The sequence below is a fragment of the Enterobacter sp. AC1 genome (genome assembly GCF_050434705.1).
Taxonomy (GTDB): Bacteria; Pseudomonadota; Gammaproteobacteria; order Enterobacterales; family Enterobacteriaceae; genus Enterobacter; species Enterobacter cloacae_L.
Map to the genome: position 1 here is coordinate 113,915 of NZ_JBNDIZ010000007.1, position 56,871 is coordinate 170,785.

The following is a 56,871-nucleotide window of genomic DNA, read 5'->3' on the forward strand; positions in this document are numbered from 1 at the left end:
GTTAGTGTGTACTGACTCACGCATTTTGCTGTTCCGCCTCTTCAACCATGCCTTTCAGGGTCACGAAATCGGGCTTCCCGCTCCCCAGCACCGGGAGCTGCTTCAGGTAGCGAATATCGCGCGGCACTGCCAGCTCCGGGATACCATGCTCACGCGCATAGCTAAGCAGCCTGTCACGCTTAAGCTCGCTGTCGGTCGTGAACAGCACCAGCGCCTCGCCTTTGCTGGCATCACTCTTCACCACGGTCGCATGCATTTTATCGGCGGATACGGCCGTCGCCAGTTGCTCAACCATTTCCAGAGAGACCATTTCCCCCGCAATTTTGGCGAAGCGTTTTGCACGCCCCTGAATCTGAACAAAGCCTTGTTCATCAAAACGGACAATATCACCGGTGTCGTACCAGCCGGATTCAATCTCGCCGTTGACGTTTTCCGCCGTCGGGACCTCCAGCACGCCGGGGTTTTCCACGCGCAGATAACCGTTCATCACGTTTGGCCCCTTCAGCTGCAGACGGCCGCCGTCCTCAATGCCCGGCACGGCCAGCAGACGCGCGTCCATCCCCGGAAGAATTCGGCCAACCGTACCCGGTTTTGCCGCCATCGGCACGTTAATCGAGACCACTGGCGCGCATTCGGTAACGCCATAGCCTTCGAGGATGCGCAGGCCAAACTTGTCCTGCCAGATCTGACGCGTGCTCTCCTGCAGTTTTTCCGCGCCAGCCACCACATACCGCACGCGGTAGAAATCATACGGATTGGCAAAACGCGCATAGTTACCCAGGAAGGTTGAGGTCCCGAACAGGACAGTACAGTTACGGTCATATACCAGCTCAGGCACGATGCGGTAATGCAGCGGGCTTGGATAGAGGAACACTTCTGCGCCGGTCAGCAGCGGCGTAAACAGCCCCACCGTCAGGCCAAAGGAGTGGAACAGCGGTAGCGCCGACATAAAACGGTCATCCGCGGTAAAGTCAGCAATGCTTTTGATCTGCTCAACGTTCGCCAGAATGCTCTTGTGGCTGTGGACAACGCCTTTCGGGTTGCCCTCTGACCCCGACGTGAAGAGGATAATGGCGTCATCTTCCGGCTGCTGTTTGACCTGGGCCAGACGCGGCACCAGCAGGTGAGCAAAAATCCACAGCTTGTCGCCGGTGGTCACGTCCGCTTTCAGATCTTCCAGGAAGACCCAGCGCACCTGGGTGAGCTGCTCGGGAAGATGCCAGAGCTTGCCTTTTTCCAGGAACTGACGGGAGGTAAACACGGTATTAATCTGGGCGGCGGTAATGGCGCTGGTCAGCCCTTTCACGCCCGCCGTGTAGTTCATCATTGCCGGAATACGGCCCCGGGAAACCGCACCAAAAATCACTGCCGCGCTGATGCCCGCGTTGGGCAGCATCAGGCCAATCTTTTCGCCCTTCTTGCTGTACTTCTCAAGAATGCGGCCCACAAACAGGGTCTTGGTCAGCAGCTTGCGATAGGTATCCGGGGTAAAGTTGATGTCTTCGATACAGTTTTTCTTCGCGCCGTAGCGGTACTGCGCTGAAAGCAGAGATTCGTACAGCGTTTCGCGCGGACGAACGGCCATACGCGCTTCCATCATAATCTGATGCAGCATTTCCCCGGCAATCTTACGGCGATCGCGAGCACGCGGCGCGTCGGGCATCGATAGCGACGTTGGCGGCAGAAGATGCAGCGTGATTTTTGGGAATAGACGCTGTTTCACCCGCCCCTTCAGACGGCTGAAATGGGTCAGCTCTGCACCTTCAATACGCAGCGGCACTACGGTCGCTTTTGACTTCGCCGCGACAAACCCCGCGCCGTCGTAGATCTTCATCAGTGAACCGGTCACTGAAATGCGGCCTTCCGGGAAAATAACTACCGGACGCCCCTGCTCTACCAGACGCACCAGATGCTTAATCATCATCGGCTTTGTCGGGTCGAGCGGCACAAAATCAATCAGCGGCGTGAGCCAGCGCATGTACCACTGCTGGCTGATGGAGGTATAGACCGCAAACACCGGACGCACGGGCAAAAACAGCGCCAGCAGGATGCCATCGATAAAGGAAACATGATTTGGAGTGATTAAAACGCGTTCACCGCGAAGCGCCTGGGCATCGCCAGTCACGCGGATGCGAAAGAGAATACGGAAAAGTGTACGGAAGAACCCAAATAGCATCTCAACTCCCTTTGCCAGCCAGTGTGAAGGGTTGATAGTAAATGGTGGCAGATTACACGAGAAGTGATACGGGAGCGACAAGCAAAAATAGAGGCGAAAAAAAACCTGCGCATCCGCGCAGGTTGGTGCAAGAGATGAGTACGAAACCGTACTAAGAATTCTCACCAATCAATACCTCTGGGATCTTGATTTTGGCTGTTGCCACTGCGCTTCGCCAGCAGGAAAACGCAAGGGAATGAGCCTAAGTGCAACCAGGTGTGAATATTCTCTGTTGCTGTTACAGGTTGAACTGTCAGGTAAAAAAAAAACCTGCGTAAAAACGCAGGTTGGTGTAAATCGTGTTAATCAACCGGAGCTGATTCCACCTATCAATACCTCTGGGATCTCGACTGTATCAACCTCTTTAACGCCCTCGCTATCAGACAATCGCAACAGCCTGAGGCAAAGTGTAACTAAAGGTTCAGATTGACATTCTTCAGACATGACTACGCGTGTAACGCTTACACCATCAGGGTTGTCCTGCGTCACGTTTGTGGAGTGCAGAAACCCGCTCCCCTTGAATGCGCGCCGCTTTTCCGCAACACTATTTGGTGTGTAAACGCTTACCCCCAATAAGAAGGTAATGAATGGCGACAATAAAGGATGTGGCCCGTCTGGCAGGCGTGTCGGTGGCTACCGTCTCGCGCGTGATTAACAACTCCCCAAAAGCCAGTGACGCATCACGCCAGGCAGTACAGAGCGCCATGGAGTCCCTCAACTATCATCCCAACGCCAACGCCCGCGCGCTCGCCCAGCAATCTACTGAAACTATTGGGCTGGTGGTGGGAGATGTTTCTGACCCCTTTTTCGGCGCCATGGTAAAAGCGGTTGAACAGGTTTCATATCAGACAGGCAATTTTTTGCTGATCGGCAATGGCTATCACAATGAACAAAAAGAACGCCAGGCCATTGAGCAGCTGATCCGCCACCGCTGTGCGGCGCTGGTTGTTCACGCCAAAATGATCCCGGATGCCGAACTGATTCATCTGATGAAGCAAATTCCCGGGATGGTAATCATCAACCGTATTATCCCCGGTTTTGAAAAACGCTGCGTGGCGCTCGACGACCGCTACGGCGCCTGGCTTGCAACCCGTCATCTGATTCAGCAGGGCCATACCCGAATTGGTTATCTCTGTTCCAATCACCCGATTTCTGATGCGGAAGACCGCCTGCAGGGCTACTACGATGCCCTGCGCGAAAACGGCCTGCCGTGCAACGACCGCCTGGTGGCCTACGGTGAGCCGGATGAGAGCGGCGGTGAACAGGCCATGACCGAGCTGCTGGGCCGCGGGCGCAATTTCACGGCGGTGGCCAGCTATAACGACTCCATGGCCGCAGGCGCAATGGGGGTGTTGAACGACAACGGGATTGAGGTACCGGCAGAAATCTCGCTGATTGGCTTTGATGATGTGCTGGTCTCACGCTACGTGCGCCCGCGCCTGACCACCGTACGTTATCCAATCATCACGATGGCAACGCAGGCCGCCGAGCTGGCGCTAGCGCTGGCGGAGCAACGCCAGCCGCCGGATATTACCCATCTCTTCATCCCAACCCTGGTGCGCCGTCACTCCGTTGCATCCCCTGCAGAAGCGCAGAGCGAATAGCGATAAAGGTGCACCGTCTTGTTCGGGTATTCGAGCGCATCGCCAACGTACTGCCAGCCGTAACGTTCATAGAAGTCGCGGCAGGCAGACCACAGATGGAGCTCCTCATACCCGGCCCGCGCGGCATAGCTTATAACATACTGCTGAAGCTGCCCCGCCAGCCCTTTTCCGCGCGCCGCGTCGTCAACGTACAGCGCCGCCAGCCACGGGCAGAGATCCTGTCGGCTGATCAAATCGCAGCGCCAGAGCCCCACCGTGCCGAGAAGTCGTTCGCCTTCAACGGCAACAAAGGTCAAGGGTAATGCTCCCGGCGTCTGGCTGTGCTCAACGATGCTGTGGAAAAATTCACGGGGAAGCTCCTCGCCAAAGGCCTGCCAGATCCAGTCTGTCACCTGATCCGCATATTGAGGCACGGCGTAAAGAGGCAAAATCGTCATACCAGTTTCCCCTGGAAAATCGGTACGGACTCAAACAGATAGCCGTCAAAATCTGGCGCATCTTCATCCGAGAGTTCAAGTAAGCTCTTTTTGACATTTTCGAGGTGCTGGAACATCGCCTGCCAGGCCCCCATCACGTCACGACGACGGAGCGCCGCAAGGATAGTTTGCCTGTCGCCCAGCCATTTCAGACGGTATGCACGGCTGGCGATATGTACATTAAACTGCTGCCATAGCGGGCTGCTGTCCATGTGGTGCCAGATGCTTTCCACCGTCGCCAGCAGCATCTGGTTTTGCGTTGCGCCCGCCAGCACCAGGTGGAACATCTTGTTGTTATCCTGACTGTTGTCGTCGGCGGCTATCGCGCGCTGCTCCTGCTCGATGATTCGGCGCAGGTTGTCGATATCGGCCCGCGTCGCCATTTTGGCGGCAAACGCGGCAATATTGCTTTCGAGAAGCTGGCGCGCCTGCAGGATCTCAAACGGCCCCACGTCGCTGTTAAGAAAACGCTCTTCTTCGTTTTCGTGTTCTTCCGGGATGCGCATGACATACACGCCGGACCCCTGACGGATATCTACCGTACCCTGTAACTCCAGCATCAGCAGCGCCTCGCGCACGATGGTGCGGCTCACGCCATACGTTTCAGCGATATTACGCTCCGGCGGCAGACGGGAACCAACGGGATAGTGCCCCTGGATAATCTGCGCCCGCAAATCCTCGCCAATTTCCTGGTACTGTTTTTTTTCCGGCAGGATGACAGCCTTATCCACGTTACCACCTGTTTTTTCAGTTAATGCGCAGGCCGGGCGTCCTCCCGGCCAGTTTGTAGGCTATTTTACCAGAACCCGCCTGGTTTTCGCCTACTTCCATTCATCGTCAACGCCGAGCGTGAGGACGCGGGTATCGCGCAGCTGGCGAAACCAGGTTGCCGATTTTTTCGCTCGCCGGGCGCGGTTGTCGTCCAGATCAATCTCAATCAGACCATAGCGATTTTTGAAGGCGTTCATGGGCGAGACATTGTCGGTAAAGGCCCACAGCATATAGCCGTGACAGTTCGCCCCCGCCTCCCGCGCCAGCAGCGCGTAGTAAAGGTGCTCGCTGATAAACGCAATACGGTAGCTGTCGTCGATGATGCCGTCATCGTTGCGAAACCGCGCTTCGTTTTCCACGCCCATTCCGCTTTCCGCCACGAACCAGTCGATGTTGCGGTATTCCTGCTTAATCCGCATCGCCATGTCGTAGATAATGCGCGGGTAAATCTCCCAGCCGCGGGAGGGGTTCATCCGCCGCCCCGGCAGCTCAAACGGCTCGTAGTAGTAGGCCGGGTGGAATGGCGTCTCCGGATGCCAGGCGCGGGAGGGTGCTTTTACGCGGTGCGGGTAATACAGGTTAATCCCCAGCTCATCAACGGTGTTTTCCGCGATCAGCGCCAGCTCGTCTGCCGTGTAGTCCCACGGAACCTGGTGCTGTTCCAGCAGGGTAAAAAGCGCCGGTGGATAATGCCCGTGCACCAGCGGCTCGAGAAAGACGCGGTTGTAGAACAGATCGTACATTTCTGCCGCCCGCACGTCATGCGGCGCGCGCGAGCGCGGATACGTGACTTCCGGGTTAAGAATACAGCCCACCGAGCCGCGGTAGCCTTTGGCGCGAAACAGCTTCACTACCTTCGCCGTCGCCAGCACCTTATGGTGATTCCACTGCATCCAGGTACTGGTGTTCTGCTCGTACGGCCAGCGCAGCGCGTCGAGGTAGACGCGGGTCTGGACCACAATCGGCTCGTTGAAGGTAAACCAGCGGGTCACTTTGCCGTGGAAGCGTTCAAACACTTTTTCCGCATAGCGGACAAACAGCTCAACCACGTGCTTCGACGCCCAGCCGCCGTATTTTTCAAGCAGCACGCCGGGAAGCTCGTAATGTTCCAGGCAGATCATCGGCTCAATGCCCTGACGATGCATTTCATCAAACAGATCGGCGTAATACGCGGCGTACTCCTCATCCACCGTCGCATTTTCATAATCGGTCAAAAAACGGGACCAGTTTATCGAGGTCCGGTAATGCGTCAGCCCGGCCTGCTTCATCAGCGCCACATCTTCACGGAAGCGATTGATAAAATCGGTCGCTACCGCCGGGCCATAGCCGTTGTGCCAGACGTGGCGATCGTTCTTATACCAGAGGTCTATCCACGAATCCTGGCCCGTTTTTTTGCCGCTCCAGCCTTCGGTTTGCCAGGCTGATGCCGCCGCACCGAGAATAAAATCCTGCGGCAGCGTTATCTTTTTTGTGTTCATCGCATCCTCATACGTTATCGGTGGCTTGCTGCAGCGCGGCCTGCTCTGCGCGGCGCGAGGCAATCTTCACAAACGGCAGATAAATAATGACGGCAGTGACGATGCAAATGAGCTGGGTGATCACCGCCCCCATCGATCCCGCGGTGGAAAGCCAGGCGTTAATCAGCGGCGGCGTGGTCCACGGCACCATCACCACGGCTTTACCGGCAAAACCGGTTACCGTTGCAAAGTAGCCAATCGATCCGGTCACCAGCGGGGTGATGATGAAGGGAATGGCGAGGATCGGGTTAAGCATGATTGGCATGCCGAAGATCACCGGCTCGTTAATGTTAAAGATGCCGGGGCCGATAGAGAGTTTGGCGATCTCCTTCATCTCTTTGCGTTTGGTGGCGATCATCACCGCGATCAGCAAACCGATGGTGAGCCCCGATCCGCCGATGCTCATATACACGTCCCAGAACGGCATGGTGATGATGTTCGGAACCTCTTTACCCTGCTCGAAGGCGCTCATGTTGACGGTGATCGCCCCCAGCAGCAGCGGCTCGCGGATGGGCTTAATCATCTGATTGCCATGAATGCCAATCACCCAGAACAGCTGAGCCACAAACATCAGCAGCAGAATGCCCGGCAGACTTTGCACCACGCGCTCCAGCGGCTGTTGCACCACCTGATAGACCGCATCGTAGAGATACATGCCGGTGATTTGATGGAATACAAAGCCGAAGGTAGCAATGGCAGTGGTGGTGATGATCGCCGGGATCAGCGCGGAGAAGGACGCGGCCACGTTAGGCGGCACCGTATCCGGCATTCTGATCTTTAGCCCCTTGCGGTTTTCCAGCCAGCAGTAAATTTCTACCGAAAGAATGGCGATAAACATGCCGAGGAACAGGCTGCGGGTATCAGAGAACTGACGCAGCAGGACATCCTTCACCACGTGCATTTCGCCATCCACCAGCATCTCCACAGTGGTCGGCGTCACGCAGATAAAGCAGATCACCGCCAGCAGGCCGGGGAACAATGATTTTATGCCGTTAATACGCCCCAGTTCGATGCCGATTAAAAACACCGCGCCAATATTGAGGAAATTCAGGGTCGCGTAATTAAGCGCGCTGGTGATCGGTTTCAGCACTGCGAGGAATGACAGGGACTGGAAGCTCGCCAGGCCGTTTTTCGGATCCAGTACCATGTTGGAGATCAGTACCGAAAATGCGCCAACGATGATGACCGGCATTAAGGTAATGAAGGCAGACTTGATCGCCATAATATAGCGATAGCTGTTGAACGTAGTGGCGAAACTGCCCAGAGCGTCGATCAGTTTTTCCTGTAATGCCATAGGGTAATACCTCAGTAAAAGGGCTTTTATGGAATAAGAGGGTCAGCCGGATACTATTGGCATACCAAAAATAGCTTTAAGGGGCTTTACGTTCTGTGATTTAGCTCTCAACGAGGCAAGAGGTATTCCAGATGAATATTTTTGACCATTTTGGCATACCACTTAAAGACGTTTATCCCGCGCTCAGCGATCCTTACCAAAAAGCGTGATCGTGGCGGAATTTTTGCGCCTCCCGCGTCGCTTATACGCCATGAGGTCTGTGTTAAACTGCAGACCATTACGTGGAATCAGGAATGTAGAATGGCAACAATGCTGGATGTCTCACTGCGTGCGGGCGTGTCAAAGGCCACGGTATCGCGCGTGCTGAACGGCACAGGTCAGGTTAAAGAGAGTACGCGCCAGCAGGTGTTTGCTGCGATGGAAGAGCTGGGCTACCGCCCAAACTTTCTCGCGCGCTCGCTGGCAAACCAGACCAGCAACAGCATTGGTCTGGTCGTCTCCACCTTCGATGGCTTTTACTTTGGTCGCCTTCTGCAACAGGCGTCGCGGCAGACCGAAACCCACGGAAAACAGCTGATCGTCACCGACGGCCACGACGCGCCGGAGCAGGAAGAGCAGGCGGTGCAGATGCTGGCCGATCGCCAGTGCGATGCCATCGTGCTTTACACGCGCTATATGAGCGAAAAAGCGATCATCAAGCTGATGAATACCGTGCAAACGCCGCTGGTGGTCATTAACCGTGAAGTCAGCCTGGCGCCGGATCGCTGCGTCTTCTTCGAACAGCAGGATGCCGCGTTTAAGGCCGTGGATTACCTGATCAACCAGGGCCACCGGGAGATCGCCTGTATCACCGTCCCGATCCATACCCCCACCGGGAAAGCGAGGCTGATGGGCTATCGCAAGGCGCTGGAAAAGCACGGCATTCGTCTGGACGAGCGTCGGATAAAGTACGGCGATGCGGGAATGACGCGGGGATATGAGCTATGCAAAGAGCTGATTGCCGACGGTGTTTCGTTCAGCGCCCTGTTTGCCTGTAACGATGATATGGCGCTGGGTGCGTCCAAAGCGTTGCACCAGGCGGGGCTGAAAATCCCGCAGGATATTTCACTGTTTGGCTTTGACGATGCCCCAAGCGCGAAATGGCTGGAGCCTGCGCTCTCATCGGTGTATCTGCCTATCGACAATATGATTGTCACGGCCATCGATCAGGCGATCCGGCTGGCAAAAAACCAGCCGGTCGATGCCATCCCGCCGTTTACCGGCACGCTGGTATTACGCGATTCGGTCACCACCGGGCCCTACTTTACTCAAACGAGCTCCAGCGCCAGCAGCTCCTGAATGGTCTGGCGACGACGGATCAGCCGCGCCTTGCCGTTATCAAACAGCACTTCCGGCAGCAGCGGGCGGCTATTGTAGTTTGATGACATAGACGCCCCGTAGGCTCCGGTATCATGCAGCACGAGATAATCACCCGGCTTGACCTCTGGCAGCGCGCGGGTTTCCACTTTGCCGCCTTCCTGCTGGGTAAACACATCGCCCGATTCGCACAGCGGCCCCGCAACGACCGTCTCAACGCGCGGCGCCTGCGTTAAATCGCGGCCGTCGGCAGCCAGCGCCGTAATGTGGTGATAGCTGCCGTACATCGACGGACGCATCAGATCGTTAAAACCTGCGTCAATCAATACGAAGTGGCGAGACCCCATCTCTTTCACGCTGCGCACCTGCGAAACCAGTACGCCGGCCTCGGCTACCAGGAAACGACCCGGCTCAATTTCCAGCTTCACCGCGTGGCCCAGATGCGCGGCGATTTGGTCGCGGGCGGCGCTCCACAGGCCATAATAGTGATCGGTATCGATCGCCTCTTCCCCTTCGCGATAGGGAATGGAGAGACCGCCGCCGGCAGAGATCGCCTCCAGATCCTGACCAAAATCGATCACCTGGCGCACCATCGCACCGCACACCTGCTCGAGGTGGCCGTAATCCACGCCTGACCCAATGTGCATATGAATACCCACCAGCTTCAGGCCGTAACGCTGGAGCACCTCCAGCGCAGCAGGCATATCGGCATACCAGATCCCGTGCTTGCTGTTTTCACCGCCGGTGTTGGTTTTTTGGCTGTGGCCATGACCAAAGCCCGGGTTCACGCGCAGCCAGACGCGGTGCCCAGGAGAAACCTGTCCAAGCTGCTCCAGCATATCCACAGAACCCGCATTCACGGGAATCTGCAGTTCGTGGACGCGCGCCAGGGTGGCATCGTCGATCACATCGGCGGTAAAGACGATCGCATCGCTGTCGGCTTTCGGATCGAATCCGGCCGCCAGCGCACGCTCGATTTCGCCAAGCGAAACGGAGTCAACCTTTACCCCCTGCTCACGCATCAGGCGCAGAATATGAATATTGGAGCACGCCTTCTGGGCAAAGCGCACCACGTCAAACTGATGCAGTGCCGCAATCTTCTCGCGAACGATCTGCGCGTCGTAGACCCATACGGGGCAGCCAAACTCGGCAGGCAGGCGCAGGAGGTTATCAGCGTTCAAATCGGTATCGGTCTGGTTCAGCGGGCGTGGCATGGTCTTCTCCGGATAAAGGCGTTTTGATGATTACGCCACAGCGTGAAGAGAATAAAAAATATCGTTTTATCGCGAGTCTATGCAAAAATGATATGGATAACATTACGCCTTCAGGTGACCTATGCCCGCCGTCAACTTACGCCATATCGAGATTTTTCATGCCGTCATGACCACCGGCAATCTCACCGAAGCCGCGCAGATGCTGCATACCTCGCAGCCGACGGTCAGCCGCGAGCTGGCGCGCTTCGAAAAGGTGCTGGGGCTGAAGCTGTTCGAACGTACCCGTGGCAGGCTTCACCCGACGGTGCAGGGGTTGCGCCTGTTCGAGGAAGTGCAGCGCTCCTGGTACGGGCTGGACAGAATAGTGAGTGCAGCGGAAAGCCTGCGCGAGTTTCGTCAGGGCGAGTTGTCCATCGTCTGCCTGCCCGTCTTTTCGCAGTCGTTTCTGCCCATGCTGCTGCAGCCTTTTCTGGCCCGATATCCGGAGGTCAGCCTCACCATCGTGCCGCAGGAATCGCCCCTGCTGGAAGAGTGGCTTTCAGCACAGCGTCATGATTTAGGGCTAACCGAAACCCTTTCCACCCCAGCGGGAACGGAACGCCTGGAATTGCTCTCTTTAGATGAAGTGTGCGTTCTGCCCGCAGGGCATCCGCTTGCCGGTAAGGCAGTGCTCACACCAGAGGATTTTCATGGGGAAAACTACATTAGCCTGTCGCAGACCGACAGTTACCGACAGCTCCTGGACACCCTGTTTGCCGAGCATCAGGTAAAACGGCGAATGGTTGTGGAGACGCACAGCGCGGCTTCGATTTGCGCAATGGTGCGGGCGGGCGTCGGCGTGGCGGTCGTTAACCCGCTCACGGCGCTGGACTATGCCGGAAACGGGATCGTCATCCGCCGCTTTAGCGTTTCCGTCCCGTTCACCGTTAGCCTGATTCGCCCGCTGCACCGCCCGGCTTCCGCGCTGGTGGAGGCTTTTACCGAACACTTGATTGAGCACGCCCGTCAGGTGGCGCTTCGCTTACCTGACCTGCAAAACCCACTATGACAGCATAAACTCCACGGCGTCCGCTGCGTGGATGGCGGCGGTATCAAATACCGGGACGGGGCTTCGATCGGCCGGTACCAGCAGGCCAATCTCGGTGCAGCCGAAAATTACGCCTTCTGCCCCCTGCTGCGCCAGCTTTTCAATCACGCTGACGTAATACGCCCGGGAAGACTCGCTGAAGGTGCCGAGGCAGAGTTCGTCAAAAATAATCTGGTTGATGCGCCCCCGGTCAGCCTCATCCGGGATCAGGCTTTCGATACCAAACTCATCCTGCAAACGCCCGCGATAAAAATCCTGTTCCATGGTGTAGCGCGTGCCCAGCAGCGCCACGCGGCGCATTCCGGATGCCGTAATCGCACGTCCGGTCGCGTCAGCGATATGCAGGAACGGCAGCGAGCAGCGGTCCTCGATATGCGACGCCACTTTGTGCATGGTATTGGTACAAAGCAATATCCCCTCGGCACCGGCACGCTCCAGTCCCAGCGCCGCCTGGGCCAGTATCTCCCCGGCTTTATCCCACTCGTCGCTCGACTGGCAGGCTTCTATTTCATGAAAATCAACGCTGTGCAGCAGCAGGCTCGCGGAATGCAGACCACCCAGGCGCTGCTTTACCCCTTCGTTAATCAGGCGGTAATACGGGATTGTCGATTCCCAGCTCATTCCACCTAACAGGCCAATCGTTTTCATCATCCCTCCTTATCTCTGGTCTCTCTTTCTAGCACAACCAACGCCAATAAAAAAAGGCGCTGTATTCAGCGCCTTTTTTAAACTGCAGCGTTTATTCCGTCACCGGCTCCGGCAGCGGATGACGGGTGAGCATCGCTTCGCGCAGTAAAACGCTACCGCAGGCAAACAGCCCGCCCAGGATCGCCGACAGCAGGACAATCAGGGCTTTACCCGGGCCATCTTTTTTCACCGGCATAGAGGGAGAAAGCTGGTACCTGAATGGCTCAAGCTGGACATCGGCAAAGGAGAGTTTTTTCAGCTGTGCCAGATAGTATTCCCGGTTCTGGAAATCCGCATTCAGCTCGGTCACGTCCTTCAGATTTTTTTCAATCTGCAGTTTTTGCGCAATCCCGTCAGCGCCGAGCGCAACAGAGTAATCAGGATCATCCTTCACCGCCTGGCCGTTGCTGTAAACCGGCTTCTTGATGCCTGCAGCATTCGCCACTGACAGCGAATAATTCAGTCGCTGCAGGTTGGTATTGTGAATATTGGTCAGGCGGACGCGATCCAGCTCCAGCTGCTGCTCAACGGCTTTCGTTTTCAGAGCGATCTGACTGCGGATATTCTGCACCGTCTCTTTCTCGACAATCGCCGCGATATAATTGATATATCCCTGCAGGACGGATTGGGCATCGCCCGCTGTCGGCGCGGTAAAGCTTAATGTCCAGGAGACATACGGCATTTTATCCGCATCTTTTGCCTGAGTGTCATTCACCGCTTTCATTCTTTCTGAGATGTTGACTATCGCCCGATGCAGCTCAAGCGGATCCACCTCGGCGCCTTCCAGCTGCGACGTCACGTAAGGAGAGGTTTTCATGTACTCTTCGAGCAATGACTGAGACTGAAACTTTTTGATAAACAGGTCAAAGACTTCCGGGCGGGAAATTTTCGCATCCACGTCAAGCACCTGTAACTCAACCAGCATCTGGCGCAGCGGGTTCCACTGCAGCTGTTCTGCCTGAGTGATCACGGCTTTACTGGTCCATTTCTGCGGCAGCAAAAATGAAACGGCCAGCCCTACCAGGGTGAACGCAAGGGTAACGGCAACGATGCGCTTTTTCGCCGCCAATAGCACCTCAACCAGACCCAAAAGATCTATCTCTTTAGCGTGTACAACCGGGGTGGCATAACGGGGAAAATCAAGATCTGTGCTTTTTTTGATATCCATCTCAGACATATGCATTTTTCTTTTTAGGATGCGTTTCATTTTGCGCAAATAATAGCGGTGGTCCGATGATACATTATCCTAAGAATTATCTTAAGTTCAAATCCCCTATATTTATCTCCCCCTGCCAGAGTTGGTAGTGAGTTTCATTACGTAACTATTGTAATAAAGCACCGTCTTACCAACTCTGACTGTATTAAACGCTTAATAAGGTAAGACGATCACACGCCGATATTGCGCAGTTTCTCTCCTGCCATCAGCTTGCGCTCGATATGTTCCAGCGTCACGCCTTTGGTTTCAGGAATCAGCCAGAACGTGACGCCAATAAACGCCACGTTCAGCACCGTATAGAGCCAGAACGTTCCCGCCGCGCCAATCGCGTCCAGCAGTGTCAGGAAAGTCGCACCGATGATCATGTTGGACACCCAGTTGGTGGTCGTGGAACAGGTGATGCCAAAGTCACGGCATTTGAGCGGCTGAATTTCAGAGCACAGGATCCACACCACGGGCGCGGCGCTCATCGCGTATCCTGCAATACACATCATGGTCATACCGACAGAGAGCCAGGAGAGACCGCTTGAGGCCGTGCCGTTATCAAACTGCATCAGGCAGTAGCCGAGGATCAGCGTGCCGAGCGCCATCACGCTGAAGCCAATTTTCAGCGCCGGCTTACGTCCGGCCTTATCCACGGTGAATACGGCGATAAAGGTGGCGAACATGAAGGTCAGCCCCACCACCAGGGTGGCTATCATCTGCTGTTCCGTGGTGGTGAACCCGGCCATTTTGAAAATGCGTGGCGCGTAGTACATGATGATGTTCATGCCGGTGAATTGCTGCATCGCCTGCAGCAGCATGCCGAGGAAGACCGCGCGGCGCACGTTGCGGTTAATCTTGAATAACGCCCAGCCCCCCTGCTTCAGCTTCAGGCTTTCGCGGATCTCATTCAGCTCTTCACGCGCTTTTTCTGAGGTGTCGCGCAGCATGCGCAGCACCTCTTCCGCCTCCACGTGGCGCCCTTTTTGCGCCAGCCAGCGCGGACTGTTTGGCAGGAAAATAACCAGCACGATCAGCACCAGCGCCGGTAGCGCCAGCACGCCCAGCATTGCCCGCCAGTTGCCGCTGTAGCTGAAATACGTGTCGGACAGGAACGCCAGCACAATACCCAGCGTAACCATTAGCTGATACATGCTGATCATCTTCCCGCGCACGTTCTCACTCGCCATTTCGGAGAGATAAAGCGGCGCCGTATAAGAGGCAATCCCCACCGCCACGCCCAGCAGCACGCGGGAGAGCAGCAGCACTTCAACGTTCGCGGCAAACGCGGAGCCAATAGAGCCCGCGACAAACAGAACGGCTCCGACCATCAGGCTATATTTGCGACCCAGACGAAACGAGAGCCAGCCGTTGAACAGCGCGCCGATAGCCGCGCCGAGCATCATGCTGCTCACCACCCACTCCTGCAGGCGGCTGCTCAGGGTAAAGTGATCGGTAATAAACGGTAATGCGCCGGCAATCACGCCGATATCCAGCCCGAATAACAGGCCCGCCACGGCGGCGGCGATGGAGACAAACTGATTCATACGGCGCGTATCGCGCAGCGCCGCGGGCATAAGGGTAGAGTCATTTATTGATGTCATGGTTTCCTGCCTGAACAGTGAAATGCGTTAAGTGAAATTACGAGATAGCGGGAAAAAGTGTCAGGTGGGAAAAGGTGAAGATATGGACTATTTCGCTGCGACATAGCGATCTGTGATGGACATTACAATTTCAACTAACGCTGAATAATCACATTATTTTACTAACACCTTCATTTTGCAGAATTAAAAGTGTGATGGCAGTCATTCATGATTTTTTAGTATGGATTTTTCGTGTTTATCCATATGGACTTTGACAATTTTTGAGCAAAAAAAACCTCCGCCCGAAAGCAGAGGTATTTGACCGAAACGGGTTATCGCGCCAGCCAGCCGCCATCAACCGCCACGGTGTAGCCGTTGATATAGTCCGATGCCGATGAGGCCAGAAAGACCACTGGCCCCATCAGATCGCGCGGGAGGCCCCAGCGCCCCGCCGGAATGCGGTCGAGGATTTCCGCGCTGCGCTGCTCGTCTGCGCGCAGCTGCTGCGTGTTGTTGGTCGCCATGTAGCCCGGCGCAATGGCATTCACATTGATATTATGCTTCGCCCATTCGTTCGCCAGCAGGCGGGTCACGCCCATCACTGCGCTTTTGGACGCGGTATAAGACGGCACGCGGATTCCGCCCTGGAACGAGAGCATGGAGGCAATATTAACGATCTTGCCCCCTTTCCCCTGCGCAATAAAATGCTTTGCCGCCGCCTGGGACATAAAAAATACGCTCTTGATGTTCAAATCCATCACGTCATCCCAGTCGCGCTCGCTGAAGCTGATCGCATCTTCGCGGCGAATCAGCCCGGCATTGTTCACCAGGATGTCGATATGACCGAATTCAGCCACCGCGCGATCCAGCAGTTCAGGAATGGCGTCAATTTTACGCAGATCAGCGGTCAGGCTCAGGAAACGGCGGCCCAGCGCGGTTACGCGCTCGATGGTTTCCGTTGGCTCAACAATGTTGATACCCACGATATCGCAGCCCGCTTCCGCCAGGCCTAACGCCATCCCCTGCCCCAGCCCGGTATCACACCCGGAAACCACGGCCACTTTACCCTGCAGAGAGAATGCATCCAGAATCATGTTTGTTCCTTACTCTTTGAGAGCCTGTCACTCACAGGCAGGTTTTTACTTCACCGCCCGCGACTAGCGCAGATCGCTGACCGCAACATGGTCCATGTCATCAAAGACCTGGTTTTCACCCACCATTCCCCAGATAAAGGTATAGGCTTTCGTCCCTACGCCGGAGTGAATGGACCAGCTCGGCGAAATGACCGCCTGCTCGTTGTGCATCACGATATGGCGCGTTTCCTGCGGCTGTCCCATCATGTGGAACACGCAGGCGTCCTCTTCCATATTGAAGTAGAAGTAGACTTCCATTCGGCGCTCGTGGGTATGGCACGGCATGGTGTTCCACAGGTTGCCCGGCGCAAGCTCGGTCAACCCCATGCTGAGCTGGCAGGTCTCCAGCACGTCCGGCACGAAGTACTTATTGATGGTGCGGCGGTTGCTGGTGAGGTTGTCGCCAAGCGTGACGGGCGCGACGTCTGCAGGGGACACTTTTTTGGTTGGAAAGGTGACGTGAGCCGGCGCGCAGTTGTAGTAAAACTTCGCAGGCCTGCCGCCGTCGATGCTGGCAAAGACCACGTCTTTCGCACCTTTACCCACGTACAACGCCTCGCGATGACCAATCTCATAGCACTGTCCGTCTACGGTTATGGTGCCCGGCCCGCCGATGTTAATCACGCCGAGCTCGCGACGCTCGAGGAAATAGCTTACCCCCAGCTGTTTACCGACTTCGCCGCCCACGGAGACGGCTTTCGCGACGGGCATAATCCCGCCCACGATAATGCGGTCGATATGGCTATAAACCATGGTGTACTTATCGGCCTCGAACACCTGCTCAACTAAAAACGCATTGCGCAGCCCCTGAGTATCCAGCGTTTTGGCGTGCGCACTGTGGATGCTTTCTCTGACGTCCACGGTAACCTCCAGATGTGGTCATGCCCGAAGGCAGAAAATAAACGAAACAGCGTTCCGTTTTTCGTAATGAACACATACTATCGGCATAAAGTGGGCTTTTCAATTATATTTAAAACATCGTTTCATTTTTATTTTTGTTTATCGTGAAAATGACGTGCGGATCACGATATAACCGCCGGGAGAATAAGATCGCGATAAAAAAAAACCTCCCGGAGGAGGTTTTGCAATCAGGAAAGCTTAGCGTTCGATGGCCAGCGCCACCCCTTGCCCACCGCCTATACAGAGGGTGGCAATCCCTTTACGGGCGTTGCGCTTTTTCATTTCGTGGACCAGCGAAACCAGGATTCGGCACCCGGACGCGCCGATAGGATGCCCCAGCGCGATCGCCCCACCGTTAACGTTGACCCGCAGCGGATCCCACTCCAGCATTTTGCCGACCGAGATCGCCTGCGCGGCAAAGGCTTCGTTCACCTCAATGAGATCCACATCGGCAAGCTGCCACCCCGCGCGTTCCAGGCAGCGGCGCGTCGCGTAGACCGGCGCAATCCCCATTAGCGCAGGATCAACCCCCACGCTGGCGAAGGCCTTAATGCGGGCTAATACGGGAAGGTCGAGTTCGAGGGCTTTGCTTTCGCTCATCATCATAACGGCTGCAGCGCCGTCGTTAATGGAAGAGGCGTTTCCCGCCGTGACCGAGCCCTGCGTTTCAAAAGCCGGATTCAGCCTCGCCAGGCCTTCCGCGCTGGCGTCGGTGCGCGGCTGTTCATCGGTGTCCACCACTATCGCCTCGCCGCTCTGACGCCGGGTGCTGACCGGGACAATTTCGTCGCGAAAACGCCCGGAATCAATCGCCGCACGCGCTTTTTGCTGCGAGCTGAGCGCATACGCGTCCTGCAGTTCACGGCTGATGCCGTACTCGCGCGCCAGGTTTTCCGCCGTCACGCCCATATGGTAGTCGTTGAACGCATCCCACAGCCCGTCATGCACCAGGCTATCGAGCAGCTGGCTGTTACCCAGCTGCGCGCCGGTACGGCTGTCGGTCAATACGTGCGGCGCGCGGCTCATATTCTCCTGCCCACCAGCGATGACCACATCCGCTTCGCCGCACTGAATGGCCTGCGTCGCGAGATGCAGCGCTTTTAACCCTGACCCACAGACGTCGTTGATGGTTATGGCGGAGACGGTATTGGGCAGCCCGCCCTTGAGCGCCGCCTGGCGCGCAGGGTTTTGCCCGGCGCCGGCCGTGAGCACCTGTCCCAGGATCACCTCATCCACTTCATGTGCTGCGATCCCGCTGCGTTCCACCAGCGCTTTCACCACCACGCTTCCCAGGTCAACCGCCGAGTGACGCGCAAGCGCTCCCTGAAAACAGCCGATAGCTGTACGCAACGCACCCACTATTACGACATCTTTCATCACGACCTCTGTGTTAAATGACATGACGATAGTAGAGGATTGTTACTGGCAATTATCTTAATTGTTTAAAAATAGTGAGTTTAATCACAAGGATCAGCGCGCATCCTGCAGATACTGCCGCAGCCAGCTTCCGGCCACCCCGGGAGGGGAGCGTTTGTTCCACAGCAGATCGATGCCGATCGCCCGCGGCCAGCCTGGAACATTGAGCTGTACCAGAGATTTCGCGGCGGCGAATTCATCCACCAGCGCGCACGGTAGCACGCACCAGCCAAATCCCTGTACCGCCATACTCAAGAGTAACAGGTAATTCGGTGCTGACCAGACGGGCCCGCGCGCGATCTCAGCCTCGCGCTCAAGATAGGTGCTAAGCCGCAGCTCCCGCCAGCCGTGGAGCTCGTCATGCTGAACGTCATCTTGTCCGGCCAGCGGGTGCGTGGTCGCGACATAAATCGCCATGCGGGTCTGCATTGGCAGCCGGGTGGCACCGATATCGGTGGGGTAGCCGTCTCGCGCTTCCGTCAGACCAATCTGCGCTCGCTCCTTTTGCAGCAGATCGATCACGTCCTCCTCCTCGCCAATCAGACATTCGAATTCCGTATGGGGAAAGCGCGCGTCAAACTGTTTCATCATCTCTTCCAGCACGTCCGGGTTGAGAGTATCGGAAAGGACAAACGTCAGACGCGCCTCCGTTTGCGCCGTGAGCGACACCGCCAGCTCATCCAGCCGCGTGCTGGCGGCAAGGATGGCCTGCACGTAGCCCAGCACCTGTTCCCCCTGGGCCGTTAACACGGGCTGGCGCGCCGAGCGGTCAAACAGCTCGAATCCCAGATCGGCTTCAAGATTCGCAATGGACGTGCTGATCGTCGACTGGCTTTTACGCAGCCGGCGTGCGGCAGCCGAAAAAGATCCGGCCGCAACGGTCTCAACAAAGGCGGTAAGGGCTTCGGGTGAATAGCGCATAACCTATCTACTTTAACGATGGATACTATCTTTAATATATCAGCTTTAGCGATGAAAATAGGCTGCATCAACGCCCATACCGGCGAATTAATGAGGTCTATGACTATGCAACATCAGGATGCACTCCAACGTAAACTGCCGGAGCGGATCTTTCACGCTGTCTGTTTCGAAGGGATCGCGACGGCGATCCTCGCCCCCACGGCGGCGTGGCTTATGCAGCGTTCCGTGGTTGAGATGGGTGGATTGACCATTATTCTGGCCACCACGGCCATGGTCTGGAACATCATTTATAACTTCGGCTTCGACCGTTTCTGGCCCGTTCAGCGCGTAAAACGTACGGCAAAAGTGCGTGCGCTGCATGCGCTGGTGTTCGAATGCGGCTTTATTGTGATTGGCGTATCGATTGTTGCCGCCGTGCTGGGCGTCACGCTGCTTCAGGCATTCACACTGGAAATAGGTTTCTTCCTGTTCTTCCTGCCGTATACCATGTTCTACAACTGGGCGTACGATAGCCTGCGCGAGAAATTCCTTAAGCGTCGCCAGCAACGGCGCGCCCTGGCAGGCTAAACCTCCTCTGGCCGGACGCCCGTTCCGGCCAGTCGCCTTCGAAGCAACTGCGCTCTCCACGCATAACTATGGTAAATTGCACTCCATTCCGATGGTTTGATAGTTGATACGTTGCTCTAATGTCGAAAATTTGGTCAAAAGATGAGACTCTCTGGAGTTTCGCTCTCTACGGCACGGCCGTGGGCGCAGGAACGCTTTTCCTGCCCATTCAGCTGGGCTCCGCAGGCGCTATTGTCCTGTTTATTACCGCCCTTGTGGCCTACCCCTTAACCTACTGGCCGCACCGGGCGCTGGCGCAATTTATCCTGTCGTCAAAAACAAAAGGTAATGAAGGGATCACCGGCGCCGTCTCGCATTACTACGGCAGGAAGATTGGCAATCTGATCACCACGCTCTATTTCATCGCCTTCTTTGTGGTGGTGCAGATTTATGCGGTGGCCATCACCAACTCGTTAACGGAACAGCTGGCGAAACGCCTGACGGTAGACACCACCGTTCGCGTGCTAGTCAGCCTGGGCGTGGTGCTGGTCCTGAACCTGATCTTCCTGATGGGGCGGCATATCACGATAAAAGTGATGGGCTTCCTGGTGTTTCCGCTGATTGCCTATTTCCTGTTTGTTTCGCTCTATCTGACCGGCAGCTGGCAACCCTCGCTGCTCACCAGCCAGATGGCGTTCGATCGCCATACGCTGCATCAGGTGTGGATTTCAATTCCGGTGATGGTGTTCGCGTTTAGCCACACGCCGATAATCTCAACGTTTGCCGTTGACCGCCGCGAAAAGTTCGGGGACGAGGCCATGGCTAAATGCAAGAAAATCATGAAGGTAGCGTACCTGATTATCTGCCTGAGCGTGCTGTTCTTTGTCTTCAGCTGCCTGCTCTCTATCCCGCCTTCGTACATTGTGGCCGCCAAAGAGGAAGGGGTAACGATCCTGTCGGCGCTGTCGATGATGCCCTCTTCGCCGGCCTGGCTGGGCATTTCAGGGATTATCGTGGCGATTATTGCGATGTCGAAATCGTTCCTCGGCACCTATTTTGGGGTGATTGAAGGGGCAACGGAGATTGTCAAATCGTCGCTCAATCAGGTGGGTGTGAAAAAGAGCCGCGCCTTTAACCGCGCGATTTCCATTATGGGGGTGTCGTTAATCACCTTTGCGGTCTGCTGCATTAACCCGAACGCCATTTCGATGATTTACGCCATCAGCGGCCCGCTTATCGCCATGATCCTGTTTATCATGCCGACCCTGTCGACGTATCTCATCCCCTCACTGAAACAGTACCGCTCCATTGGCAACCTGCTGACGCTGATCGTCGGCGTGCTGTGCGTGTCGGTGATGTTTGTAGGCTAATCCCTTTTCCTGCCCGGCGCTCTGCCGGGCAGGCCATTTACAGCGGAAAAGGCCTGTCCTGCACCACCGTTTTCATAACAAGCGTAGAGCGAAGATGCTGCACGCCGGGCATGGCGGAGAGCTTCTCGTCGTAGAGCTTCTGGAAAGCGGAAAGGTCGCGGGTCACGACGTGCATCAGATAGTCAGGATCGCCAAACAGGCGCTGGGCCAGCACGATCTGCGGGATCTCTTCCACCGCCTCTTCAAACGCGCTAACTGCCTTGCGGTCACCCTCTTTCAGCGTCGCAAACACTATCGCCAGGAAGTTAAACCCCATTTTGGCGGGGTCGAGGCTGGCCCGGTATCCCGTTATAGCCCCGCTTTGCTCCAGCGCCCGCACGCGACGATGGCACGGCGAGAGGCTCAGATTCACCCGCTCAGCCAGCTCGGTAAGCGACAGGCGGCCGTCAGACTGCAGCTCAGCAAGAATTTTTCGATCGATGCTATCCATGTGGAAGATTTTCTCAATTTCACCGTGTTATGAGCATAACATTGAAAGCCTATTTCGCAGTGTTAGCGATATTCTTTTTCGCAACGTTTGACGCACTGCGGGAGTTTTCAGGACGATGGAAATGAGTATTGTGGCCGGATTTTGGGTGGTTTCTTTTCTGCTCATCATGACCCCGGGGGCCGACTGGGCCTACGCCATTAGCGCCGGGATTAACGGGCGCCGCGTGGTCCCGGCGGTGATGGGGCTTATGTCCGGGCATCTATTAGCCACGCTGATTGTGGTGGCAGGCGTGGGGGTATTGATTGCCCAACATCCGCTGGCGTTAGCCGGGCTGACCGTGGCGGGAGCCCTGTATCTGCTGTGGCTTGGCATAACCTTGCTGCGACACCCGGCCGCACCGGAAAAGGCCATCCAACACGCGGGAAACTGGACGCAGTGGGCGGTGAAAGGGCTCTGCATTAGCGGCCTAAACCCGAAGGTTTTTTTGCTGTTCCTGGCCCTGCTTCCGCAATTTACAGACCCGACCGGAAGCTGGTCGATAGCGATGCAGATGTCCGCGCTTGGGATAATGCATCTTATCACCTGTACCCTGGTCTACCTGCTGGTGGGGTATGGTTCGAAAGCGGTGCTGGCGACCCGGCCACAGGCGGCGCGGCTGGTGAGCAGGGCCTCGGGTGGGGTGATGGTGCTGATCGCGCTGGTATTGCTGTTTGAGCAGGTGAGATAAAAAAACACCGGCCATCGCCGGTGTTATTTACGCCCGAATATCGTCATATTCCCGCGTTTTATCAAATTCATGTTTCGCGAACGGGCACAGCGGGATAATTTTACGGTTCTCACCGCGCATCTTCTCCACCACTTTCGCCACCAGCTGTTTACCGACGCCCTGCCCTTTCAGGCTCTCATCCACATCGGTGTGCTCGATAATGCTCAGGTGCTCGCCGGTCGGCACGAAGACAATCTCCGCGACCTGGTTGCCGTTCGCATCATTCACGTAAAACTTATTATGGCCTTCCAGAATATCCATGGTTCCTCGCTTATTTTTGGCGATACTTCAGCGCACCGCTCGGGCAGGTATCAATCACGCGTACAACCGTTTCAACGTCCACTTCATCGGGAATAATCCACGGTTTACGTTTCAGATTAAACAGCTTTGCGCTCCCACGCACGCAGTTACCCGAGTGTTTGCAGATCCCGGTGTTGAAGTAAACGTCAATTTTCTCGCCGGTATAGGCCCGGTAACCCGCATCCAGTAGTTCTTTATCCATGACATTGCCTCTGTAATTATTATCGTGCTGAATGAAGCATAGCCTTACGGGATCCTGATGGCTATATACCCGTCATACTTCAAGCTGCAGGTGCGTTGGCTGCACTCACTCACCCCAGTCACGTACTTATGTACGCTCCCGGAGATTCGTTCCCTTGCCGCCTTCCCGCAACTCGAATTATTTAGGCTATAACGCCGAAAACGAAAAGCCAGGTCACAACTCTTTTCTCGCCGGATTGCGTCCGCTATGAGCCCATGTCAGGCTCCGCAAATGTGTCACTTATAAAGCTAGCGCAGGTTGAATGAAACGCAGACTCTCTTTTCAGGTAAAGCTATTTTTAGCGCTGGTGTGCTTTTCCTGCCTGCTGTTAGTTCTGCTGGGAACGATCCTGTTTCATTTTATTGATCGGCAGCTTCATCACGATCTCGGCCAGCGCGCCCGGGTTCAGGCCAGCCAGATCGCGCTGATGCCGGGCCTGGCGGCCATGGTAGCGGCCAGAGATATTCCCGGAATAGCCCGGTTAATTCAGCCGCTGCGTGCCGAAAGCGATGCCAGCTATATTGTGATTGGCGATACGCGCGAGCAGCACCTTTATCATTCGGAATCTCCGGAGCGCATTAATTTACCGATGATCGGTGGGGATAACGCGGAGGTGTTAAAAGGCAAAACCATTATTTCCGTACGTCAGGGCGGAATTGGCGTGTCGCTGCGCAGCAAAGCCCCGATATTTAACGCGCAGCATCAGGTGATTGGCATTGTCTCGGTCGGCTATCTGACGTCGTACATTGCCAATATTAACGCCCGCATACTCTGGCAGTCCGGGCTGTACGGCATTGCGCTGCTGCTGCTGCTGTTTATTTTCTCCTGGCTGTTTACCCGCAATCTTAAAAAACAGATGTTCCGACTTGAGCCGAAAGATATCGCTCAGCTGGTTTTGCAGCAAAGGGCGCTATTAGAAGCTATGTACGAAGGGGTATTTGCAGTGAATCAGGAGAAGCAGCTGATTCTAATAAACCGCGCCGCGCGAGAGATGCTGGATATTCGGCAAAGTGAGAAAGAGCTTATCGGCAAACCGCTGGAAGACGTTCTGCAGACGTCGCCGGGGTTTTTATCCCAGCGCTACGCCTCGGTGAGCAGTGGCAGCCACGACCAGATAGCCGTGCTGAACCAGCGGGAGGTGATCGTCAACCGCGTCGCGATTGAGGTCGAGCCCGGCGTTGAAAGCGGCTGGGTGTATAGCTTTCGCGACAAAAACGACATTAACACGCTCAGCAGCCAGCTTAGTCAGATAAAGCGCTATGCGGATAACCTGCGCATTATGCGCCATGAACAGCTGAACTGGACCGCCACGCTGGTGGGGCTACTGCAGATGAAGCACTATGACGAGGCGATCCGCTACATTCAGGTACAGTCAGAAGGCGCGCAGCGCGTGCTGGATTTTGTCTCTGCCCGCTTTGTCTCCCCCGCGCTGTGCGGGCTGCTGCTCGGAAAATACGTCAGCGCGCGCGAAAAAGGCATTGAACTGCTGTTTGATCCCGCCTGCCAGCTCACCCGCATGCCTGCCGCGCTGAATGAAACGGAGCTGATGTCCGTTATCGGTAATTTGCTGGATAACGCCGTGGATGCGACCCTCAACGCACCGGTCCCCGCGCCGGTAGAACTCTATATTTCTGACCGTAACCAGGAGCTGCTGATCGAGGTGGCCGACCGGGGCTGCGGGGTGGAGGATGCGATGAAGCCGCATATTTTCCGCCAGGGGTTCAGCAGCAAGCCGGAACGTGAAAACGACATTGTCGGTACCGAGCACGGTATTGGCCTTTTTCTGGTGGCAGGATATATCGAGAAGGCCGGCGGCAGCATTGAAATTGCCGACAACACGCCACAAGGGACTATTTTTTCTGTGTTTATTCCGAATGGGCTAAAGCATGACCCGAGCACTTGATGTTGTGATCGTTGAGGATGAGCCGCACCTGGCGGAGCTGCATCGCGAGTATATCGAGCAGAATTTTCATTTACGCGTGGTGGGCATCGCCGCGTCAATCGAACAGGCTCACAGCCTGATCCGCCAATATCAGCCGCGGCTTATCCTGCTGGATAACTATCTCCCGGACGGCAAGGGGGTGGAGTTAATCGATAACCCGCTGCTGAAAAGCTATGAATGCTCGGTGATCTTCATCACCGCCGCCAGCGATATGCAGACCTGCAGCCACGCCATGCGCAGCGGCGCGTTCGACTACCTGATTAAGCCCGTCTTTTTCCAGCGTCTGCACGCCTCGCTGGAGCGGTTTATGCGCTTCATCCACACCGTGCAGCAGGTCAAGGTGGTCGATCAGCATGCGCTGGATCGCCTGTTTAACCTGCCTGCCGCGGAGTCCTCGCTTACGCCGTCGACGAAGGGCATTGAGCCCCAGACGCTGGAGCGGATTAAACGCCTGTTCGCCGATCGTCCCGACAGTGCGATGTCGGTTGAAGAGGTGGTGGAAAGCGTGGGGATCAGCAAAACCACGGGGCGTCGCTATCTAGAATACTGCGTGGAGAGCGGGTTAATCTGCGTCGAAATGCTGTACGGCAATATTGGTCATCCGCGAAGGTTATACCGCAAAACCCCCGATAAACCGTAATTCGAAACCGTTCACAGGCTAACGTTCGCGGATTTTATGGTGTTAATTGCTGAAACGACGGCGACAATCACACTTCGGAACCATTATCCGCTCCCCCCTATTGTGGGCGGAGCGCACTGCGCTATGTTGACAATTAGTTCCTCAAATGTAACTAAAAGGTTAACTATAATGTCGAACACATTCCGAATTTCTCTGATTACCGCTACCGTACTGTTCTCTGCTTCTGCACTGTCTGCCCTGCCGCAGGGTTATCCTGCTGAGTATCAAAAGGTTGTCGATGCCGCGACAAAAGAGGGCAAGGTTGTCATTTACTCTACCACCGATATCAAAGCTGCCGGACCGCTGATCCAGGGCTTCGAAAAAACCTACCCGGGCATTAAAGTTGAATACAACGACATGAACAGCACCGAGCTGTACAACCGTTTCATCAGCGAACAGGCCTCCGGCGGCGTGAGCGGCGACGTGGTCTGGAGCTCGTCGATGGACACCGGCCTGAAGCTCGCCACCGACTACGCCATGGAGTACAAATCTCCGGAGCAAAGCCAGCTGCCGAAATGGGCGGTCTGGAAAGATAAGGCCTACGGCACCACCTATGAGCCGGTGGTCTTTATCTACAACAAGCGCCTGATTCCGGCCGGTGACGTACCGGATTCTCACGCCGCGCTGGCGAAGCTGATTGCCAGCCAGACGGACAAATTCAAGAACAAAGTCACTACCTACGACATCGAAAAGTCGGGTCTGGGCTTTATGCTCTCGGTCCAGGATCACAACGCCGATCCTAATTACTTCAAAACCCTCGCCGACGTCGCCAAAGGTGGCTTATCGGTGCAGTCGTCTACCGGTACCATGATGGAGCGCGTCTCCTCCGGGGAAAATCTGATCGGCTTCAATATCCTCGGATCCTACGCTGAGGCGCGTGCGAAGAACGATCCGTCGCTCGGCATTTCCTATCCAAAAGATTACACCCTGGTGCTGTCGCGCGTGTCGTTCATCAGCCAGCAATCGCAAAACAGCAATGCGGCAAAACTGTGGCTGGACTATGTGCTGTCTGAACATGGGCAAAGCATTCTCGCCAATCAGGCGGACATTCCGTCCATTCGTAACGATATCGAAGGGAAAAATGATATCGACGGCCTGACCAAAATCCTCGGCAACGCGCTGAAGCCGATCCCGGTTGATGAAACGCTGCTGGAATACCTGCAGCCGAAAAAACGTCTGGAGTACATCAAAGAGTGGCGTACCGCCGCCGGCAAATAAGCGTCTGAGCGCGGCGCTGGCCGCCGCGCTCCCTTATCGACCGAGTTCATTTATCTGGGCTGCAATACCAGGGATACCCCATGAACACATTACGCAGAAAGTGGCAAAGCCTGCCGCGAGGCATCGTCGTGCTGATAACCGCCCTGGTTATCTACACGCCGCTGTCGTTTATCGTGATCCAGAGCTTCCTGTCCGCCCCATTCTTTTCTCCGTCAAAAGAGTGGAGCTTTGAATCATTTGATTTTATTTTTACCGATCCTGATTTTTATAAGGCCCTGAAAAGCGGCTTTATTCTGGCTTTCGGGCTGGTCTTTATCTCTATCCCGCTAGGCGGCGTGCTGGCCTTCCTGATGGTACGTACCGACCTGCCCGGTCGCCGGTTGATTGAGCCGCTGATCCTGGTCCCGATTTTCGTTTCACCGATGGTGCTGGGCTTCGGCTACGTGGTGGCTGCCGGTCCGGTGGGCTTTCTCTCCCAGTGGGCCGAGGCGCTGATTGGCTTTGTGCCGTGGAATATCTACGACATGTCGAGCATTGTGGTCATTGCCGGCCTGACGCACGTCCCGCACGCCTATCTGTATATCTCGTCAGCGCTGCGCAGCGTGGGCTCCGATGTGGAAGAGGCCGCGCGCACCGCGGGAGCCTCTCCCTGGCAGGTAATGACCGCCGTCAGCCTGCCGATGGTGCGCCCGTCCATTCTGTACGCCACCGTGCTGCTGTTCTTCCTCGGGCTGGAGGTGTTCGGCCTGATGCTGGTGCTCGGCGACCCGGAAGGCAACATGGTGCTGGCAACCTATCTCTATAAGCTGACGAACAAGATGGGTACCCCTTCCTATAACCTGATGGCGGCGGTTGCCGTGGTGCTGATCTGCATCACCATCCCGCTGGTGATGCTCCAGCGTCGCCTGATGCGCACCGCCAACCGCTTCGTCACCATGAAGGGGAAGGCTTCCCAGGCACGCGCGCTGCCGCTGGGCAAATGGCGCTGGGTGGCTGGCGCGGTGATTGCCTTCTGGCTCACCGTGACCATCGGCGTTCCGCTGCTCGGCGTGGTGCTGCGCGCGTTTATCTCCAACTGGGGCGTGGGCGTTTCGCTGTGGGATGAACTTTCGCTGAACACCTTCCGCACCATCTGGTCTCAGCCCAACCTGCTGCGCGCCATCGTCAACTCCATGGCGATTGGGGTAATTGGCGGCGCGCTTGCCGTGGTGTGCTACCTGTTTGTCGGCATTGCCATGCACCGCAAGCCGGACAACACCACGCGTTTCCTCGACTACAGCGTGCTGGTGCCGCGCGCCGTGCCCGGCCTGCTGGCGGGTCTGGCGTTCCTGTGGGTGTTCCTGTTCCTGCCGATGTGGCTCGATAACGCGCTGAAATCCGGCTGGCTTTCCGGCTTTGCCTGGTCCGACTGGATGCGCGAAAACCTCATCGTCTGGCTGCGCTCGCTTCGCAGCACCATTTTCAGCGTCTGGCTGGCCTATACCGTGGTGTGGATGGCTTACGGGCTGAGGCTTATCTCTTCCACGCTGTTACAGGTGGCGCCGGAGCTTGAAGAGGCGGCGCGCAGCACCGGGGCGACGCGCGGGCAGATCACCCGCCACGTCACCATTCCGCTCTCCCGCTACGGTCTTATCGGTTCGTGGCTGCTGATGTTCCTGATCTTTGAACGCGAATACTCAACGGGTGTGTACCTGCTTTCACCCGGCACGGAAACCATCGGCTCGATGCTGGTTTCCCTCTGGGCCGCGGGTGCTATCGATATTGTGGCGGCGCTCTCTTTCATTAACATCCTGCTGGTCGTGGTAGGGCTGGGCATTGCCCTTCGTTTCGGAGTCAAAATACATGATTGAATTAGCGGTTGACGATCTGCACTTAACCTACGGCGACAATCCTGTTTTAAAAGGTGTCTCCATGAACCTGAAGCGCGGCGAAGTGGTCTCCCTGCTGGGCCCCTCCGGCAGCGGCAAAACCACCCTGCTGCGCGCCGTCGCGGGTCTTGAAAAACCGACCCAGGGGTCGATTGTCATTGGTAAAAATAAAGTTTACGACGGCACGCCGCGCAGCGAGATCCCTGCGGAAGAGCGTAATCTGGGGCTGGTGTTCCAGTCCTATGCTCTGTGGCCGCACAAAACCGTTTTTGAAAACGTGGCCTATCCGCTCAAGCTGCGCAAGGTCCCGGCCAAAGAGATCCAGCAGCGCGTGCAGGACGTGCTGGACCAGCTTGGTCTGGGCCATCTTGGCAAACGTCACCCGCACCAGCTCTCCGGTGGGCAGCAGCAGCGCGTGGCGATTGGCCGGGCGCTGGTCTACAACCCGCCGGTAATTTTGCTGGACGAACCGCTTTCAAACCTCGACGCCAAGCTGCGCGAAGAGGCCCGCGTGTTCCTGCGCGAGCTGATTATCAAGCTCGGGCTATCGGCACTGATGGTGACGCACGACCAGAACGAAGCGATGTCCATTTCTGACCGTATCCTGCTGCTTAACAACGGCAAAATTGAGCAACAGGGCACGCCGCAGGAGATGTACGGCTCGCCAAAAACGCTGTTTACCGCCGAGTTTATGGGCAGCAACAACCGTCTGCACGGCAAGGTCACCGACGTGCGCGACGGCAGAGCGCGTATCGAAGGCAAAGGCTGGGTGCTGTGGGGCCAGGCCGGAGAAGGGGTGCAGAGCGGTGATGAAGCCACGGCGGTGATCCGCGTCGAACGCGTGGCGGTGGTCGAGGGACCTGGGGAAAATCAGCTTGAGCTGCCGCTGCTCACCAGCATGTACCTCGGTGACCGCTGGGAGTACCTGTTCCGCACGGTGGGGGACGATTTTGTCATCCGCGCGTATGGGCATGAGGTGCGGGATCCGCAGCACTGCCATCTTTCGCTGCCGGAGAAGCATGTGTGGGTGTTCCCGAAAGGGTGACAATCTGGTATTGCCCGGTGGCGCTTTGCTTACCGGGCCTACAAAATAAAGACATGCAGCGGCGTGGGTCGTTATTTTTAGTCTGGAAGAATTCGTCTGACGGGTATAGAACGAAGATCTGGAGCGGGCGAAGGGAATCGAACCCTCGTATAGAGCTTGGGAAGCTCTCGTTCTACCATTGAACTACGCCCGCTTTGAGGTGCGTAAGGCATTATAGACCTTACGCCTCTTCATACAAGCCTCTTCACAACTAACCGGCGATTTAATAATCACTTAGCACTTCGGTTTACTGCCGGGCGCAGGAAGATAACGCTGCGGATCGATGGCCGTCGCTTTATAGCGAATCTGGAAGTGCAGCTTCACCGAGTCCGTGCCCGTACTGCCCATCGTGGCAATTTTCTGCCCGGCTTTGACGTTCTGCCCGTTATTGACCAGCATCGTGTCGTTGTGCGCATAGGCCGTGATGTAGTCTTCGCCATGCTTAATCATGATCAGGTTACCGTAGCCGCGCAGCTGGTTACCGACGTACACCACCTTCCCGGCACCGGAAGCATAAACTGGCGTACCGCGCGCGGCAGCGATATCGATGCCTTTGTTACCACCCTCAGAAAGGGAGTACGGCAGCACCACTTTACCGCTGGCAGGCCAGATCCAGCAGCGTTGACCGACCGGCGGCCAGGATGATTGCGGCACCGCGTAAGACGGCGTCACTTTTGCGGTTTTGCCCTTCGAGGAGGATTTTTTGCCTGAGGACGATCCGCCGTTAACCTTCAGCTGCTGCCCCACTTCGATGGTGTAAGGCGGAGAAATGTTATTCAGCCGCGCCAGATCCTTCACGCTGGTCCCCGTTGCGCGCGAAATACGATACAGCGTATCCCCGCGCTTAACGGTATAGACCGAACCGGAATAGCTGCCCATATCCGACGATTTGCTTCCTGAACAGCCAGCCAGTAAAAGCGTCAACGTCAGGCAAAAAATGGCGGTGATGGGGTTTCTCATCAGGCTTCCTGCAAACAAAACAGATCCTCGGTCAGCGTGAATGGCGCTCTATAATACCAGCCCGGAGAGATAAGGGTCAGCCCTTTTCCGCTCCTGGAGACAAACCGTTCGTATAAGAATGCCGTATAATACTGTCCTGCTGATGGTGCAGAACCATCCGCATCGTTGGCACTGGAGCAGGAATGAGTATTCAAGAACACGTTATTTTGGTAAATGACCAGGGAATGGTGATTGGCACTCAGGAAAAGTATGCCGCGCACACGACCCAAACCCCTCTGCATCTGGCGTTCTCCTCCTGGCTGTTTAACGCCAGCGGTGAATGTCTGGTGACCCGGCGCGCGTTAAGCAAAAAAGCCTGGCCGGGCGTCTGGACGAACTCCGTCTGTGGACACCCGCAATCGGGTGAAGCCACGGAAGAGGCCATTATCCGACGCTGCCGCTTTGAGATCGGCGCTGAAATTACCGATATCACCCCCGTGGCATCCGAGTTTCGTTACCGCGAAACCGATCCTTCCGGGATCGTTGAAAACGAGATTTGCCCGGTATTTGCGGCCCGCATCACCAGCGAACTGCGGATTAATCACGATGAAGTAATGGCCTTCGAGTGGGTTACGCTGGAATCGTTATTCCGCGCCCTGGATGCCGCGCCCTGGAGCTTTAGCCCGTGGATGGTGCTGGAAGCGACGGCCGCGCGAGACGCCCTCAGAGCGTTCGCCGCGCAATAAAAAAGCCCCTTTCGGGGCTTTTTTAACATCTTAACGTCTTATTTCACCGGGCGCATCGCCGGGAACAGGATCACGTCACGGATGGTGTGGCTGTTGGTGAACAGCATGACCATACGGTCGATACCAATACCCAGACCCGCCGTTGGTGGCAGACCGTGTTCCAGCGCGGTCACGTAGTCTTCGTCGAAGAACATCGCTTCGTCGTCGCCTGCTGCTTTCGCGTCAACCTGATCCTGGAAGCGCTGAGCCTGGTCTTCCGCATCGTTCAGCTCGCTAAAGCCGTTGCCGATTTCGCGGCCGCCGATGAAGAACTCAAAGCGATCGGTAATTTCCGGGTTCTCGTCATTACGACGCGCCAGCGGAGAGACTTCAGCCGGGTATTCGGTGATGAAGGTCGGCTGAATCAGGTGCGCTTCGGCCACTTCTTCGAAGATCTCGGTCACGATACGGCCCAGACCCCAGCTCTTCTCAACCTTGATACCGATGCTTTCCGCGATCGCTTTCGCAGAATCGAAGTTATCCAGATCGGCCATGTTGGTTTCCGGACGGTATTTCTTGATCGCTTCGCGCATGGTCAGTTTTTCGAACGGCTTGCCGAAGTCGAAGACTTCTTCACCGTAAGGGACCTGCGTGGTGCCCAGAATATCCTGCGCCAGGGTACGGAACAGGGACTCAGTCAGTTCGATCAGATCTTTGTAATCCGCATACGCCATATAGAGTTCCATCATGGTGAACTCTGGGTTATGACGAACGGAGATACCTTCGTTACGGAAGTTACGGTTGATCTCGAACACGCGATCAAAACCACCAACCACCAGACGCTTCAGGTACAGTTCCGGCGCGATACGCAGGTACATGTCCAGGTCCAGGGCGTTGTGATGGGTGATGAACGGACGCGCAGACGCGCCGCCAGGGATCACCTGCATCATCGGGGTTTCTACTTCCATAAAGTCGCGGTTAACCATGAACTGGCGAATACCGGCCATGATCTGGGAGCGAATTTTGAAGGTCTTGCGGGATTCATCGTTAGAGATGAGATCAAGGTAGCGCTGACGATAGCGTGCTTCCTGATCCTGCAGGCCGTGGAATTTGTCTGGCAGCGGGCGCAGGGCTTTGGTCAGCAGACGCAGCTCGGTGCAGTGGATAGACAGTTCACCAGTTTTGGTTTTGAACAGCTTACCTTTCGCACCCAGGATATCGCCCAGGTCCCACTTCTTGAACTGCTCGTTGTAGATGCCTTCCGGCAGATCGTCACGGGAAACGTACAGCTGAATACGGCCGCCAACGTCCTGCAGAGTCACGAAGGAGGCTTTACCCATAATACGACGGGTCATCATGCGGCCTGCAACGGCCACTTCAACGTTCAGCGCTTCCAGCTCTTCGTTCTCTTTAGCGTCGAAGTCTGCGTGCAGTTGGTCTGAGGTGTGGTCACGACGAAAATCGTTCGGGAACGGCACGCCCTGCTCGCGCAGCGCTGCCAGCTTCTCGCGGCGGGTTTTCAGTTCGTTGTTAAGATCGACTACCGCGTCAGCGCCCTGTGCTTGTTGTTCAGACATGTTGGTTCCTCATAACCCTGCTTTCAAACTTGCTTCGATAAATTGGTCCAGGCTGCCGTCCAGCACCGCCTGCGTGTTGCGGGTTTCAACCCCGGTACGCAGGTCTTTGATGCGGGAGTCATCAAGGACGTAAGAACGGATCTGGCTGCCCCAACCGATGTCAGACTTGTTATCTTCCATCGCCTGTTTCTCAGCATTTTTCTTCTGCATCTCCAGCTCATAAAGCTTCGCTTTCATCTGCTTCATGGCCTGGTCTTTGTTCTTATGCTGGGAACGGTCGTTCTGGCATTGCGTTACCAGCCCGGTTGGAATGTGGGTAATACGCACCGCAGATTCCGTACGGTTAACGTGCTGTCCACCCGCGCCGGATGCGCGATAAACGTCGATACGCAGGTCCGCCGGGTTAATTTCGATATCAATATCTTCATCAACTTCCGGATAGACAAACGCGGAGCTGAAGGAGGTATGACGACGGCCGCCGGAGTCGAACGGGCTCTTACGCACCAGGCGGTGAACACCGGTTTCGGTACGCAGCCAGCCGTAGGCGTAATCACCGATGATCTTGATGGTGACGGATTTCAGACCCGCAACTTCACCTTCAGACTCTTCGATAATTTCGGTTTTGAAGCCGCGCGCTTCTGCCCAACGCAGGTACATACGCGTCAGCATGCTGGCCCAGTCCTGCGCTTCGGTACCGCCAGAACCTGCCTGAATATCGAGATAGCAGTCAGCGCTGTCGTATTCGCCGGAGAACATACGACGGAATTCAAGCTGCGCCAGCTTCTCTTCCAGCACGTCGAGTTCTGCCACGGCTTCGTTAAAGGTTTCTTCGTCGTCGGCTTCGACGGCCAGCTCCAGCAAACCGGAAACATCTTCCAGCCCCTGAGCCATTTGATCCAGCGTATCTACGATAGCTTCGAGAGAGGAACGCTCTTTACCCAGCGCCTGTGCGCGTTCAGGTTCGTTCCAGACGTCCGGCTGTTCCAGCTCGGCGTTTACTTCTTCAAGACGCTCTTTCTTGGCATCGTAGTCAAAGATACCCCCTAAGAACGTCAGAGCGCTCCGTGAGGTCCTGAATACGGTTTTTTACCGGATTAATTTCAAACATGGTCTGTTTTCTTTTATGGACTTGTCAAAATGCGGTGATAAGAGCGGGATTGTACCGAATCCACGCCCTTTTTTATAGAGATTACTGCCGCTAAATTGGCCAGATATTGTCGATGATGATCTGAAGGGTGCGGTTACCGCGAAACTCGTTGATGTCCAGTTTGTACGCCAGCTCGACCTCGCGCACGCCGTTGTCCGGCCATACCGCCGTGTCAACGTTGAAGGCAATGCCGTCCAGCAGCGGTCCACCGCCCACGGGCTCGACCATCACCTTCAGATGACGTTCGCCGACGATACGCTGCTGCAACAGGCGGAAACGGCCGTCGAACAACGGTTCCGGGAACATCTGCCCCCACGGCCCGGCATCGCGCAGCATTTGCGCCACGTCCATCGTCATCTCAAGCGGTGAGAGCTCGCCGTCGGACACCACTTCCCCCTGCAACAGGGCCGGGTCAATCCAGTCGGTTACCAGCTCACCAAACAGACGCTGAAACTCGTCGAACTTCGCCTCTTCCAGCGACAGGCCCGCCGCCATCGCATGGCCGCCGAACTTGATCATCAGACCCGGATACAGCGTATCGAGCCGCTCCAGCGCATCGCGCATGTGCAGACCCTGAATCGAACGGCCAGAGCCTTTCAGCGTGCCGTCGCCCGCGGGGGCGAACGCAATCACCGGCCGGTGGAAACGTTCTTTAATCCGCGACGCCAGTATGCCAACCACGCCCTGGTGCCACTCGGGATGATACATCGCCAGGCCACCCGGCAGCGTATCGCCGCTGCGCTCAAGCTTTTCGCACAGGGCCAGCGCTTCGGCCTGCATCCCCTGCTCAATCTCTTTACGGGTCTGGTTCAGGGCGTCCAGCTCGTTGGCCAGCACGCGCGCTTCACCAATGTTGTCGCACAGCAGCAGCGCGACCCCAACGGACATATCGTCCAGCCTTCCGGCAGCGTTGAGACGCGGCCCGAGGGCGAAGCCCAAATCGCTTGCCGCCAGCTTGAGCGGATCGCGGTTGGCAATCTCCAGCAGCGCCTTGATCCCCGGACGGCACTTGCCCGCCCGAATGCGGCTTAAACCCTGCCAGGTCAGGATACGGTTATTGGTATCGAGAGGCACCACGTCCGCTACGGTACCCAGCGCCACCAGGTCGAGATATTCGGCCAGGTTCGGCACGGCAATACCGCGAGAGTCGAACCAGCCCTTATCGCGTAACAGGGTACGCAACGCCAGCATCAGATAAAACGCCACGCCCACGCCCGCCAGTGATTTCGACGGGAAATCGCAGTCGCGCAGGTTCGGGTTAATGATGGCTTCCGCATCCGGCAGCGTTTCGCCCGGCAGGTGGTGATCGGTGACCAGCACCGGGATCCCCAGCGCATGAGCATGATCGACACCCGCATGGGAGGAGATGCCGTTATCCACGGTCATGATCATCTGCGCACCGCGGGCGTGCGCCTGATCGACCACTTCCGGGCTGAGGCCGTAGCCGTCTTCAAAACGGTTCGGCACCAGATAGGTGACGTTATCGCAGCCCAGCGCGCGCAGGCTGAGTACGCTCAGCGCGGTGCTGGTTGCGCCGTCGGCATCAAAATCCCCTACCACCACAATGCGCGTACCTTCACGCAGCGCGTTGTAGAGCATGTCGGTAGCTTTTTCGATACCGCTCAGCTGCTGCCAGGGCAGCATCCCTTTTACGCTGCGTTCAAGATCCTCAGCGGAACGCACGCCGCGGCTGGCGTAGAGGCGCTTCAGCAGCGCAGGGAGATCGTCCGGCAAATCAACCTGTTCAACCGCCTCGCGGCGGCGCAATTTTATGGGGGCTTTCACGCGGATTATTTACCACCAAACTGTTTCTGGTGCGCGTCGAGGAACTCTTTCATCTCTTTTGGCCCCTGATACCCCGGAACAACATAGCCGTTGCTCAGGACAATCGCAGGCGTACCGCTCACGCCAAACTGCACGCCCAGCGCGTAGTGGTTAGCAATGTCAATGTCGCAGGAAGCGGGTTTAACCCCTTTGCCGTTCATCGCATCATCAAACGCTTTGTTGCGGTCTTTTGCACACCAGATAGCCTTCATGTCCTGCTCCGGCTGGCTCTGCACGCCCGCGCGTGGGAAGGCCAGGTAACGCACGGTAATGCCCAGCGCGTTGTAGTCTTTCATCTCTTCATGCAGCTTGTGGCAGTAGCCGCAGGTGATGTCGGTGAAAACGGTAATGACGTGTTTTTCCTGCGCGGCTTTATAGACGATCATCTCTTTTTCGAGCGCGTTCAGGTTTTTCATCAGCAGCTGGTTGGTGACGTTGACCGGCTGCGCGCCGCTCACGTCGTACATTGGCCCCTGAATAATGTGTTTGCCGTCTTCGGTGACGTACAGCACGCCGCTGTTGGTCAGAACCGTTTTCATGCCGGCAACCGGCGCAGGCTGAATATCGCTACCGGTGACGCCAAGCTTGCTCAGCGACTGTTTGATGGCGGCGTCGTCAGCATGGGCGAAACCGGTAAATGAGGCTGCCAGCAGGGTGAACAGCGCGAAAGACTTTTTCATAGTTGATCCTGTTACAATTCGTCGGCACTCACGCACGAGGGTGGTGCTGTTGGTGTAGCTGCCGCAGGCGTTCCGTCGCGACATGGGTGTAAATTTGCGTCGTGGAAAGATCGCTGTGTCCCAGCAGCATCTGCACCACGCGTAAATCAGCGCCGTGGTTTAACAGATGCGTCGCGAAGGCATGACGCAATACGTGCGGCGACAGCTTTTCACTGTCGATACCGGCCAGCGTGGCGTAATGCTTAATGCGATGCCAGAACGTTTGCCGGGTCATCTGCTGCGCGCGCTGGCTCGGAAACAGGACATCGATAGACACCCCGTTGAGCAACCACGGGCGGCCATGCTCCAGATACGTTTCCAGCCAGTAAACCGCCTCTTCCCCCAGCGGTACCAGTCTTTCCTTGTTTCCTTTGCCGATGACGCGCACCACGCCCTGACGCAGGCTGATGTCGCTCATCGTCAGACCGACCAGTTCCGAAACGCGCAAGCCGGTAGCATACAATAGCTCAAGCATGGCTTTATCGCGTAACTCCAGCGGCAGGTCAACAGCCGGTGACTGTAATAATCTCTCAACTTGTGCTTCGCTGAGATCTTTCGGCAGCCGCTGCGGGAGTTTGGGGGACGCCAGCAGCGCGCTGGGATCGTCTTCGCGAATTTTCTCACGGTAAAGGTGCTGGAACAGGCGACGCATTGCGCTGAGCAAACGTGCGGAGCTGGTGGCTTTGTAGCCCCCTGCGATACGTTCCCCGAGCAGCGCCTGCAGATCGTCGCTTTGCGCGCTCGCAAGGGACAACCCCCTGTGCGCAAGCCACTCCACCAGCATGGTGAGATCGCGACGGTAGGCGCTGAGCGTATTCTCAGCCAGATTTTTCTCCAGCCACAGTGCATCGAGAAACTGTTCGATCAGTGCGAGATCCTTTTCCACATCGGCCCCTTTGATTCTGCAGTCAGGCCATTATGCCTGATTGCGACCTGTTTCTGGTACACTACGCGCAAAGTCAAAGCAAGAATTGAGATAGATACGCGATGAATATTGGTCTGTTTTATGGTTCCAGCACCTGCTACACCGAAATGGCGGCAGAGAAAATTCGCGACATCATTGGCCCGGAACTGGTGACGTTGCATAACCTGAAAGATGACGCGCTCACGCTGATGGAGCAGTACGACGTGTTGATCCTCGGCATCCCGACCTGGGATTTCGGCGAGATACAGGAAGACTGGGAAGCAATCTGGGATCAGCTTGATACGCTCAACCTCGACGGCAAAATCATTGCCATGTACGGCATGGGGGATCAGCTGGGTTACGGGGAATGGTTCCTGGACGCTCTCGGCATGCTGCACGACAAACTGGCGCCCAAAGGGGTGTCGTTCATCGGCTACTGGCCAACCGAAGGCTACGAGTTCACCAGTAAAAAACCGATTATTGCCGACGGCGAGCTGTTTGTTGGACTCGCGCTGGATGAAACCAACCAGTACGACCTCAGCGATGAGCGCCTGCAAACCTGGTGCGAGCAGATTCTCGGCGAAATGGCAGAAAAGTTTAGCTAACGCGTATTACCCCTGCGTCGTCTGTTGCAATAACATCCGGCGCAGGTCTCGCCACTCGGCAGCATCCATACTGTCAGCCGCCAGCCAGAGATGCTGGCAACGCCCGCCGTCTACCTTACGTAACCGCAACATCATGCCGGAGTTAAGCATCCAGGGCATACCGACAATATCCCACTCTTTTCCCTGCCAGCGCAGGCGAGAATTCATCAGTAATTTGATCTCTCCCTGACGGGCATTGATGCGACGCTGGCTGCGTACGCTGTCGAAAACGACAAACGAAAGTAACAGCAGCCACAGAGGCGTATAGCTCAGCGGCCACGGCATCAGTAGCACTAAGGCCGCAACCAGGCCGTGGAGCAATAAGGACATCCACTGCGAGCGCCACGAGACGCGAAGATCAGATTGCCACAGGACCACGTTCCCGATTCCGTGTTTGAATTAATTGCACCATCCGTTGCAACTCGGTGTCGGCGGGTTTGCCGTGGTTCATCAGCCAGTTGAATAAATCCGGGTCGTCAGACTCCAGCAGGCGAACAAACAGACGCTTATCCTCATCGCTTAAGCTGTCATACTCATATTCGAAGAAAGGCATAATGGAAATATCAAGTTCACGCATGCCGCGACGGCACGCCCAGTGAATACGGGCCTTGTTGTTAATATCCATGTTCAGTTTCCTGCATTACGTTTGGCACAGTCGGCACCCCGTTCCGCGTTCTTAATTTCTCTACGGGGACACCAGCTAGTGTAACGTGTTTTTGAACGTTTCTTTACTGGAATATTGCGATCGACGAGCTGGCTTCCAGAATAATCCCTACAAAGACAGCGGATTACACTATTTTGCGTAGCGCTACGCATAACCGGTTTATGGCACAAATGGCGTGTTGAAAGCGCTTGCATTGCCTGCAGGCTCTTTTACCATTAGGCATTATCAAAGCGTTAAGCAATTCAGGATATCGTTATGGCATTTACACCATTTTCTCCTCGCCAGCCCGCCGCCTCTGCGCGTCTGCCGCTGACGCTTATTTCTCTTGATGACTGGGCACTGGCAACGCTCGCCGGTGCCGACGCCGAAAAATACCTGCAGGGCCAGGTAACCGCTGACGTCAGCCAGATGACCGAACACCAGCACCTGCTGGCCGCGCATTGCGATCCCAAAGGCAAAATGTGGAGCAACCTGCGTCTGTTCCGCCGTCAGGACGGCTTTGCCTTTATTGAGCGCCGCAGCCTGCGTGATGCCCAGCTCAAAGAGCTGAAAAAGTACGCCGTCTTTTCCAAAGTCACCATCGCCGCGGACGACGAACATGTCCTGCTGGGCGTGGCGGGCTTCCAGGCGCGTGCAGCATTGAAAAATCTCTTCAGCGAACTGCCGGATGCAGAAAAGCAGGTGGTCAGCGAAGGTACGACCTCCATCCTGTGGTTTGAACACCCGGCGGAGCGTTTCCTGCTAGTCACGGATGCCGCCACTGCCGAACGCGTGACCGACGCGCTGCGTGGCGAAGCCCAGTTCAACAACAGTCAACAGTGGCTGGCGCTGAACATCGAAGCGGGTTTGCCGGTCATTGACGCCGCAAACAGCGCGCAGTTTATTCCGCAGGCAACCAACCTGCAGGCGCTGGGCGGCATCAGCTTTAAAAAAGGCTGCTACACCGGCCAGGAGATGGTTGCGCGGGCAAAATTCCGCGGGGCTAACAAGCGCGCGCTTTGGACGCTCGCGGGCCACGCCAGCCGCGTACCGGAAGCAGGTGAAGATTTAGAGCTGAAGATGGGTGAAAACTGGCGCCGTACCGGCACCGTGTTAGCCGCCGTACAGCTGGATGATGGACGTCTTCTGGTGCAGGCCGTCATGAATAACGACATGGAAGCCGACAGCGTGTTCCGCGTGCGCGACGACGCGAATACGCTGAGTATCGAGCCGCTGCCGTATTCACTGGAAGAGTAAGCCTTTGGTGTCCTCCCTCTGCCAGTGGGAGAGGGTTGGGGTGAGGGCAACAGGCCGCAAGGTGTAAAAACTACACCTGCCCCACATACAAATAAATCGCCAGAAAGTGGCACACGCTGCCCCCCAGCACAAAGCCGTGCCAGATGGCATGGTTGTATGGAATACGCTTGCAGACGTAGAAAATCACGCCAAGCGAATACACCACGCCGCCTAAGGCCAGAAGCGTCACGCCCCCTATCGCCAGTTTAATCGCCAGCTGATACACCACGATCAGCGACAGCCAGCCCATGGTGAGATAGGTGACCAGCGACAGCACCTTAAAGCGGTGTGCGATAGTTAGCTTAAACAGGATCCCCAGCAGCGCCAGGCTCCAGATCACAATCATCAGGCCACGCGAGAGCGGTGAATTGAGCCCCACCAGCAGAAACGGCGTGTAGGTGCCTGCAATAAGAAGATAAATAGCGCAGTGGTCAAATTTCTTGAGCCACATCTTGGCCCGCTGATGCGGAACCGCGTGATACAGCGTAGACGCCAGGAACAGTAGGATCATGCTCCCGCCATACAGGCTGTAGCTGGTAATGGCCATCGCGCTGGCATTGGCGTCAACCGCCTGCACCAGCAATAACACTAAACCGACAATCCCAAACACCAGGCCAATGCCGTGGCTGATGCTGTTGGCTATTTCCTCAGCCAGCGAATATCCCTGTGCGATTAATGGTCTGCTCACCATACAAAACTCCGGGAAAACAAAAGATGATTATTCATCGCAAGACTATGCTAACTGAGAATGATTCCAGTGAACACCTGTTAGCTAAAATAAAGTTAAACATAACATTTCTAAATTACAATCAGACAGTTACATTTTAATTTCAGCGAACGCGCGTTTCGAATTAAATTATAGGCGTTTAAAATCAATCACATAAAACTGGTCCTGATCGGGATAGATCTCTGCAATCACGCTTTTCAGCGTATCCAGGGTCATGTTCTCCTGTTCTGCGTGTTTTTGCGTCAATGTCGCGAGCGTTGCGGTCGACGTCCCTGTGACTTCGATGGTGCAAAAGTAACCATCATCCTCATAACGCCCCACCCGCAGGATATCGCCGGTTTTGAAATGGGATTCACTTTTATCCCGGATAGTGATGGTTTTACGTCCCGCCAGAATGTCGTCCTGAAAGCGCTGAAAAAAAGTGATGTCGTTTGACTGCATGTTATTATTCCCTGAAGAAAAGTCTGATGAGTGAGTTTAGCCACTGTGAGCATGTTCTCCCACTCCGCCATTGCCAGTCTCAATAACCTGGAGATGATGGTTTACAACTATGTCATTAAAAACCGTGACAAAGTGATGTACATGACCATCCGCGAGCTGGCGGATGCGGCGGGCGTCTCAACCACCACTATCCTGCGCTTTTGCCGCAAACTCAACTGCGAAGGCTACTCGGAGTTTCGCGTGCGCTTTAAGCTCTATCTTGAGCAGAATGAGCCCCAGCAGGCTAATTTCGGTGCCAGTGAAATTATCAGCTTCTTTAAAAGCGTTAACAATGAAGAGTTCGATACATTATTAGATGAGGCGGTTGAGATAATATTGTCTTCTGAGCGGATTATATTTGTCGGCGCGGGCACATCGGGCTCGCTGGCAAAATATGGCGCACGTTTCTTTTCTAATATTGGCAAATTCAGTAATCATATTGACGACCCTTATTTCCCGGTCACTAACGATATGGCGAAAAATGCGCTGGCGATTGTGCTCTCGGTTTCGGGCGAGACCGAGGAGATCCTGCGCTTCGCCAGCCAGTTCAGCCTGCATCATTGCAAGGTGCTCTCCATTACCAGCCACGAGCACTCGCGCCTGGCAAAACTGGCGGACTTTAATCTCTCCTGGCATGTGCCCCAGACGCGTATTGGGGGCGTCTACGATATTACCACGCAAATTCCCGTGATCTATATTCTGGAATCTCTCGGGCGTAAACTGGCGAAGAAACTCACAGAATAAAACACCCTGTTTTTTAGGTGTAACAAATCACATTATGCCCAATTTGTTATATCGTGACATTTAATTTCGCTTTGCTAGACTCGATGTCAATAAGCCATTTATTGAGAATAGCAGCGATGAAAAAATTGACCTTACCAAAAGATTTTTTATGGGGTGGCGCCGTTGCCGCTCACCAGGTTGAAGGCGGCTGGAACAAAGGCGGTAAAGGGCCCAGCATTTGCGACGTATTGACCGGTGGCGCCCACGGCGTGCCGCGCGAAATCACGCAGGACGTGGTGCCGGGTAAATATTACCCGAACCATGAGGCCATCGACTTCCACGGCCACTATAAAGAAGACATCAAGCTATTTGCTGAGATGGGCTTCAGGTGTTTCCGCACCTCTATTGCCTGGACGCGCATCTTCCCGAACGGTGACGAAACGCAGCCAAACGAAGAGGGGCTGAAGTTTTACGACGACATGTTCGATGAGCTGCTGAAGTACAACATCGAACCGGTGATCACCCTCTCCCACTTCGAAATGCCGCTGCACCTGGTGCAGGAATACGGCAGCTGGACCAACCGTAAAGTGGTCGATTTCTTTGTGCGCTTCGCGGAAGTGGTTTTTGAGCGCTACAAAAACAAGGTCAAATACTGGATGACCTTCAACGAAATCAACAACCAGCGTAACTGGCGTGCGCCGCTGTTCGGCTACTGCTGCTCCGGCGTGGTCTATACCGAACACGAAAATCCGGAAGAGACCATGTATCAGGTGCTGCACCACCAGTTTGTGGCCAGCGCCCTGGCGGTGAAGGCCGCGCGACGCATCAACCCGGAGATGAAAGTCGGATGCATGCTGGCCATGGTGGCGCTCTATCCATTCTCCTGCAAGCCGGAAGACGTGATGTTCGCCCAGGAATCTATGCGCGAGCGCTATGTCTTTACCGACGTCCAGCTGCGGGGTTACTACCCGTCTTACGTCCTGAATGAGTGGGAGCGCCGCGGGTTCTCCATCAGGATGGAGGCGAACGACGAGCAGATCCTGCGCGAAGGCACCTGCGATTACTTAGGTTTCAGCTACTACATGACCAACGCAGTGAAAGCGGAAGGCGGCTCCGGGGATGCGATTTCCGGTTTCGAGGGCAGCGTGCCGAACCCGCACGTGAAGGCGTCCGACTGGGGCTGGCAGATCGATCCGGTAGGCCTGCGCTATTCTCTGTGCGAACTGTATGAGCGTTACCAGAAGCCGCTGTTTATCGTTGAAAACGGTTTTGGCGCTTACGATAAAGTCGAAGAGGACGGCAGCATCAACGATGACTATCGTATCGACTACCTGCGTGCCCACGTGGAAGAGATGATCAAAGCCGTAACGCACGATGGCGTGGATCTGATGGGCTACACGCCATGGGGCTGTATCGACTGCGTGTCGTTCACTACCGGTCAGTACAGCAAGCGCTACGGCTTTATCTACGTGAATAAACACGATGACGGTACGGGCGACATGTCGCGTTCGCGCAAGAAAAGCTTCGAATGGTATAAGAGCGTGATTGCCAGCAACGGCGAGAAACTGTAACTCCGTAATGCCGGGCGGCGCTGCGCTTGCACCGGCCAACGATTGATCCCCTCTCCCCTATGGGGAGAGGGTTAGGGTGAGGGGTTTACTTCCCACCCGCTAGCTCAATAAAACTGCCCGTCACGTACGACGCCTTCTCGCTCAGCAGCCAGACAATCGCCTGGGCCACCTCTTCCGGCTGGCCGCCGCGCTGCATCGGCAGCAGCGATTTCACGCGATCCACGCGCCCCGGCTCCCCGCCTGAGGCGTGGATGTCGGTATAAATCAGTCCCGGTCGCACGCAGTTTACGCGAATGCCCTGCGCCGCCACCTCCAGCGCTAAACCGGTTGTCAGCGAATCCACCGCTCCCTTGGACGCGGCATAATCCACATATTCACCCGGCGCGCCCAGGCGGGACGCCGCTGACGAGACGTTCACTACCGCCCCGCCCTTGCCGCCATGTTTAAAGGACATGCGCTTTACCGCTTCCCGGCAGCAGAGGAAGTAGCCCGTGACGTTGGTCGACAGGACGCGGTTAATGCGCTCTGCGGACAAATTCTCGATAGTCGATTGCTCAAACAGAATCCCCGCATTATTGACCAGCGCGGTAAGCGGCTCGCCTTCACGATCGATACTGTCAAACATCGCCAGCACCTGGGCTTCATCGCTAATGTCTGCGCGAACGGCGAAGGCTTTGCCTCCCGCATCGACAATCTGTTTGATAACGTCGGTCGCGGCCTTAATGTTGTGATGATAGTTCACCGCCACGGTATAGCCTTCGCGCGCCAGCTGCAGCGCGGTGGCTTTCCCAATGCCCCGGCTGGCGCCGGTGACCAGTGCAATTGCCATTCGTTTCTCCCAATAAAAAAGCCGGGTGGCGGCTTCGCCTTACCCGGCCTACGTTACTACATCAGCAATATTACTGGTATTCGCTCATCGGCACGCAGGAGCAGAACAGGTTACGGTCGCCGTACACGTCATCAAGACGCTTCACGGTCGGCCAGTATTTGTTTGCCACGCCTGCCGGGAAGACCGCCAGCTCGCGGGAATAGCCGTGGTTCCACTCTGCCACCATTTCGTGCTGGGTGTGCGGGGCGTTAACCAGCGGGTTATCTTCCAGCGTCCACTCACCGTCCTGCACGCGATCGATCTCCATGCGGATGGCCAGCATCGCGTCGATAAAGCGGTCCAGCTCGGCTTTGCTCTCGGACTCCGTTGGCTCCACCATCAGCGTACCCGCTACCGGGAACGACATGGTTGGCGCGTGGAAACCGTAGTCAATCAGACGCTTGGCGATATCCAGCTCGCTAATGCCGGTCTGCTCTTTCAGCGGACGAATATCCAGAATGCATTCGTGCGCCACGCGACCGTCGCGGCCGGTATAGAGCACCGGGAAGGCAGACTTCAGGCGAGTCGCAATGTAGTTGGCATTCAGGATCGCCACCTGGCTCGCCTGCTTCAGCCCTTCCGCGCCCATCATGCGGATATACATCCAGCTGATTGGCAGGATAGAGGCGCTGCCGAACGGTGCCGCAGAGACCGCGCCCTGACGGGTCAGCATGCCTTCGATCTGCACAACGCTGTGGCCTGGGACAAACGGTGCCAGGTGCGCTTTCACGCCGATAGGCCCCATGCCCGGGCCGCCACCGCCGTGCGGGATGCAGAAGGTTTTGTGCAGGTTCAGGTGCGACACGTCCGCACCGATAAAGCCCGGAGAGGTAATCCCCACCTGCGCGTTCATGTTGGCGCCGTCGAGGTATACCTGACCGCCGAACTGATGCACCACTTCGCACACTTCGCGGATGGTCTCTTCGTACACGCCGTGGGTAGACGGATAGGTCACCATGATGCAGGAGAGCTTGTCGCCCGCCTGTTCAGCTTTCGCACGCAGGTCGGCCAAATCGATGTTGCCGTTCTTATCGCACGCCACGACCACCACTTCCATGCCCGCCATCTGGGCAGAGGCCGGGTTGGTGCCGTGCGCGGAGCTTGGGATCAGGCAGATATCGCGATGCCCTTCGTTGCGGCTTTCGTGATAGTGACGGATCGCCAGCAGGCCCGCGTATTCCCCCTGCGCGCCGGAGTTCGGCTGCATGCAGAGTGCGTCATAGCCGGTCAGCTTCACCAGCCAGTCGGAAAGCTGGTTGATCATCATGTGATAACCTTCCGCCTGCTCTGGCGGGCAGAACGGGTGCAGCTCGGAGAATTCAGGCCAGGTGATTGGGATCATCTCTGCCGCAGCGTTCAGCTTCATGGTGCAGGAGCCCAGCGGGATCATCGCCTGGTTCAGCGCCAGATCTTTGCGCTCCAGAGAGTGCATGTAACGCATCATCTCGGTTTCGCTGTGATAGCGATTAAAGACCGGGTGCGTCAGGATGGCATCGTTACGCAGCATGCTGTCCTGAATGGAGCGGCTGTCGAGCGCGACCTCTTTGTCGAGCGCGTCAATGTCCAGACCGTGCGCGTCACCCAGCAACACGCTGAACAGGTTCAGGATATCGTCGCGGGTGGTGCTTTCATCCAGCGTAATGCCGACGGCGTTGTGGATGTCGCTGCGCAGGTTGATCTCTGCTGCATTCGCGCGCGCCAGCACGGCCGCTTTGTCCGCCACATCCACACACAGCGTGTCAAAGTAGTGGGCATGGCGCAGCTTAAGGCCTTTCTGCTGCAGACCGCAGGCCAGGATATCGGCCAGACGATGGATGCGGGTCGCAATGCGCTTCAGGCCAGCCGGGCCGTGGAACACGGCGTACAGGCTGGCGATGTTTGCCAGCAGCACCTGGGAGGTACAGATGTTGGAGTTCGCTTTCTCGCGGCGGATATGCTGCTCGCGGGTCTGCATCGCCATGCGCAGCGCGGTATTACCGGCGGCATCTTTCGATACGCCGATGATGCGGCCTGGCATGGAACGTTTGAATTCATCTTTCGCGCCGAAGAACGCCGCGTGCGGGCCGCCGTAGCCCATCGGTACGCCGAAGCGCTGCGCAGAGCCGAAGACAATGTCCGCGCCCTGTTTGCCTGGCGCCGTCAGCAGCACCAGCGCCATAAAATCGGCAGCAACGCTGACAACCACTTTACGGGATTTCAGCTCGGCAATCAGCGCGCTGTAATCATGCACTTCACCGGTGGTGCCCACCTGCTGCAGCAGCACGCCGAAGACGTCCTGGTGATCCAGCACCTTGTCAGCGTCGTCGACAATCACGTCAAAGCCGAAGGTTTCCGCACGGGTGCGCACCACGTCCAGCGTTTGCGGATGCACGTCCGCCGCCACGAAGAAGCGGTTGGCATTTTTCAGCTTGCTGACGCGTTTTGCCATCGCCATGGCTTCGGCGGCGGCAGTTGCTTCATCCAGCAGAGACGCGGAGGCGATATCCATACCGGTCAAATCCAGCGTTACCTGCTGGAAGTTCAGCAGCGCTTCCAGGCGGCCCTGAGAGACTTCTGGCTGATACGGGGTATAGGCGGTATACCAGCCCGGGTTTTCCAGCATGTTGCGCAGGATAACCGGCGGCAACTGCACGTTGGTGTAGCCCATGCCAATGTAAGACTTATAGCGCTTGTTCAGGCCGGCGATCGCCTTCAGCTCCGCCAGCGCGGCGAATTCCGTGGTGGCTTCACCCACCTGAGGCGGTGTGGCAAGCTGGATGTCTTTTGGCACAATCTGGCCGATCAGTGCGTTTAATGAATCCGCGCCAACCGTCTTCAGCATCTCCTGCTGTTGCTGAGCATCCGGCCCAATGTGACGTTCAATGAAGGCGCCACGGTTTTCAAGCTGGCTTAAAGTCTGTGTCATGAGCGATGGTTCCTGAAACGTGCAGTGAATGTGTTTTCTCCCTCTCCCTGAGGGAGAGGGCTGGGGTGAGGGTGTCGTCTGTTCCCCTCACCCTACCCTCTCCCCAAAGGGGAGAGGGATAATGGCTTACTCGTCTTCTAACAGGGCTTCGTACGCGGTCGCATCCAGCAGCGCGGCAACCTGCGATTCGTCGCTGGCTTTGATCTTGAAGATCCAGCCGCCTTCATACGGCTCGCTGTTGACCAGCTCCGGGGAGTCGCTCAGCGTGTCGTTAACGGCAACGATTTCACCGCTTACCGGTGCGTAGATGTCGGATGCCGCTTTTACGGACTCCGCCACGGCGCAGTCGTCGCCTGCGCTGACGGTTGCGCCTACTTCAGGCAGGTCAACAAACACCATGTCGCCCAGCAGCTCCTGTGCGTGCTCGGTGATCCCTACGGTGTAAGTGCCGTCCGCCTCTTTGCGCAGCCACTCGTGTTCTTTGCTGTATTTCAGTTCTGCTGGCACATTGCTCATTGAAGTTCTCCTGATAAAAATGATTAGGCGACCGGCTTACCGGCGCGAACAAAAATCGGTTTGGTCACGTTGACCGGCATTTCACGGTTGCGGATTTGCACCACCGCCGTTTCGCCAATGCCTGCCGGCACGCGTGCCAGTGCAATACTGTAGCCCAGCGTCGGGGAGAAGGTTCCGCTGGTGATCACGCCTTCGCGGTGATTGCCGTCGGCATCGGTAAAACGTACAGGCAGTTCACCGCGCAGCACGCCCTTCTCAGTCATCACCAGGCCCACCAGCTGTTCAGTGCCTTTTTCGCGCTGCATCTCCAGCGCTTCACGGCCAATAAATTCACGGTCAGCCGGTTCCCACGCGATGGTCCAGCCCATATTGGCCGCCAGCGGTGAAACACCCTCATCCATCTCCTGACCGTAGAGGTTCATGCCCGCCTCCAGACGCAGCGTATCGCGCGCGCCAAGACCCGCAGGCTTCACGCCCGCTTCCACCAGCGCACGCCAGAAATCAGCAGCCTTCTCGTTTGGCATCGCAATTTCGTAGCCCGCTTCACCGGTATAGCCGGTGGTGGCGATGAACAGATCGCCCGCCTGCACCCCGAAGAACGGCTTCATGCCTTCTGTGGCTTTACGCTGCTCGTCGTTGAACAGAGACGCGGCTTTCGCCTGCGCGTTCGGCCCCTGCACGGCGATCAGCGACAGATCGTCACGGACGGTGATGTCGATGGCGTAAGGTTCGGCGTGTTGGGTGATCCAGGAGAGGTCTTTTTCGCGGGTGGCGGAGTTTACAACGAGGCGGAAGAAGTCTTCAGTGAAGTAATAGACGATGAGGTCGTCAATCACGCCGCCGGAGGCATTCAGCATGCCGGTATAGAGCGCTTTACCCGGCGTCTTCAGTTTGGCGACGTCGTTTGCCAGCAGATAGCGCAAAAACTCCCGGGTGCGGCTGCCGCGCAGATCGACAATTGTCATGTGGGACACGTCGAACATACCGGCATCGGTGCGCACCGCGTGGTGCTCATCAATCTGCGAGCCGTAGTGCAGCGGCATCATCCAGCCGTGGAAGTCCACCATGCGGGCGCCGCATAACACGTGTTGTTCGTACAAAGGAGTCTGTTGAGCCATCTTGTCCTCGTTGAAAAAATTCACCGTGAAACCCGGTATCGGCCCCGTTATCAGGCACCGACGCAAACGTTCTCTTTTACCTGAACTTACCACCGAAACCGGCGGTTAACCATAAGGTAAAACGGGTCATCACATTAGCTTATGACCAAAAAACGCTAAAAAGCCTACAGAGTTATTCACTGTAAAAATGCGATTAAACCCGCACAAAATTAACATCACGCTAACAGGATTTAGCACATGGTGATATTTCATGCGGAAAAATGGGCCGATTTTCCGTAGAGAGAAAAACGCGACATTAGATTATCTAATGCGAAAAAAGCAGTGAAATTAGATTATTTCAAACGAGGTAATTTCCCCGGCCTAGAGGCCGGGAAAATAAAGTGTGACGGGGGTCTAAATTAGCGTAGCCAGTCCGGCAGGTCGTTAAGACCCATTGCCTGGCGAAGCAGTTGGGGCTTAACACCCGGAAGGGTATCGGCAAGCTTGAGGCCGATGTCGCGCAGCAGTTTTTTTGCCGGATTGGCACCGGCAAACAGCTCGCGGAAGCCCTGCATACCCGCCAGCATCATCGCCGCGCTGTGCTTGCGGCTGCGTTCGTAGCGACGCAGATAGAGATGCTGACCGATGTCTTTCCCTTCGCGATGCAGGCGACGCAGTTCTTCCACCAGCTCCGCCGCGTCCATAAAGCCAAGGTTAACGCCCTGCCCGGCCAGCGGATGAATGGTGTGAGCCGCATCTCCCACCAGCGCAAGCCGGTGCGCCGCAAACTGGCGCGCGTAGCGGCCGGTTAACGGGAACACCTGCCGCTCGCTTTCGAGCGTGCACAAGCCAAGGCGGTTATCAAACGCCACGCACAGCGCCTGATTAAAGGCTTCTGGCGTCGCCTCCTGCATCAGCCGGGCTTTTTCCGGCACCAGCGACCAGACAATCGAGCACAGGTGCGGATCGGCAAGCGGCAGGAATGCCAGAATGCCGTCGTTGTGGAAAATCTGCCGCGCCACGCCGCCGTGCGGCTCTTCGGTGCGGATCGTCGCGACAAGCGCGTGATGACGATAATCCCAGTAAGTCAGCGGAATATCCGCCTTGTTGCGCAGCCAGGAGTTCGCGCCGTCAGCCCCCACCACCAGACGCGCGGTCAGCATGTCGCCGCTTTGCAGGCTGATAAACGCCTCGTTTTCGCCCCACGCCACCTGCTGGATCTGCGCAGGTGCCATCAGGGTGACATCGCTACAGGACTGCGCCTTTTGCCACAGCACATGATGAATTACGGCATTCTCGATAATATGGCCAAGGTGGCTATAGCCCATGCTTTCATCATCAAAAGCAATATGACCAAAGCTGTCTTTATCCCACACTTCCATGCCGTGATAGCAGCTGGCACGCTGCGCTATGATATCTGACCAGACGCCAAGGCGCGTCAGCAGCTTTTCGCTGGCTGCATTAATGGCCGAGACGCGCAGCTCCGGCGGCGCATCCTGGGCTACGGGCTGAGGCTGCTTTTGCTCCAGCACCGCCACGCGCAGGCCGCTGCCCTGTAAGCCACAGGCCAGCGCCAGTCCTACCATACCGCCGCCAACAATGGCGACATCAACATTTTGCACGGTGATAACTCCTTAACGCGCGACCCAACCAAGAGTCCGCTGCGCCAGCACGTCACGTGCCGGAATGAATAATTCCATCGCCATCAGCCCGAGGTTGCGGCCCGCAACCAGCGGCGCCCAGCGATTGGCAAACAGATGAACCAGGCCATCGGTGACGCCAATCGTCGCCTCTTTATCCGCCTGGCGGCGCTTCTGGTAATGGCTGAGCACCGGGTATGCGCCACAGTCTTTTTGCTCGCCCCACGCCTGAGAAAGCGTTTCCGCCAGACTCATCACGTCGCGTAACCCAAGGTTGAACCCCTGGCCCGCGATAGGGTGCAGCGTCTGCGCGGCATTACCGACAAGCGCCAGACGATGGGAGATGGACTGCGAGGAGGTGGTCAGCGAAAGCGGGTATACCGCCCGCTTGCCGGCATGGGTAATGCGCCCAAGCCGCCAGCCAAAGGCTCTTTGCAGTTCGGTACAAAAACGTTCGTCTGACCAGGTCTTGACCTCTTCAGCCCTATCCTCCGGGTGGCACCAGACCAGCGAGCAGCGCCCGTCCGACATCGGCAGCATCGCCAGCGGACCGTGCTGCGTAAAGCGCTCAAACGCCCGGCCGTTGTGTTCGGCTGCGGTAGAGACGTTCGCAATGACCGCCACCTGCCCGTAAGGCTGCTGACGCCACTCTACGCCACACTGGGCACCGAGCGCCGAGCGCGAGCCGTCCGCGGCAACCAGAAGCTGGCCGTCAAGCACGGTGCCGTTTTCCAGCGTCACGCTGACCGACGCTTCACTGCGGCTTACGCTTGCCACGCGCGCCGGACAATGCAGCGTGACCCCCGGCGCGTCCTGAAGCAGGCGGAACAGACGCAATCCTACGTCGTGTAGCTCAACGACCTGACCCAGGGCATCAATACGGTAATCCTGCGCGTCCAGCGTGACAAAGCCAGCATGGCCGCGATCGCTGACGTGAACGGTACCGATCGCGGTGGCACGGTCGGCTATCGCCTGCCAGATACCAATGCGCGAAAGCTGCTGGCACGTCCCCTGCGCCAGCGCAATGGCGCGGGCATCAAAACCGGGGTGGTTTGACGCCTCTGGCGCAACGGCTTCCACCAGGTGCACCGGCAGCTGGCCCTGCGTCAAATGCGAAATGGCCAGCGCCAGCGTGGCTCCGGTCATGCCGCCGCCCACGACGATCACGCTCATGCGCGCGCCGCTGCCATCAGCGCCTCGATATCATCAGCGCTTTTCACGACGCTCGCGGTCAGGTTTTCGTTACCGCTTTCGGTAATGACAATGTCGTCTTCAATACGGATGCCAATCCCGCGATACTCTTCAGGTACGTCGGCATCCGGGGCGATATACAGACCAGGCTCCACGGTTAACACCATGCCCGGCTCCAGCACGCGCGAGCGGTCGGTACCGTATGCCCCAACGTCATGCACGTCCAGCCCCAGCCAGTGGCTCAGGCCGTGCATAAAGTACGGTCGATGTGCATTTTCAGCAATCAGGGTGTCCACATCGCCTTTCAGGATACCGAGCCTGACCAGACCGGTAATCATGATGCGCACCACTTCGCCGGTCACTTCCTGCATGGAGGTACCCGGGCGGTACAACCTGAGCGCCGTTTCAAGCGATTCCAGGACGATGTCGTAAATCGCGCGCTGTGCCGGTGAGAATTTACCGTTTACCGGGAAGGTGCGGGTGATGTCCCCCGCATAGCCCTGATACTCACAGCCGGCATCGATGAGCACCAGATCGCCGTCGCGCAGCGCACTTTCGTTTTCGGTGTAGTGCAGAATGCAGCCGTTTTCCCCGCCGCCGACAATGGTGTTGTAGGAGGGGTAACGCGCGCCGTGGCGGTTAAATTCGTGGTGAATTTCACCTTCCAGCTGGTATTCAAACATGCCGGGACGGCACTTCTCCATGGCGCGAGTATGCGCGAGGGCGCTGATTTCGCCCGCACGGCGCATCACGTTCAGCTCTTCTTCAGACTTGAACAGGCGCATCTCATGCACCACCGGACGCCAGTCAGTGAGGGTTGCGGGCGCGGACAGGTTCTGCCGCGAGCCCTTGCGCAGCTTATCCAGCGCGGTGAAAACAATCTCATCGGCGTAGGCATATTCGCCCTGCGCGTGATAGAGCACGTCTAGGCCGTTAAGCAGTTGATAGAGCTGCTGGTTGATTTCGCTAAACGCCAGCGCGCGGTCAACGCCCAGCTTCGCCGGTGCGGCCTCCTGGCCCAGGCGGCGACCAAACCAGATTTCGGCGGTCAGATCGCGCACGCGGTTGAATATCACGCTGTGGTTGTGGGTGTCATTGCTCTTAATCAGCACCAGTACCGCTTCCGGCTCGTTAAAACCGGTGAAGTACCAGAAATCGCTGCTCTGGCGATAGGGATATTCGCTGTCGGCGCTGCGCGTCACTTCGGGCGCAGCAAAAATCAGCGCCGCGCTGCCCGGCTGCATTTTCGCCAGCAGCGCCTGACGGCGGCGCGAATACTCTTGACTCGAGATAACCATGACACCCTCCTGTGCGTTATTTTTCTTAATGTAAGGTTGGCTTGCGGACTTCCGGCGCGGTCGGCTGCGAGCGCGTAAAGTTGTCGTGGCACAGCAGAGCCGCCACGCGCACGTACTCGATAATCTCCTCGAGGGACATTTCCAGCTCTTCCTGGTCTTCGTCTTCATCGTAGCCAAGCTGGGCAATGTTGCGCAGATCGTCGATCGCTTCACCCGCTTCGCCGGTCACTTTATCCAGTTTAGGCTGCGTGACGCCCAGACCCAGCAGATAGTGGTTTACCCAACCCGCCAGCGCATCGGCGCGATCGAACACGCTGACGTCGTCGCCTTCAGGCAGATAAAGCTGAAAAAGAAAGCCATCGTCTTCCAGCGAATCGCTGATGGCGGCGTGCATTTTACGCAGCGCTTCCGCCAGCTCGTGACCAAACGCCAGCCCTTCATTCGTGAGGTCGTGGATCAGCGGCTGCCATGAGCTGTCGCTGTTTCCGCCACACAGCATGCCACTGATCAGACCGTGCATTTCGGCAGAGGTTAAACCGATTCCCTGCTGGTTCAGTAACTGGTTTAAATCCTTGTAACCAGGCATTTCGTTCTGTATAGACATGCGCATTCGTCATCATTGGGGGGATATTCATGATATGCTACCACTTTGGACCCTGGTGATACCAGAAAAGGGCTTGTATCTTCACATCAGGGTAGCTATAGTGTCGCCCCTTCGCAGCCCCCGGGGCAGTAAGCGAAGGCAGCGCAGTCAATCAGCAGGAAGGTGGCATGTCTGCACAACCCGTCGATCTCCAGATTTTTGGCCGTTCACTGCGAGTGAATTGTCCGCCTGAACAAAGGGATGCTTTGAATCAGGCAGCGGACGATTTGAATCAGCGGTTGCAAGATCTAAAAGAACGCACTAGAGTCACAAATACTGAGCAGCTGGTTTTCATCGCCGCGTTGAACATCAGCTATGAACTGACTCAGGAAAAAGCGAAGACCCGCGACTACGCGGCAAGCATGGAGCAACGCATTAAAATGCTCCAGCAGACCATTGAACAGGCATTGCTTGATCAAGGTCGCACTCCCGAAAGACCGGGACCAAAGTTTGAATAACACTTCTCAGTTGACTATGGTAGAGTAACTGTGAAGACAAAATTTCTCTGAGATGTTCGCAAGCGGGCCAGTCCCCTGAGCCGATATTTCATACCACAAGAATGTGGCGCTCCATGGTTGGTGAGCATGCTCGGTCCGTCCGAGAAGCCTTAAAACTATGACGACACATTCACCTTGAACCAAGGGTTCAAGGGTTACAGCCTGCGGCGGCATCTCGGAGATTCCCTCTCTTTTCTTCTACCGACTACCATGACTCAACTTCCTGAAGTTTCCGCTTCACGCCAGGACATCCGTCAGTTAATCCGTCAACGTCGCCGTGCGTTAACCTCCGATCAGCAAGCGCATTTTGCTCAGCAGGCTGCCGCCCGTATGATGGCGTATCCCCCTGTCGTTATGGCGCATACTGTTGCCCTGTTTCTCTCGTTTGACGGCGAACTGGATACCCAACCGCTCATCGAGCAGCTCTGGCGCGCGGGGAAGAAGGTTTATCTGCCGGTGCTGCATCCGTTCAGCGAAGGTAATCTGCTTTTCCTGCACTATCACCCGCACAGCGAGCTGGTGGTGAACCGTCTGAAAATCACCGAACCGAAACTCGACGTGCGCGACGTGCTCCCGCTGGCAGAGCTGGATGTGCTGGTCACGCCGCTGGTGGCGTTTGATGAGCAGGGTCAGCGCCTTGGAATGGGCGGCGGTTTTTACGACAGGACGCTGCAAAACTGGCAGCAGTACGGGCTACAGCCGGTGGGTTACGCGCATGATTGTCAGGGCGTGGAGGCATTGCCGGTGGAGAAATGGGATGTGCCGTTGCCGGCGGTGATCACTCCATCAACGTTGTGGGAGTGGTGAAACAGGCGTGCAGCCTGATGCCCTCACCCCAACCCTCTCCCACAGGGAGAGGGTGAAAACATAAAAAACGGTAACTATCGTTACCGTTTTGCATTTACCTCGCACGATCAGTACAGCAGGCGCGCGCGAATCGTCCCCGGAATGGCCTTCATGCTCTGCAGCGCTTTCTCGGCAACGTCTTCGTCCGCTTCGATATCAATAACCACGTAGCCCATCTGCGAGTTGGTTTGCAGATACTGCGCGGCAATGTTGACGCTCTGCTCGGCAAAGATCTGGTTGATGGCGGTCAGCACGCCCGGACGGTTTTCGTGAATGTGCAGCAGACGACGGCCGCCGTGCAGCGGCAGAGACACTTCAGGGAAGTTCACGGCAGAGAGCGTAGAACCGTTGTCGGAATATTTGCTCAGCTTACCCGCCACTTCCAGACCGATATTCTCCTGCGCTTCCTGAGTCGACCCACCGATGTGCGGCGTCAGGATCACGTTGTCGAATTCGCACAGCGGAGAGGTGAACGGATCGCTGTTTGTAGCAGGCTCCGTCGGGAACACGTCAATCGCCGCGCCCGCCAGATGTTTACGCTTCAGCGCATCACACAGCGCCGGAATGTCGACAACCGTACCGCGCGCGGCGTTGATCAGCAGTGAGCCCGGCTTCATCAGCGCCAGCTCTTCCGCACCCATCATGTTTTTGGTGGAGGCATTTTCCGGCACGTGCAGGCTGACCACATCGCTCATGTTCAGCAGGTCAGAAAGGTGTTGAACCTGGGTCGCATTGCCCAGCGGCAGCTTGCTTTCAATGTCGTAGAAGAAGACATGCATACCGAGAGATTCCGCCAGGATGCCGAGCTGCGTACCGATATGGCCGTAACCGATAATCCCCAGCTTTTTACCGCGCGCTTCGAAAGAGCCAGACGCCAGCTTGTTCCACACGCCACGGTGCGCTTTGGCGTTAGCTTCAGGAATACCGCGCAGCAGCAGCAGCAGCTCGCCAATCACTAACTCCGCTACGGAACGGGTGTTGGAGAAAGGGGCGTTAAATACAGGAATACCGCGCTTAGCGGCTGCATTCAGATCAACCTGGTTGGTACCGATGCAGAAACAGCCGATGGCAACCAGCTTTTCCGCCGCGGCAATCACATCTTCAGTCAGGTGGGTACGGGATCGCAGGCCAATGAAGTGGGCATCACGGATGGACGCTTTCAGCTCTTCGGTATCCAGCGCGCCTTTGTGAAATTCGATGTTGGTATAACCTGCCGCGCGAAGGCTATCGAGTGCTTTTTGATGCACGCCTTCCACGAGCAGAAATTTAATCTTGTCTTTCTCCAGTGATACCTTTGCCATTTACCCGACCCTGTATTTTATCTGAACTGTTGTTGTGCTGGATTGAAATCCGCTGTAGCCAACATATCAAAAAAAACTATTGCAGCAATATGAACGTTTGCGTCGGCACTCTGAAGAAAAGTCATACAGGGCAAAATGACAGAGGAAAATGCTGCGGAAATTTACGTACGTGGCAGGATCGGCAAACGAGGCATAAAAACGTGACACAAGTCACCGAATTTAGCTTTTCAAAATTTTTTTAGCGGGGGGAGGACTCCCCCCGTCAGATCATTTT

The 56,871-nt window shown here is 56.4% G+C and carries 55 protein-coding genes, 1 tRNA gene and 1 other RNA gene (2 of these 57 only partly in view); 19 read left to right on the forward strand and 38 right to left on the reverse strand.

The genetic code is table 11. The features are described from left to right. Nucleotides 1-24: the 5' end (the start) of a lysophospholipid transporter LplT gene (gene lplT, locus M2433_RS18705; RefSeq protein ID WP_429056148.1), read on the reverse strand. 1,170 nt of this gene lie to the left of the window's left edge; only the first 24 of its 1,194 coding nucleotides appear in the window; it begins with the start codon at nucleotides 22-24; the stop codon falls past the left edge of the window. Further along, the gene (gene aas / locus M2433_RS18710) at nucleotides 17-2,176 is read right to left on the reverse strand and encodes a bifunctional acyl-ACP--phospholipid O-acyltransferase/long-chain-fatty-acid--ACP ligase (protein ID WP_429056150.1); all 2,160 of its coding nucleotides are present in this window, start codon (nucleotides 2,174-2,176) and stop codon (nucleotides 17-19) included. The genes lplT and aas overlap by 8 nt, the downstream gene beginning before the upstream one ends. Nucleotides 2,177-2,802: 626 nt before the next feature. Here aas and galR point away from each other — a divergent pair. Continuing rightward, complete coding sequence (gene galR / locus M2433_RS18715) at nucleotides 2,803-3,819, forward strand: HTH-type transcriptional regulator GalR (RefSeq protein ID WP_429056152.1); 1,017 nt, start codon at nucleotides 2,803-2,805, stop codon at nucleotides 3,817-3,819. Here the strand turns inward: galR and M2433_RS18720 are convergent. From M2433_RS18720 to M2433_RS18735, 4 genes are all read right to left on the reverse strand, one after another. After that, on the reverse strand, nucleotides 3,780-4,256 hold the full coding sequence (locus M2433_RS18720) for a GNAT family N-acetyltransferase (protein ID WP_429056154.1): 477 nt from the start codon (nucleotides 4,254-4,256) through the stop codon (nucleotides 3,780-3,782). The two genes, galR and M2433_RS18720, sit on opposite strands and share 40 nt — an antisense overlap. Next, nucleotides 4,253-5,026, reverse strand: a complete 774-nt coding sequence (locus tag M2433_RS18725; protein WP_095441237.1) for a GntR family transcriptional regulator — start codon at nucleotides 5,024-5,026, stop codon at nucleotides 4,253-4,255. The genes M2433_RS18720 and M2433_RS18725 overlap by 4 nt, the downstream gene beginning before the upstream one ends. A 90-nt stretch (nucleotides 5,027-5,116) precedes the next feature. Continuing rightward, nucleotides 5,117-6,544: a glycoside hydrolase family 1 protein gene (locus tag M2433_RS18730; protein ID WP_429056157.1), complete on the reverse strand. Its 1,428-nt coding sequence runs from the start codon at nucleotides 6,542-6,544 to the stop codon at nucleotides 5,117-5,119. Nucleotides 6,545-6,551: 7 nt separating this feature from the next. Continuing rightward, a complete protein-coding gene (locus M2433_RS18735) occupies nucleotides 6,552-7,877 on the reverse strand; it encodes a PTS sugar transporter subunit IIC (RefSeq protein ID WP_047347976.1) in 1,326 nt (441 codons plus the stop codon). A 300-nt stretch (nucleotides 7,878-8,177) separates the two neighbouring features. Between M2433_RS18735 and M2433_RS18740 the strand changes: the two genes are divergently transcribed. Continuing rightward, nucleotides 8,178-9,215, forward strand: coding sequence for a LacI family DNA-binding transcriptional regulator (locus M2433_RS18740; RefSeq protein ID WP_047347975.1), 1,038 nt, complete (start codon nucleotides 8,178-8,180; stop codon nucleotides 9,213-9,215). Here the strand turns inward: M2433_RS18740 and lysA are convergent. Next, complete coding sequence (lysA, locus tag M2433_RS18745; RefSeq protein WP_429056160.1) at nucleotides 9,185-10,447, reverse strand: diaminopimelate decarboxylase; 1,263 nt, start codon at nucleotides 10,445-10,447, stop codon at nucleotides 9,185-9,187. The genes M2433_RS18740 and lysA overlap by 31 nt on opposite strands. 121 nt (nucleotides 10,448-10,568) lie before the next feature. Between lysA and M2433_RS18750 the strand changes: the two genes are divergently transcribed. Beyond that, entirely contained in the window at nucleotides 10,569-11,495 is a 927-nt protein-coding gene (locus tag M2433_RS18750; protein ID WP_059311701.1) for a LysR family transcriptional regulator, read from the forward strand. On the opposite strand, the gene M2433_RS18755 is transcribed toward M2433_RS18750, so the two are convergent. The 7 genes from M2433_RS18755 to M2433_RS18785 all read right to left on the reverse strand — a co-directional run bounded on the left by M2433_RS18755 (nucleotide 11,490) and on the right by M2433_RS18785 (nucleotide 19,372). After that, nucleotides 11,490-12,182, reverse strand: a complete 693-nt coding sequence (locus M2433_RS18755; protein ID WP_429056162.1) for an aspartate/glutamate racemase — start codon at nucleotides 12,180-12,182, stop codon at nucleotides 11,490-11,492. The two genes, M2433_RS18750 and M2433_RS18755, sit on opposite strands and share 6 nt — an antisense overlap. A 91-nt stretch (nucleotides 12,183-12,273) precedes the next feature. Then, entirely contained in the window at nucleotides 12,274-13,398 is a 1,125-nt protein-coding gene (wzz(fepE), locus tag M2433_RS18760) for an LPS O-antigen length regulator Wzz(fepE) (RefSeq protein ID WP_429056164.1), read from the reverse strand. A gap of 209 nt (nucleotides 13,399-13,607) precedes the next feature. Then, nucleotides 13,608-15,041, reverse strand: coding sequence for an arabinose-proton symporter AraE (araE, locus tag M2433_RS18765; protein ID WP_429056314.1), 1,434 nt, complete (start codon nucleotides 15,039-15,041; stop codon nucleotides 13,608-13,610). Between the two features lie 293 nt (nucleotides 15,042-15,334). Beyond that, on the reverse strand, nucleotides 15,335-16,096 hold the full coding sequence (kduD, locus tag M2433_RS18770) for a 2-dehydro-3-deoxy-D-gluconate 5-dehydrogenase KduD (RefSeq protein WP_059311697.1): 762 nt from the start codon (nucleotides 16,094-16,096) through the stop codon (nucleotides 15,335-15,337). A 63-nt stretch (nucleotides 16,097-16,159) separates the two neighbouring features. Next, nucleotides 16,160-16,996, reverse strand: coding sequence for a 5-dehydro-4-deoxy-D-glucuronate isomerase (gene kduI / locus M2433_RS18775; protein WP_429056165.1), 837 nt, complete (start codon nucleotides 16,994-16,996; stop codon nucleotides 16,160-16,162). Between the two features lie 237 nt (nucleotides 16,997-17,233). Next, a complete protein-coding gene (locus tag M2433_RS18780) occupies nucleotides 17,234-18,412 on the reverse strand; it encodes an acetyl-CoA C-acetyltransferase (RefSeq protein ID WP_429056167.1) in 1,179 nt (392 codons plus the stop codon). A 93-nt stretch (nucleotides 18,413-18,505) separates the two neighbouring features. Then, nucleotides 18,506-19,372 carry a LysR family transcriptional regulator gene (locus tag M2433_RS18785; RefSeq protein ID WP_429056169.1) on the reverse strand — a complete coding sequence of 289 codons (867 nt, stop codon included), beginning with the start codon at nucleotides 19,370-19,372 and terminating at the stop codon, nucleotides 18,506-18,508. 105 nt (nucleotides 19,373-19,477) lie between these two features. On the opposite strand from M2433_RS18785, the gene M2433_RS18790 reads away from it, so the two are divergent. Then, entirely contained in the window at nucleotides 19,478-19,939 is a 462-nt protein-coding gene (locus M2433_RS18790; RefSeq protein ID WP_429056315.1) for a multidrug/biocide efflux PACE transporter, read from the forward strand. Between the two features lie 119 nt (nucleotides 19,940-20,058). After that, on the forward strand, nucleotides 20,059-21,288 hold the full coding sequence (locus M2433_RS18795) for an amino acid permease (protein ID WP_059311694.1): 1,230 nt from the start codon (nucleotides 20,059-20,061) through the stop codon (nucleotides 21,286-21,288). 37 nt (nucleotides 21,289-21,325) lie between these two features. On the opposite strand, the gene M2433_RS18800 is transcribed toward M2433_RS18795, so the two are convergent. Next, entirely contained in the window at nucleotides 21,326-21,778 is a 453-nt protein-coding gene (locus M2433_RS18800; RefSeq protein ID WP_021242030.1) for an Lrp/AsnC family transcriptional regulator, read from the reverse strand. A gap of 115 nt (nucleotides 21,779-21,893) precedes the next feature. Between M2433_RS18800 and M2433_RS18805 the strand changes: the two genes are divergently transcribed. Further along, nucleotides 21,894-22,505: a LysE family translocator gene (locus tag M2433_RS18805; protein ID WP_429056171.1), complete on the forward strand. Its 612-nt coding sequence runs from the start codon at nucleotides 21,894-21,896 to the stop codon at nucleotides 22,503-22,505. Between the two features lie 27 nt (nucleotides 22,506-22,532). On the opposite strand, the gene M2433_RS18810 is transcribed toward M2433_RS18805, so the two are convergent. Then, entirely contained in the window at nucleotides 22,533-22,805 is a 273-nt protein-coding gene (locus M2433_RS18810) for a GNAT family N-acetyltransferase (RefSeq protein WP_008499687.1), read from the reverse strand. A 10-nt stretch (nucleotides 22,806-22,815) separates the two neighbouring features. Continuing rightward, on the reverse strand, nucleotides 22,816-23,046 hold the full coding sequence (yjdI, locus tag M2433_RS18815) for a 4Fe-4S mono-cluster protein YjdI (RefSeq protein ID WP_008499689.1): 231 nt from the start codon (nucleotides 23,044-23,046) through the stop codon (nucleotides 22,816-22,818). Between the two features lie 301 nt (nucleotides 23,047-23,347). On the opposite strand from yjdI, the gene M2433_RS18820 reads away from it, so the two are divergent. From M2433_RS18820 to M2433_RS18840, 5 genes are all read left to right on the forward strand, one after another. Further along, complete coding sequence (locus tag M2433_RS18820) at nucleotides 23,348-24,988, forward strand: ATP-binding protein (protein ID WP_059311691.1); 1,641 nt, start codon at nucleotides 23,348-23,350, stop codon at nucleotides 24,986-24,988. After that, nucleotides 24,972-25,667 carry a response regulator gene (locus M2433_RS18825; RefSeq protein WP_047347960.1) on the forward strand — a complete coding sequence of 232 codons (696 nt, stop codon included), beginning with the start codon at nucleotides 24,972-24,974 and terminating at the stop codon, nucleotides 25,665-25,667. The genes M2433_RS18820 and M2433_RS18825 overlap by 17 nt, the downstream gene beginning before the upstream one ends. A gap of 168 nt (nucleotides 25,668-25,835) precedes the next feature. Further along, complete coding sequence (locus tag M2433_RS18830) at nucleotides 25,836-26,924, forward strand: ABC transporter substrate-binding protein (protein ID WP_429056174.1); 1,089 nt, start codon at nucleotides 25,836-25,838, stop codon at nucleotides 26,922-26,924. Between the two features lie 80 nt (nucleotides 26,925-27,004). Then, nucleotides 27,005-28,774, forward strand: a complete 1,770-nt coding sequence (locus tag M2433_RS18835) for an ABC transporter permease (protein WP_429056176.1) — start codon at nucleotides 27,005-27,007, stop codon at nucleotides 28,772-28,774. Further along, nucleotides 28,767-29,837 (forward strand): ABC transporter ATP-binding protein, encoded by a 1,071-nt coding sequence (locus M2433_RS18840; RefSeq protein WP_429056178.1) that lies wholly within the window; start codon nucleotides 28,767-28,769, stop codon nucleotides 29,835-29,837. Before M2433_RS18835 ends, M2433_RS18840 begins: the two co-directional genes overlap by 8 nt. 119 nt (nucleotides 29,838-29,956) lie before the next feature. Here the strand turns inward: M2433_RS18840 and M2433_RS18845 are convergent. Both M2433_RS18845 and actS read right to left on the reverse strand, forming a co-directional pair. Then, nucleotides 29,957-30,030: transfer RNA gene (locus tag M2433_RS18845), tRNA-Gly, on the reverse strand. An 80-nt stretch (nucleotides 30,031-30,110) separates the two neighbouring features. Beyond that, nucleotides 30,111-30,836 (reverse strand): amidase activator ActS, encoded by a 726-nt coding sequence (actS, locus tag M2433_RS18850; protein WP_429056179.1) that lies wholly within the window; start codon nucleotides 30,834-30,836, stop codon nucleotides 30,111-30,113. A 182-nt stretch (nucleotides 30,837-31,018) separates the two neighbouring features. Here actS and idi point away from each other — a divergent pair, with 182 nt between their 5' ends. Continuing rightward, nucleotides 31,019-31,561: an isopentenyl-diphosphate Delta-isomerase gene (idi, locus tag M2433_RS18855; RefSeq protein ID WP_047347952.1), complete on the forward strand. Its 543-nt coding sequence runs from the start codon at nucleotides 31,019-31,021 to the stop codon at nucleotides 31,559-31,561. Between the two features lie 38 nt (nucleotides 31,562-31,599). Here idi and lysS read toward each other — a convergent pair whose 3' ends face one another. The 5 genes from lysS to xerD form a co-directional block, all read right to left on the reverse strand. Beyond that, entirely contained in the window at nucleotides 31,600-33,117 is a 1,518-nt protein-coding gene (gene lysS, locus M2433_RS18860) for a lysine--tRNA ligase (RefSeq protein WP_023309094.1), read from the reverse strand. Nucleotides 33,118-33,126: 9 nt separating this feature from the next. After that, nucleotides 33,127-34,225 (reverse strand): peptide chain release factor 2 gene (prfB, locus tag M2433_RS18865; protein ID WP_096151315.1). Its coding sequence is split into 2 segments (ribosomal slippage): nucleotides 33,127-34,149 and nucleotides 34,151-34,225, totalling 1,098 coding nucleotides; the frame shifts between segments, so codons are not numbered across the junction. Nucleotides 34,226-34,315: 90 nt separating this feature from the next. Beyond that, nucleotides 34,316-36,049, reverse strand: a complete 1,734-nt coding sequence (gene recJ / locus M2433_RS18870) for a single-stranded-DNA-specific exonuclease RecJ (protein WP_429056182.1) — start codon at nucleotides 36,047-36,049, stop codon at nucleotides 34,316-34,318. Nucleotides 36,050-36,054: 5 nt separating this feature from the next. Next, entirely contained in the window at nucleotides 36,055-36,768 is a 714-nt protein-coding gene (dsbC, locus tag M2433_RS18875; RefSeq protein ID WP_429056184.1) for a bifunctional protein-disulfide isomerase/oxidoreductase DsbC, read from the reverse strand. 28 nt (nucleotides 36,769-36,796) lie between these two features. Then, nucleotides 36,797-37,693: a site-specific tyrosine recombinase XerD gene (xerD, locus tag M2433_RS18880; protein ID WP_047347949.1), complete on the reverse strand. Its 897-nt coding sequence runs from the start codon at nucleotides 37,691-37,693 to the stop codon at nucleotides 36,797-36,799. Nucleotides 37,694-37,794: 101 nt separating this feature from the next. Here xerD and fldB point away from each other — a divergent pair, with 101 nt between their 5' ends. Continuing rightward, a complete protein-coding gene (gene fldB, locus M2433_RS18885; RefSeq protein ID WP_429056186.1) occupies nucleotides 37,795-38,316 on the forward strand; it encodes a flavodoxin FldB in 522 nt (173 codons plus the stop codon). A gap of 6 nt (nucleotides 38,317-38,322) precedes the next feature. Here fldB and M2433_RS18890 read toward each other — a convergent pair whose 3' ends face one another. Both M2433_RS18890 and sdhE read right to left on the reverse strand, forming a co-directional pair. Beyond that, nucleotides 38,323-38,733 (reverse strand): protein YgfX, encoded by a 411-nt coding sequence (locus tag M2433_RS18890; protein WP_429056187.1) that lies wholly within the window; start codon nucleotides 38,731-38,733, stop codon nucleotides 38,323-38,325. Beyond that, nucleotides 38,714-38,980, reverse strand: coding sequence for an FAD assembly factor SdhE (sdhE, locus tag M2433_RS18895; RefSeq protein WP_013098615.1), 267 nt, complete (start codon nucleotides 38,978-38,980; stop codon nucleotides 38,714-38,716). The genes M2433_RS18890 and sdhE overlap by 20 nt, the downstream gene beginning before the upstream one ends. Before the next feature lie 294 nt (nucleotides 38,981-39,274). On the opposite strand from sdhE, the gene ygfZ reads away from it, so the two are divergent. After that, nucleotides 39,275-40,255 (forward strand): tRNA-modifying protein YgfZ, encoded by a 981-nt coding sequence (gene ygfZ / locus M2433_RS18900; RefSeq protein WP_429056189.1) that lies wholly within the window; start codon nucleotides 39,275-39,277, stop codon nucleotides 40,253-40,255. A 70-nt stretch (nucleotides 40,256-40,325) separates the two neighbouring features. On the opposite strand, the gene trhA is transcribed toward ygfZ, so the two are convergent. Both trhA and yqfB read right to left on the reverse strand, forming a co-directional pair. Beyond that, complete coding sequence (trhA, locus tag M2433_RS18905; RefSeq protein WP_429056190.1) at nucleotides 40,326-40,985, reverse strand: PAQR family membrane homeostasis protein TrhA; 660 nt, start codon at nucleotides 40,983-40,985, stop codon at nucleotides 40,326-40,328. Nucleotides 40,986-41,150: 165 nt separating this feature from the next. After that, nucleotides 41,151-41,462 carry a N(4)-acetylcytidine aminohydrolase gene (gene yqfB / locus M2433_RS18910; RefSeq protein WP_429056192.1) on the reverse strand — a complete coding sequence of 104 codons (312 nt, stop codon included), beginning with the start codon at nucleotides 41,460-41,462 and terminating at the stop codon, nucleotides 41,151-41,153. A 51-nt stretch (nucleotides 41,463-41,513) separates the two neighbouring features. Here yqfB and M2433_RS18915 point away from each other — a divergent pair, with 51 nt between their 5' ends. Next, the gene (locus M2433_RS18915) at nucleotides 41,514-42,245 is read left to right on the forward strand and encodes a MurR/RpiR family transcriptional regulator (RefSeq protein WP_047347943.1); all 732 of its coding nucleotides are present in this window, start codon (nucleotides 41,514-41,516) and stop codon (nucleotides 42,243-42,245) included. Nucleotides 42,246-42,361: 116 nt separating this feature from the next. Further along, entirely contained in the window at nucleotides 42,362-43,795 is a 1,434-nt protein-coding gene (locus tag M2433_RS18920; protein ID WP_429056194.1) for a 6-phospho-beta-glucosidase, read from the forward strand. A gap of 85 nt (nucleotides 43,796-43,880) precedes the next feature. Here M2433_RS18920 and M2433_RS18925 read toward each other — a convergent pair whose 3' ends face one another. From M2433_RS18925 to M2433_RS18960, 8 genes are all read right to left on the reverse strand, one after another. Further along, entirely contained in the window at nucleotides 43,881-44,624 is a 744-nt protein-coding gene (locus tag M2433_RS18925; RefSeq protein ID WP_059311668.1) for an SDR family oxidoreductase, read from the reverse strand. Nucleotides 44,625-44,694: 70 nt separating this feature from the next. Continuing rightward, the gene (gcvP, locus tag M2433_RS18930) at nucleotides 44,695-47,568 is read right to left on the reverse strand and encodes an aminomethyl-transferring glycine dehydrogenase (RefSeq protein WP_429056195.1); all 2,874 of its coding nucleotides are present in this window, start codon (nucleotides 47,566-47,568) and stop codon (nucleotides 44,695-44,697) included. Between the two features lie 126 nt (nucleotides 47,569-47,694). Further along, nucleotides 47,695-48,084, reverse strand: a complete 390-nt coding sequence (gene gcvH / locus M2433_RS18935) for a glycine cleavage system protein GcvH (protein ID WP_429056197.1) — start codon at nucleotides 48,082-48,084, stop codon at nucleotides 47,695-47,697. 23 nt (nucleotides 48,085-48,107) lie between these two features. After that, nucleotides 48,108-49,202 (reverse strand): glycine cleavage system aminomethyltransferase GcvT, encoded by a 1,095-nt coding sequence (gene gcvT, locus M2433_RS18940; RefSeq protein ID WP_063428535.1) that lies wholly within the window; start codon nucleotides 49,200-49,202, stop codon nucleotides 48,108-48,110. A gap of 398 nt (nucleotides 49,203-49,600) precedes the next feature. Next, complete coding sequence (gene ubiI, locus M2433_RS18945; protein WP_429056199.1) at nucleotides 49,601-50,803, reverse strand: FAD-dependent 2-octaprenylphenol hydroxylase; 1,203 nt, start codon at nucleotides 50,801-50,803, stop codon at nucleotides 49,601-49,603. 12 nt (nucleotides 50,804-50,815) lie between these two features. Next, nucleotides 50,816-51,994 carry a 2-octaprenyl-6-methoxyphenyl hydroxylase gene (gene ubiH, locus M2433_RS18950; protein WP_429056200.1) on the reverse strand — a complete coding sequence of 393 codons (1,179 nt, stop codon included), beginning with the start codon at nucleotides 51,992-51,994 and terminating at the stop codon, nucleotides 50,816-50,818. Next, nucleotides 51,991-53,304 carry a Xaa-Pro aminopeptidase gene (pepP, locus tag M2433_RS18955; RefSeq protein ID WP_429056317.1) on the reverse strand — a complete coding sequence of 438 codons (1,314 nt, stop codon included), beginning with the start codon at nucleotides 53,302-53,304 and terminating at the stop codon, nucleotides 51,991-51,993. Before pepP ends, ubiH begins: the two co-directional genes overlap by 4 nt. 31 nt (nucleotides 53,305-53,335) lie before the next feature. After that, on the reverse strand, nucleotides 53,336-53,914 hold the full coding sequence (locus M2433_RS18960) for a YecA family protein (RefSeq protein ID WP_072250677.1): 579 nt from the start codon (nucleotides 53,912-53,914) through the stop codon (nucleotides 53,336-53,338). Nucleotides 53,915-54,081: 167 nt separating this feature from the next. On the opposite strand from M2433_RS18960, the gene zapA reads away from it, so the two are divergent. The 3 genes from zapA (at nucleotide 54,082) to M2433_RS18975 (ending at nucleotide 55,257) form a co-directional block, all read left to right on the forward strand. Next, a complete protein-coding gene (gene zapA, locus M2433_RS18965; protein WP_014071673.1) occupies nucleotides 54,082-54,411 on the forward strand; it encodes a cell division protein ZapA in 330 nt (109 codons plus the stop codon). 41 nt (nucleotides 54,412-54,452) lie between these two features. Then, a non-coding RNA gene (gene ssrS / locus M2433_RS18970) (6S RNA) lies at nucleotides 54,453-54,636 on the forward strand. Nucleotides 54,637-54,660: 24 nt separating this feature from the next. Beyond that, nucleotides 54,661-55,257 (forward strand): 5-formyltetrahydrofolate cyclo-ligase, encoded by a 597-nt coding sequence (locus tag M2433_RS18975; protein ID WP_429056203.1) that lies wholly within the window; start codon nucleotides 54,661-54,663, stop codon nucleotides 55,255-55,257. Nucleotides 55,258-55,364: 107 nt separating this feature from the next. Here M2433_RS18975 and serA read toward each other — a convergent pair whose 3' ends face one another. Both serA and rpiA read right to left on the reverse strand, forming a co-directional pair. Beyond that, nucleotides 55,365-56,597: a phosphoglycerate dehydrogenase gene (gene serA / locus M2433_RS18980; protein WP_047347934.1), complete on the reverse strand. Its 1,233-nt coding sequence runs from the start codon at nucleotides 56,595-56,597 to the stop codon at nucleotides 55,365-55,367. Nucleotides 56,598-56,864: 267 nt separating this feature from the next. Beyond that, nucleotides 56,865-56,871, reverse strand: partial view of a ribose-5-phosphate isomerase RpiA gene (gene rpiA / locus M2433_RS18985; RefSeq protein ID WP_047347933.1) — the 3' portion only. The gene runs 653 nt beyond the window's last position; only the last 7 of its 660 coding nucleotides appear in the window; the start codon falls outside the window, past its right edge; it ends in the stop codon at nucleotides 56,865-56,867.

Bases quoted from the DNA above. Each gene is read 5' to 3' on its own strand.
- aas (WP_429056150.1), bottom strand. From the start codon at position 2,176: ATGCTATTTGGGTTCTTCCGTACACTTTTCCGTATTCTCTTTCGCATC.
- galR (WP_429056152.1), top strand. From the start codon at position 2,803: ATGGCGACAATAAAGGATGTGGCCCGTCTGGCAGGCGTGTCGGTGGCT.
- M2433_RS18720 (WP_429056154.1), bottom strand. From the start codon at position 4,256: ATGACGATTTTGCCTCTTTACGCCGTGCCTCAATATGCGGATCAGGTG.
- M2433_RS18730 (WP_429056157.1), bottom strand. From the start codon at position 6,544: ATGAACACAAAAAAGATAACGCTGCCGCAGGATTTTATTCTCGGTGCG.
- M2433_RS18735 (WP_047347976.1), bottom strand. From the start codon at position 7,877: ATGGCATTACAGGAAAAACTGATCGACGCTCTGGGCAGTTTCGCCACT.
- M2433_RS18740 (WP_047347975.1), top strand. From the start codon at position 8,178: ATGGCAACAATGCTGGATGTCTCACTGCGTGCGGGCGTGTCAAAGGCC.
- lysA (WP_429056160.1), bottom strand. From the start codon at position 10,447: ATGCCACGCCCGCTGAACCAGACCGATACCGATTTGAACGCTGATAAC.
- M2433_RS18750 (WP_059311701.1), top strand. From the start codon at position 10,569: ATGCCCGCCGTCAACTTACGCCATATCGAGATTTTTCATGCCGTCATG.
- M2433_RS18755 (WP_429056162.1), bottom strand. From the start codon at position 12,182: ATGAAAACGATTGGCCTGTTAGGTGGAATGAGCTGGGAATCGACAATC.
- kduD (WP_059311697.1), bottom strand. From the start codon at position 16,096: ATGATTCTGGATGCATTCTCTCTGCAGGGTAAAGTGGCCGTGGTTTCC.
- M2433_RS18780 (WP_429056167.1), bottom strand. From the start codon at position 18,412: ATGAAAGATGTCGTAATAGTGGGTGCGTTGCGTACAGCTATCGGCTGT.
- M2433_RS18785 (WP_429056169.1), bottom strand. From the start codon at position 19,372: ATGCGCTATTCACCCGAAGCCCTTACCGCCTTTGTTGAGACCGTTGCG.
- M2433_RS18790 (WP_429056315.1), top strand. From the start codon at position 19,478: ATGCAACATCAGGATGCACTCCAACGTAAACTGCCGGAGCGGATCTTT.
- M2433_RS18795 (WP_059311694.1), top strand. From the start codon at position 20,059: ATGTCGAAAATTTGGTCAAAAGATGAGACTCTCTGGAGTTTCGCTCTC.
- M2433_RS18800 (WP_021242030.1), bottom strand. From the start codon at position 21,778: ATGGATAGCATCGATCGAAAAATTCTTGCTGAGCTGCAGTCTGACGGC.
- M2433_RS18805 (WP_429056171.1), top strand. From the start codon at position 21,894: ATGGAAATGAGTATTGTGGCCGGATTTTGGGTGGTTTCTTTTCTGCTC.
- M2433_RS18810 (WP_008499687.1), bottom strand. From the start codon at position 22,805: ATGGATATTCTGGAAGGCCATAATAAGTTTTACGTGAATGATGCGAAC.
- yjdI (WP_008499689.1), bottom strand. From the start codon at position 23,046: ATGGATAAAGAACTACTGGATGCGGGTTACCGGGCCTATACCGGCGAG.
- M2433_RS18820 (WP_059311691.1), top strand. From the start codon at position 23,348: ATGAAACGCAGACTCTCTTTTCAGGTAAAGCTATTTTTAGCGCTGGTG.
- M2433_RS18825 (WP_047347960.1), top strand. From the start codon at position 24,972: ATGACCCGAGCACTTGATGTTGTGATCGTTGAGGATGAGCCGCACCTG.
- M2433_RS18830 (WP_429056174.1), top strand. From the start codon at position 25,836: ATGTCGAACACATTCCGAATTTCTCTGATTACCGCTACCGTACTGTTC.
- M2433_RS18835 (WP_429056176.1), top strand. From the start codon at position 27,005: ATGAACACATTACGCAGAAAGTGGCAAAGCCTGCCGCGAGGCATCGTC.
- M2433_RS18840 (WP_429056178.1), top strand. From the start codon at position 28,767: ATGATTGAATTAGCGGTTGACGATCTGCACTTAACCTACGGCGACAAT.
- actS (WP_429056179.1), bottom strand. From the start codon at position 30,836: ATGAGAAACCCCATCACCGCCATTTTTTGCCTGACGTTGACGCTTTTA.
- idi (WP_047347952.1), top strand. From the start codon at position 31,019: ATGAGTATTCAAGAACACGTTATTTTGGTAAATGACCAGGGAATGGTG.
- lysS (WP_023309094.1), bottom strand. From the start codon at position 33,117: ATGTCTGAACAACAAGCACAGGGCGCTGACGCGGTAGTCGATCTTAAC.
- dsbC (WP_429056184.1), bottom strand. From the start codon at position 36,768: ATGAAAAAGTCTTTCGCGCTGTTCACCCTGCTGGCAGCCTCATTTACC.
- fldB (WP_429056186.1), top strand. From the start codon at position 37,795: ATGAATATTGGTCTGTTTTATGGTTCCAGCACCTGCTACACCGAAATG.
- sdhE (WP_013098615.1), bottom strand. From the start codon at position 38,980: ATGGATATTAACAACAAGGCCCGTATTCACTGGGCGTGCCGTCGCGGC.
- ygfZ (WP_429056189.1), top strand. From the start codon at position 39,275: ATGGCATTTACACCATTTTCTCCTCGCCAGCCCGCCGCCTCTGCGCGT.
- trhA (WP_429056190.1), bottom strand. From the start codon at position 40,985: ATGGTGAGCAGACCATTAATCGCACAGGGATATTCGCTGGCTGAGGAA.
- yqfB (WP_429056192.1), bottom strand. From the start codon at position 41,462: ATGCAGTCAAACGACATCACTTTTTTTCAGCGCTTTCAGGACGACATT.
- M2433_RS18915 (WP_047347943.1), top strand. From the start codon at position 41,514: ATGTTCTCCCACTCCGCCATTGCCAGTCTCAATAACCTGGAGATGATG.
- M2433_RS18920 (WP_429056194.1), top strand. From the start codon at position 42,362: ATGAAAAAATTGACCTTACCAAAAGATTTTTTATGGGGTGGCGCCGTT.
- M2433_RS18925 (WP_059311668.1), bottom strand. From the start codon at position 44,624: ATGGCAATTGCACTGGTCACCGGCGCCAGCCGGGGCATTGGGAAAGCC.
- gcvP (WP_429056195.1), bottom strand. From the start codon at position 47,568: ATGACACAGACTTTAAGCCAGCTTGAAAACCGTGGCGCCTTCATTGAA.
- gcvH (WP_429056197.1), bottom strand. From the start codon at position 48,084: ATGAGCAATGTGCCAGCAGAACTGAAATACAGCAAAGAACACGAGTGG.
- gcvT (WP_063428535.1), bottom strand. From the start codon at position 49,202: ATGGCTCAACAGACTCCTTTGTACGAACAACACGTGTTATGCGGCGCC.
- ubiH (WP_429056200.1), bottom strand. From the start codon at position 51,994: ATGAGCGTGATCGTCGTGGGCGGCGGCATGACCGGAGCCACGCTGGCG.
- M2433_RS18960 (WP_072250677.1), bottom strand. From the start codon at position 53,914: ATGTCTATACAGAACGAAATGCCTGGTTACAAGGATTTAAACCAGTTA.
- zapA (WP_014071673.1), top strand. From the start codon at position 54,082: ATGTCTGCACAACCCGTCGATCTCCAGATTTTTGGCCGTTCACTGCGA.
- M2433_RS18975 (WP_429056203.1), top strand. From the start codon at position 54,661: ATGACTCAACTTCCTGAAGTTTCCGCTTCACGCCAGGACATCCGTCAG.
- serA (WP_047347934.1), bottom strand. From the start codon at position 56,597: ATGGCAAAGGTATCACTGGAGAAAGACAAGATTAAATTTCTGCTCGTG.